This window comes from Algoriphagus sp. (assembly GCF_013373065.1).
Lineage (GTDB): Bacteria > Bacteroidota > Bacteroidia > Cytophagales > Cyclobacteriaceae > Algoriphagus.
In genome coordinates this window covers 1-57671 of record NZ_JABXIN010000014.1, presented here as the reverse complement: position 1 = coordinate 57671, position 57671 = coordinate 1, and the positions used below count along the sequence as shown (strand labels likewise).

The following is a 57671-nucleotide window of genomic DNA, read 5'->3' as shown; positions in this document are numbered from 1 at the left end:
ACAGGAGGAAACGGATAGCCCTATTGGAGATTTTCGTTCCATTACGGAAACAAAAATCAAAAAAGAGGAAAAGTAAAATTTAAGGCAAAAGCACTCTTAAACTAATTATTTCTAATTATTAAGATTTTATTATACGCAAAAAATACCCATTTTTGGGGATGTTTTGGTGCTTTTTTTATTCCGAAATTTACCATGTGTTAAGTTTTAATCAGGCTATGCCTACGAAAATGTCCGGGGTTTCCTCGGGCATTTTCTTATTATGGCTCTTTTACATTGACTTTTGATGAAATCCAATTTCTAAAGAGAAAGTAGGCTATTCCTGTACCTACTAGTAGTAAACTGGAAATTAATGGAGAAGGGTAATTTTTTGTGTTGATAAAAAAAATGAAATTGACCAAAGCCTGAAGTGCAGCGTATCCAATGGAAACAATCACATGACTCTTTTTGTATTCATTGGCAAGAATTTGATACAAATGAGTCCGGTGAGGTTCAGATAACTTTTCGCCTTTTCGGATTCTACGAGCCATGGTCATCACCACGTCTACTCCATAAATTAAAAGGAAAAGGATAATAGACCATTCACCTACTTCCAGGTACCACCGTGTAAGGAAGTAAATAATTAGATATGCCAAGCTGATACTACCAACATCACCGGCAAACATCAGTGCTCTTTTTCGCAGGTTAAAAAGAAGGAACACACATAGAGCAAGAATTTCATATTGAATCAGTTCATTTTGAAAAATAGGCAAGTAGGTATTAACAGCGAGAAGAGACCCAAAAAAGACCAAACCATATAAGCCCGATATCCCATTAATTCCATCCATAAAATTGATAGCATTGATAATGCCTAAAGCGATGAAGTAAAAAATCGGCAAGAAATACCAATCAACTTGACTAAATAGATCCAAGTCATAAAAGGCTAAGGACATGGCAATAAACTGCATTAAAAATCGGACTTTCCTAGAAAGCGACTGGATATCATCCCAGAAACTAACTACTGAAACAATCACCAAACCCAGAATCATTAGTGTATTCTGGAATTCCAAAGCCCCCCACCAAATCAGTGCTGCAATCGGAAAAATAATCCCTCCTCCCCTGACAGTTACTTTGGAATGGGAAGATCTAGAGTTAGGACGATCCACTATTTCAAATCTCAAGGCAAGACGGTAATAGAGCAATCCAATCAATAGAAAAAGGAAAAAGTAGGTGAGTATCATTATAAACTAGTTTTTAAATGCCTTAAATTTAGACAATCAAAATAACTTAAAACTGAATACTTACAGCAAATCAAATTTTTGGTGATATACGAGAATTTTAAACTAGTATTTCTAATTTTGGCCCGTTAAATGATGAATATCGAATGATTTTCAATTCCATAGAGTTTGCTTTTTTTCTAGTTGTAGTTTTTTTTATTTATTGGGTTCCTCTAAAAAAGGATTTAAATCTTCAAAATCTTTTTTTGCTTATTTCAAGCTATTTTTTTTATGGTTGGTGGAATTGGAAGTTTCTCACACTCATTGCTTTTAGTTCTGTAGCAGATTATCTGGTAGGACAGCATTTGGGCAAAAGCCAGAACCAATCTACTCGAAAAGGCCTGCTTCTAATTAGTATACTTATTAACTTAGGATTACTGGGTTTTTTCAAATATTATAATTTTTTCGCACAGAATTTTGTAGATGCCTTTTTGTTTTTTGGTTCCAAAGTTAGCCTATCCAGTCTCCAGATTGTACTACCTGTTGGCATTAGTTTTTACACTTTCCAGACGATGAGTTACACGATTGATGTGTACCGAAAAAAAATTACCCCATGTAAAGATTATATCGCTTTTTTTGCATTTGTTAGTTTTTTTCCTCAGTTGGTAGCAGGGCCTATAGAGCGAGCAGGACACCTTCTACCCCAATTCTTAAAAGCACGATTTTTTGACTATAAAATTGCTGTTTCAGGAATAAGGATAATCCTTTGGGGACTTTTCAAAAAAATGGTAATCGCTGACAATGCTGCTATAATTGTGGATGGTATATTCAGTGATTACAGTATGCAATCTCCTTTGAGCCTCAGTATAGGGATACTATTTTTTGCCTTCCAAATTTATGGGGATTTCAGTGGGTATTCGGACATTGCGATCGGTATTAGTAGGTTGTTTGGATTTGATTTAATGAACAACTTTAGGTTTCCCTATCTATCATCAAATATCAGTGAATTTTGGAAAAGATGGCATATTTCTCTTTCATCTTGGTTTAAAGACTACCTTTACATTCCTCTGGGTGGAAATCGAAAGGGAAAGTGGTTTTCATTGATTAACGTTTTGATAGTCTTTCTTGTAAGTGGGTTTTGGCACGGTGCCAACTGGACATTTATCATTTGGGGGCTAATAAATGGATTACTTTATGTACCCTTATATATTTCAAAGGGGGTAAAAGATGAGGAATACACACAGGTAAGACTTACTAATCTTCCCAAGATATTATTCACCTTTATATTAGTGGGTTTTGGCTGGGTATATTTTAGATCCCCATCTGTGTATGACGCAAATCAATACTTAATCCATCTTTTTGCAGGAAGTGGCTCTGCTATGTATTTTTCTTCATCCTCGAAGCATCTATTAATTTCCCTTATTTGCTTGATTGGAATAACTATCATCTTGACAGTGGAAATTCGGTATTCAAAACTTAAAAAAACCGAGGTGACCTTAAGTAATTTTCAACTAGTACTTTTAAGCCTATTTATTTTATTTATGGCAGCCTTTAAAAATCCAATTAGTTTTATCTATTTCCAGTTCTAGATGATGAAAAAGTTTTTAATTCAATTGAGCAAATACTTTTTGATTATTGCATTGATTGCCAATCTCCTTGCATTGATGTCTAACTTCCTACTCAAAAGATCATCCATATTTAAGGCTAGCTTTTTGGTTAACAACTTTGAACCGGAACAAGCTTTCGATTATTTTATAATTGGATCTAGTAGGGGCCTTACAAGCATAGGATCTGAAGAAATTGACCAAAAGTTAACTACCAAAGGAATCAACCTCTCGCAGGATGACACAGGCCTTCCTAGTCAGCTACTAATGGCAAAACACTTTTTTGAGTCAGGTTTTCAGTCTTCTTATTGTATTTTGGTCTTGGATGAGCCAGACTTCGAGCATTCTTCCATGCAGATTAATGACAACGATTACCGAATGGCCCCTTACCTTCAAAGAGAGTATATTTACGATTACTTTCGAAAGCGAGAAAGGGGAATTATCAGGCCTTACACACTTGGAAAATACGTCCCTGCCGTACTATATGCATACTATAATACAGAACTGTTTATTCCATCTTTGTTCACTTTGTTTCGACCTAACTATCGTCATCGATTTGATAAATATGGAAACTATACCTATCCGGACAACCAACTGAATACTCAAAATGAACTATTAAAACCCATTCAGATACAAAAAAACATTAGCAACCCCTTACTACATACATTCGAAGAATACCTCCGCGCCAAAGGATGTCAACTCATTCTTTATGTAGCCCCATATCAAGGTAGGGAGTTGATCATTCAAAATGAGTTCGACATCCCCTTGATTAACCATTCGAGCATATTGTTAGAAAATTCTGATTTCTATGATCCCATTCATTTAAATAACAAAGGGAAAATAGTGGCCTCATCTTTTCTGGCGGAAGAACTCCAACCTTTTTTTCTAAAGTGATTTATTTAGTCAAGGATTGAACGAGATCCTCTAAAAAATCAATGAATCGAGAAGCAGTATCGGGCATCTGTCCGCTTGTTGAAATTGGAACTTTTGGCACAAATTCATCCTCAAAGCCCTTGCAATTTATTAATGTATATCCCTTAGATTTCCCTACACCTGACCTAGATTGCCTGTAAAATCCATTGTGTTCCGTATTTCGCGCCCAAATCGAAATCTCTTCATGATTATAAGACAGTACACCAAAAGGATTGGAAGCAAGCATGTAATCTAAACCATGATCAATTTCTGTGTTCTACAATGTTATCTACAAGAAGTAATTCAAGTTTATCAACAGAATCCTCCGCTTTAATGTAATGAACATCAATTAAGGATTCCGGATATGCCTTTCTTAACTTACCCAAAAATGATCGGGAAATAATCCCTTGACTAGTACCAGAAACCCTTAAATCCTATTCAATAATTAAAAACTTCATTTTTTAAATTTTTGAAAAATATCTTTAAAGATGAATTCTATTATTTATTAATTAAAATTCTTTGGACTTTTTAACGTCAGGTATTTTACCTATTTATAATAGGAAAAATGAACTGTTAATCCATTGCCAAATAAAAAAACTATTGTCATTCTGACCGTTTTTATAATTCTTCCACTCTTGCTCTAAGACCTTTCTCTCAAACCAAGGATTGGATTTCAGAATATCGATTCTTTCTTCCACATAATTAGCCATTGCACCTCCTATCCATTCCCTCTGAGGAGTCTGCAATGGTCTTTTTGGAGCTAAGGCAATATTTTCTAGAGTTTTCTTTACTAGCTGCCTTGGCAACCACTTCCCTTGATTCGTTCTGATTTTCATTTCCTTTTTCTGGGCAAAAGCCATTTCCACCAATCGATAGTCCAAAAATGGTTCCCTTAATTCTGTACTATGCATCATGCTAACCCTATCATTAAAGCGGAGAGCCCGTGGGATTTTCGTGTAAAATAGATCCCTAAACTGTTTGTTTTGGAGATCATTATCAAATGGTTCTGGATAGCATATTTCCCTTGCCAAAGTGCGTAGTTCGGGTGATAATGCATTTGGCCGGGTCAGTTGATTTTTTATTCCTTGCACCACCGCCTTGGAGTCTGTTTTGTAATAATCATAACCAGCCCAAGCTTCATCCATTCCTTGCCCATCCAATAATACCAAAAATCCTTTCTGTCTTGCTCTTTCAAAAATTTTGGAATAAGCCAAAGTAGGAAAACCTCCATATGGCTCGTCCTGGAAAAATGTTACTTTATCTATAAGATCCGGCACATCTGCAAGAGATAATAAAACAGGATTTAATGGACTATTGGTTTTAGAAATTAAATCCTTTACCCATGGTAATTCATCATAACGATCATCTCCAGTGTAAAATGAAAAAGCCTCAATATTTTCTGTATCACCGGCCTTGATTTTTGAAATCATTGCCAACAAAATAGATGAATCCAATCCTCCACTTACATTGAAACCAACTGGTACATCCGATCGAAATCTTAGGCGAAGGGAATTAAGTAACAATTCTAGATATTCTTCTTGTAAGTTGGTTTCCTCTTCAAAAACCCTCTGACTTTTGACTTCGGATACAAAATCATAGTACCGTCTAATTTGAGGATTTGAATCCCCTAACCTAAATGTAAGACTATGTCCAGGAGACAGTTGATGAATATTTCGAAAAAATGTTTCTTCTGGAAAACCATAACTTCCATGGACAAAATAATCCGCCCACACCTCTTCATTTGGAGCATTTGATACACCTGCAGCTAATAAAGTTTTGATTTCACTGGCGAATAAAAACTGACCATTATCAATGGAGTAATAAAAAGGTTTAACACCAAATCGATCCCGAGCAGCAAAAAATTTTTTCTCCTGTATATCCCATATAGCAAAAGCAAACATCCCATTGAGATGATTAAGCATTTTGTCCTGGTATTTGATATACATAGCCAACAGAACCTCTGTATCAGATTTTGTTCTGAAGGAATAGTCCAAAGATTGCTTTAATTCTAGGTAGTTATAAATCTCACCGTTAAAAATTATGACAAACCTTCCACAATTACTGAGCATAGGCTGGTTTGCTGCCTCGGAAAGATCCAAAATTGAGAGTCTATTGTGACCTAAAAAAACATCTTTATCAGCCCAGGTTCCAAGAGCATCAGGGCCTCTGTGTTTCTGGATGTCTAGCATGCTTGCCAGAACAAGCCTATTTTCAGGATTTCTTCCGACAATACCGGCTATTCCGCACATTCAACTATTTCTTTATAGGTTCTTTCTGCTTTCTCCCAATCTTTAGGGGTATCCAAATTGGCATAATAGGATTTATTAGAAAGAATACCCACCGTTTTACCACCTACTAGCACTTTCTTATCCCGGATCAGGGACACTTTGGAGATATAAATAGACCCATCCCTATGGTAGGCCATTGGCAATTCTTGTCTTCTTGGGATCAAGGTGCTTTCACCTGTAGCAATAGATAAACTACCTTGCTTATCCATCTTAAAAGTCCAGTGTGGGTTGTATTCATGAGGTACATCTAACACGGATATAAGACAATCCGCCCCCGTTTCTATGAATTTTTGGATACACTCATCTATAAAACCTTTGGATCTAAATGGACTAGTAGGCTGTAATAGACATACCGCGTCAAAAGGCTCATTATTCTGTTCAAAAAAATCCAGCGCATGTAAAACTACATCAATGGTGGGAGTTTTATCTTGGGCCAATTCTTTAGGTCGAATAAATGGAACTTCGCCTCCATAATTTCTGGCTACCTCAGCAATTTTCTCACTATCCGTGCTCACTACAGTTTTGCTCAGAAGTTTTGCTACAATGCCATCTTTAATAGAGTAAGCAATTAAAGGTTGGTTCCCCAGCGTTTTGATATTTTTACCAGGAATTCCTTTTGATCCTTCTCTTGCAGGGATCAGTCCTAATATTTTCATTTAAAAGGTGATGGTTTTATGAAAAATCAAGGGGAGTTCAGATAAATACTGGGCAATCTTTTTACCTGCATCCCCATTTCCATAGATTGTAGAAACCTCTGGTCTTGGAGACTCTTCAATTTCTCTCATTGCATGTAAAATTTCTACTCGAGAATAATCAACATCTTTTACGTTATTGCCCCTTTCTCTACTATTCTGACGCGAACCTATATTTATTACTGGGACTCCCATAAAAGCGCATTCTCTTATTCCAACGGAACTATTCCCAATTAATCCTTTGCTGGAATAAAGAAGCTTCAAGAAATCCTGAGGTTCCATATTTTTAAAGAAATGGAAATTTTTTAAATCGTGCGTTTCCCTAAAAGATCTAATTCCAGTACTCGTACCATCCGCACCAGCATCTACATTTGGCCAAAACCAAAATACAGGTTGATTGATACTATACATGGCATGTAAGGTCTCCTCAATATGGAATCGGGAACTCCCAACTTCTGTTGTCACTGGATGCTGCATAACCACCCAATATCCCTTTGAGTAGTCCATCACTTTTCCTACTCCTCCATATTTTTGAATGGGATCAAAATCCAAAGCTGGTTGTTGCTTTATCTCATATGCCAAGTCAATACTTGGGCAACCTGTGTTAAAAACAAATTCCGAGTTTTCACCAAGTTTGATCACTCTTTTATAAGCATCATCAGAGGCTACAAAATGATAATCTGCTAATTTTGTGATCGCATGTCTTACTTTTTCATCAATATTTCCCGTTACCTCACCTCCTTGAATATGAGCCAAGGGAATATTCATGTAACTGGCTGAAATAGCCGTAGCCATAGTTTCAAATCTATCTGCTACAGTGACCACAATATCCGGGTTCAAATTATTGAAAACAGTTGAAAGCTCCAGAATACCTATTCCAGTTGTTTTAGCTGCAGCGGTAAGATTTTCGCCTTCCAAAACGTTAAATACCTTAGCTGTGATCGCGAATCCATCTTTTTCAATATTATTTACCGCATTTCCATAGCGGTCCAATAATGCAGATGCAGCTACAACCAACTGCAATTCCAAATCAGGATGCTCTTTGATGGCTGTCAAGGCTGTCTTTATCCTTGAATAGGAAGGTCGTGCGGTAATTACAACGCAAATTTTTCTTTTCATCAGTAGGAATTAATATCTTCGGAAGTAAGAAAATCCCATTTATCTAAATTTTTATTTAATTTTTTTCCTATTACCATTTGATAATCACTTGCCGGAATACCTCTATCCCCTGGTTTCTTGGATTCTAAATCATCTAATGTTAAAAAATGTCCTTTTTTCAAGAATTTATTAACGGCTAAGGACTTCCCAAACATCACTTTAAGCTCTGAATATCTCTGATTGTCAGATTTTACAATAGGGTTTTTCAATGCATTCTGAATCTGTTTGATACCACTACAAAGAACTTTTGTTTGATCAATTGTAATACTTGCATGGGAATCCGGTCCGAATTGTCTTTTATCAAAAACTACATGGAATTCAAAAATCTCAGATCCTAGAGAAGCCGCTGCTAGACAGGCATAAATATCTCCACTATGATCTGAATAGCCAACGGGAACATGATAACGTTCTTTTAATTCAGCAATCACATTCAATCCCCATTGGTCTGGTTGCGTAGGATAAGCAGTTGTACACTGTAGAATACTTAAGCTATTTCCAAAAGGCTTTAAAAAATCAAATGTCTTGTCAAGTTCCTCGAATGAACTCATTCCGGAACTCATAATTATAGGCTTCCCTGTTTTTGCAATTCTTTCAAGCATCAAGAAATTCCCCAATTCTCCTGAGCCTATTTTATATCTTTTTACTCCTATTTCTTCCAATAAGTCCACTGCAGCATTACTAAAAGGTGAGGATAAAAATTCAAGGTTTTTCTCTTCACAATGGTCTTTAATTCCTTTCCATTGATCTGGAGTAAACTCCATTCTTTTCCAATAGTCAAATCGTGTAGAATCCTGTTTTGAAAATTTCACTCGAAAAGGCTCAAAGCTTGAAGATTCAGCTTCAGCAATATGAGTTTGAAATTTTATAGCGTCAACACCTGTTCCTGCTAATGCATCAATAAAGGCATGTGCATTTCCTAAGCTCCCATCATGAGCTTGAGCTATTTCTGCAATAATCATAAGGATCTAGTGAAATGAATTTTTATAAAAAAAAGAATTCAGAGTTTAAACAAAACATATTTTCAGATACAATAAATGGCTCTAAAAACCATCTTTCCATCCTATCTTCTTACCCTCTTCATAGGTTCTACCGTAATACGAAATACCTACTTCGTAAATTCTAATTCCCTTTATTCTAGAAATTTTAGCAGTCACTTCTAGTTCAAAACCAAATCTCTTTTCCCTAAGAATGAGATTTCTCATTATATCAGATTTAAACAATTTATGACAAGTCTCCATATCCGTTAAATTAAGAAAAGAGGAGGGCGCCAAATAGCAGACTCCGTAAGAACAATGCAGTTATTATCTCCATTGAAACCGAAAGATCGAAGATTCTTTGCAATTTATAAATAGTGTAACGCATCCCCTGAAACATTTACCTCAAGAAAATTTTCTTCATAAAAATTTTTGTTTATAACAAAAAATTTATTGATATTATAAAAACTAAAATGATGTAAGAGCCATACTTCATAATTTTCAAGATTTAAATCGTAATTTAACTTTAATTTAGAAAAAACCTCTTTCTAAAACATATATCCTCTTTTAGGGATGCTAAAATTATTATTGAAATTTCTGATACTTTGGGAATTTCTTAAAAAACTCCTTGGAATTTTTACTGTTCGCTAAAACATCTACTGATAAAGTTCCCTTATTTATAATTACGCTTGCCGGAATACCCCCAATAGTCACATTGCCTTGGAAAGATTTGTTCACAACAGCATTTGCTCCAATTTGAACCCCAGAACCAATCCTGATATCGCCAAAAATTTTAGCCCCTGGTCCAATCCAAACATTATCTCCGATTATGGGTGTATAGTTTTTGTCTTCTTCTCTTTTCTCAGGGTTGCTTGCGCCAATATTGACCCCTTGATGAATATCACACCATCTCCCGATTTTACATTTGCCGTTAACTGTAATATTCCCAAAATGATTGATCCGTAATCCTGCTCCAAAAACACCTTCAGGAATATCAAAACCTAGTTTAACCCCTAGTCTTAGTCTTTTGTATTTAAAAAACAAATATAAAACCTTCAAAAATCCTCGTCTTTTACTATAAAATTCACATTTTCTTAATAAAATTTGGTATTTCCAGACCTCATCACCAAAAAACCATGGCTTCCCTTTTCTCCCCAAAGCAAACTTATCTGCTTCTAAATAAAATTTTAATTCTTCTTTTGAATTTATCATTTATCTGTGTAACACTGAACTAAGAATATGAAACAATAACCATCAATCCGGAGCTTTTGTAATATAGTTTTTCTGAAACTGTTTTCAGGGTACTTTATCGTCTGCTTGAAAGTGGATTTTATACCACCAAGCGGTAAAATAAACTTGGCGAATAATTGGATAAAACCTGACCGGATCCTTCTTAAAACTCTCCACAATCCCCTTAATATCGAGAAAGCAATAGGGTTTCATTGAAAAAAGACCTGACTTTGGCAATTCTTCCAGAATTTCCCGAAGGTAGGGTTGACTCAATATCAATGTTTCCCAGGGAACTGAGAGTCCCACTTTTCGGTGTTTTGTAATGTATTCGGGCAATTGCCTACCAATCGAATTCATCAAAAGATACTTCCCTTTTCCTTTGCTCCCAAAATGAGAGTCTGGTAGACTTCCAGTCCCGACCACTAGATTCGGGTCAAGAAATGGATCTCTGCATTCGATCGAAGCTCCCATGGTGGTACGGTCATTTCGATCATTGAGTGTATAAAGATGAGTATGTTGCTCCAAATAGAGCAATTGGCGATATCTATTTTTGGGATATACTATTTTTGCTTCTTCAAGAACCTTGATTCTATATTCTTCCAATAATTTGGCGGAATTGACACCCAGATTTTGCAAATCGGACGGGTATAATTCATTGGCATTCATTAGAATTTCTGCCTCTCGATTGTTCATTTGAAGGTATCGCTTCATTTTTCTTAGCCGCTCGTTCTTCAGCCATTTTTCAGGAATAAAGCGAATTAGAGATAAAAGCCGATAGCGCATTTCCCTATCATGAATTTTATACCGCACATATCCTCCCAAAATTTCATCAGCTCCTTCCCCACTTAGTAGGACAGATACTTTTTCTTTTGCTCTTTTTGAGATTCCCAGCAAATGCCCATCAGAAAAATGCATGATGGGTTCATCATGGTTTCTGATCGAATCCCGGGTCAGATTGACCAATTCATCTTCCTTGAATTCGAACGAGTTGAAATCTGCATCCAAAGAACCTGAAAGTTGTTGAGCGAGGCGAGACTCATCGTGTCTCGAGTCACTAAATGAAACGTTCCAGGTACTCAAATCTGTAAAACCTTGCTTGTATTGGCTAAAAAGGGTGCTGCTTGAATCCAATCCTCCACTCAAGAGCGTACCTACCTTGACATCGGCAATCATCCTGAGTTGGATGCTTTGATGGAAGGTCTCCTCAAACCATTCCAAAGGATTTTTGATTTTTGGCTGAGCCAAAATTTCTTCACCCAGATGAAACCATCTTCCTTCTTTTGTACTTTTCCCCGAATTTGTGATTTTCATCCAATGACCTGGAAGCAATTTTAGGACATTTTTGAAAACTGAAGCCTTTCCCGAATTAAAGCGGTATAAGAAAAGTTCATCCAAGTTTTCCTCTTTTATTTCTTTGGGAAGGTTGGCAGCAAACAAGGCTTTGGCTTCACTTGCAAAGTAAAATCCATGATCTGACTGAAAATAGAACAGCGGTTTTACCCCAAATCGATCCCTTGCCAAAACCAATTCCTGAGTCCGGTGATCAAAAAAAGCAAATGCAAAGAAACCATTCAACCGAGACAGCACCTTCAGCCCGTACTCCATCAATAAATAGAGTAGCACCTCCGTATCGGAAGAGCTCCGGAATACATAGCCTTTCTGCTTCAGTTCTAAATAGAAGGACTGATAATTGAAAATTTCCCCGTTGAATACCAGGGTGAAATTTTTGCAAGGGGAATGAAAAGGCTGGTTGGCTGATTCACTAAGATCTATGATAGACAATCTTCGGTGGCCTAGTGCCAAAGATCCTTCGATCCAATGCGCTCCTGCGTCCGGTCCGCGATGGTGAAGACTTTCCCGCATTTTATAGATTAAATCAGAAGAAGCCGGCTGATGATTGTAATTCCAAAATCCTACTATTCCACACATGCTCAGTCAGATTTTTTTGCTAAAAGGTCCAAATATCTCTGATAAATTGTTTTCATATTCTTATTAAAATCGACATGAGTTTCAATGTATTCTCTATTTTTTGAAACAGCACTTTCTACCAGCTGAGGGTTTTCAGCTGCAAATCGAATAGCTTCCGCGAGCTTGAATACATCTCCCGTAGGCACCAAAACGCCGTTATCATTTTGAGATAAAAATGCCTGATTGGCAGGCAGGTCAGATACAATGGGAAAACAGCCAACGGCCATGGCTTCAAATAAAGAACTGGATACTCCCTCGGTAGTCGGGAAAGCAACATACAATGCTGAATTGCCAAGAAGATCAGGAAGTTGATCGTTCGGGATTAAACCCTTAAAATTTACTTGATCTTCGATAGCTAAGTCCTTGCAAAGCCGGATCAGATTGGTCTTCTCCGGACCTTCGCCGACTAGAACAGCATTGACCTTCAGGCCACTTTCCTTTAGAATTGCGATGCTTTTCAAAATGGACGCATGAGAATACAGCTCATAAAGCGAGCGTGTCACAATCAAACTCAAAGGAAGAAAATCATTGCGGCTGGAATCGGAAAACCGATAAAGATTTAAGTTGATGCCTTTAGGCAAAACTAGTATCTTGTGAGGTGCTGCTCCTGAATAAAGCATCGCATATGTCATGACGTGACCCCAAGCATGGACCAAATCAACATTTTGATATACTATTCGCTGTATAATTCTTTTGTAAAACCCGGAAAATCCTTCCTCCGGAAATGCATCCGTAATCCCTTGTTGGGCAACGATCCTGACTTTTGCATTAATAAAAAGAGAAAACAGACCATAGCTAGTTGCTCGCTCTGCCAAGACCAAATCATAGCTTTTTCTAAATTTGGTACGGAGAACCTCAAGAAAAAAAAATAAGGCATTGAAAATACGGCTAATTCTGGTATCGGACCTCTTGATTTCCATCGTCTCAAGCCTGGTTCCTGATTCCTTTTCAATTCCTTTTATCCAACTTTTGGCGTCGGCACGATAGGTTTCACCCAAAAACAAAATCTTTACCATGATTTATTCTGATAACCAGTTTAAAACTGATTTAGGGTTCCAGTTGAGTTCTTTTTTTGATTTGCTGCTATCAAAGGTTAATTGTCCAATTAATTTTTCTAATCTGTATGAATTGATTGGAAACAACTTTACTTTGTCTCCAAGTTTAGCAATAGGCCTAATTAATGCTAAAGGCAAGACTTTAATGTTTTTATTTATCTTTCTAGCCATGGCAGAGTCAAGCTCTGATATCGTTGGGTCTACTCCATCTGTAAGATTGTAAATACCACCATTGTAATTTATTAAACTAGGAATCAGTCTTCCAATATCTTCGGCTAGAACCATTGATTTACGAGCTTCTCCTTTCCCAACTCTAAAGTAGTAGCCAGCTTGGATTGCTTTTTGCATCGCCCCCAAATTTCCTGGTGCTTTTTCTCCTACGACCAAAGGAAGACGAAGGATAAAAACAGTAACGCCGTATTTTTCCCCCCAATCCAAAATCAACCGCTCTGCCTTTATTTTACTTAGCGCATATGGTGTGTTTCCCAAAAGAGGGAAATCTTCATTAATCAATTCTCCTGTTTCCAATCCATAAACTGAAACTGAACTTATAAATACAAAGGTTTGAGGTTTTTTAGAATTCTGTGATAGTCTATCCAGGAGTTTTTTGGTTCCCAATACATTTACTAAATCGAAAAGGTCTTTTTCCTCCTGAGTCTTTGGGATAAAATGGGCTATACCCGCAGCATGCACAACCATATCCACCATAGGAAGCGAAGGGATAGCTTTTGTAAAATCCGCAATAATATCAGATGAAGAGGACCTGCCTAACTGAATCACTTCTCCAATGGATTTTAGAGATTTCACCAGATATCTTCCTAAAAAACCATTTCCTCCGGTTAAAAGAATTTTCATTTAAGCTAGGGATTCAATTGCAGAAATCATTTTATCTGCCAGTTTGTTTTTATCAAACTCAGCCACAGAAATTTCAAACGCCCTTTTTTTCATTTCCTCCAATAGCTTGGGATCGGAAGAAAGCTCAATGAGCAAATCTGCCAAGGCGGCCGGATCATCAGGTGGAAGTGTAAAACCTACCTGATGCTCTAACAAAAAGTCACTCATCCAACCTTGAGTATTTTGAACAACAGGTACACCTGCTGAAAGAGATTCGAAAAACTTATTAGGAGAAGAAGTATCCAAGACAGGAGTTCCTTTAAGCGGAACCAATGATATTAGTGCATTCTGTACAAGAGGAACTAGATCCTCTTTTGGCATAAGTGGCCAACGGATAATGTTTTGTAGTTGAAGTTCCAGAATTTGCTGATCGATCAATTCACGTTGTTGCCCTTCTCCTATCATCAGAATTTTTAAATTTGAGCCCCTTTTCTGTAAAATTTTGGAGGCTTCTAGGAGCCATAGTGAATTGTTAACTTCACCAATATTTCCGGTATAGATAGCATAAGATTTTGAGGCAAAACCCAAGTTGGAAGGAAATGGCTTCGGTGTAGAAAAAAGAGGAATGTTTGCGGCATTAGTCACCGTAATTACGTTTTGATGAGAAGATTTTTTCCTAATCTCTTTTTCCATCCCAACAGAAAGTGCAACTATCAAATCTGAGGATTTGTAGCAAAACTTCTCAAACCACCGAGAGACCTTGATCATCAAAGGGTTATTAATAATGCCTAGTTCTATGGCACCATCTGGCCATAAATCTCTACTTTCAAATATTAATTTCTTTTTCCGAATAAATTTTGCAATCAAACCAGGAACTCCTACCGTAATAGGACCACTCGAAACAATGACTAAATGAGTAGAGTAAGTCAAAGCATACCAGCAAGAAAAAATTGAATACACCAAAAAGGAAAAAATGCGTTTGAAAAATGACTGTTTATTATCTACTCTTACATTAATAATTATAACTTTTACTCCATCGAAATATTGTGTATCAATAAATCTTGATGCCGAAATATCAGATTTCGAGTAGACACTTGTGACAACAGTAACCTCATAACCTCTTTTCACCCATTCTCTTGTAAACTCATGGACTCTTGTCCCCCAACTTCCTTTGGAGGTTGCAAAATATTGATAGAAATAGAGAACCTTCACTATTTTCCGTTTTGTTTCAAATGGGAAATGAAATGTTTTAATTTCCCTGATTTCTCCCGATCAATAAAGTTTACCTTTTGGATTTCTATTTCCAGACCTTTTTCTAAATAGGTGTCAAAAGCTGTCTGTATGATCTTTTTGGCGGAGTCATTCAGTTCATGATCCATAACGACAAGAAAGAGGAATTTATCAAGAGCAAATTGCTGAACTTGGTATTCCTGGATATAGCCCAAGGTACTCATCAAATGTTTGGACACATAATAAAGGGAGAAGCCTGCAGCTACTTTTCCGGATGGCAAAAATACCTTGTCGTTCAATCTCCCCTGTAAACGAATTAGCTTGTCTTGAATGAATATTGGATCTTTTTCAATTGCACCAAAATCCCCAACCTCATACCTGATAAAAGGCATGGCCTTATTGAACAGGTTGGTAAAAATCAGTCTGCCAGTTTGCCCATCGGGAAGAGCTGTTCCCTCATCATCCAGTACTTCAGTTAAAACAGTTTCGTTGGAAAGTCTCCTTACCCCATTTTGATCTGTCATTGCGAGAAATGCCACCTCTGCTGCCCCGTATTCATTGTATACCGGGATCTTAAATACTTCTTCCAGAAATTTTTTATCCTCCTCAGTGCATTGTTCGCTAGTTACAATGCTGCAGGTCACAGTAGGGCAAATCTCCTTCAAAGTCAACCCTTTTGAATTTAAATGTCGAGCAAAGGTGAGTTGAGAATTAGTATACCCATATAGGTACTTAATTTTTTTTTCTCTGAATTTTTGGATGAATCCGTCTAACGCTTTATCAGAAATATCAAATATAACAAAGCGGTATCTATTCATTAAAAAATCTTTGATCCTCTCCTTAAAATAAGCGGTTTTAGCAAGTGGTATTCCAAAAAACCGAGCCTGAAAATCAGAAGATGAAATTCCAACTTTTTGATACCTATCTAAAATCAAGGCCCAGATAAGGCTGTGGCAAAACTTATCCCTTGCAAATTTAAGTGGAAGTCCTGAAGAGCCGGAGGTACTTCCAAAGTGCAGGTCTTTTTTATTTATTCCTTCGGACAGCCAAAGGTCACTATTTTGCTGGAGATCCTTCTTTTTTACTATTGGAAGTTCTTCCCAAGAATCTGGCAGGTATTTTCCCACCAGCTTCTTATATAATGGATTATGGTTATGATGAAATTTCACCAAATCCCATTTTTTCTTTTCCTGCCATTGGAAGTACTCTTCTTTTGAAAAGGATTGTATTCGATCCAACTCAACAAAAGCCTTATCTAATGGATAATTTTTCAGCCTTAATAAGCTTTCTATTGTGAGCATTAATATTTGATTCTCTGTTCTTGAATTTCTGGTTCTTCCTCCTTCTTTGGTGATTTGAAGGGAGTTTTCGACAGTTTGATATCCATCAAGCTCAGACCAATGAACAGTGGTGTGAGGTAGGTTCTCATTGCAGCATGAAAAGTGGTATAAATTGCAATCAGAAAAAAAGCAACTAGAATACCTTTTTCCATCGGCGGCCTTTTTGAAATTATAAGATCTACGAATAGATACATAAGAATTGAAAAATAAAATAGGCCTAGCAGCCCGTGTTCAGATAAAAGACGACTCAATTCAACGTGAGTCAGATAAAATTGACTATCCGATCTCAGGAAGGAGGAGGCTCCTATACCCACACCGAAAATTGGATTGTCCAACCAAAGATTGGTATCCTCCATAAAAATACTAAATCGCCCAGTGGTAATAGAATCTATAGATTTCTCTTTAGTTCCAGACAAAGTACCTTGGGTTTCGCCTAAATATCGGAGTCCCAACAGACCATCTGTCAAATTATCAGCTATTTGGAAAGTAATCGTAATCAAGATGCCGGCAAGCAATAAGGCTTTACTGATTTTAGGAAGATTATATCGCCTTTTGACTGATTCGTTACTCTGCAGTACAAAAAACAGGATAATGGATATCCCCATGATACCTCCAATAATTCCACCCCTAGAAAAAGTAAGAAGGCCTTGAAATCCAAAAAAGAAAAACAGAAGAAAATCACCAATTCGATAGCCGGTGATTTTCCATTTATTGATTAAAAACAGAAAGCAAATAAATATTCCGAGTCCAAGAAGCGTGGCAACTTGGTTGGAACCTCCTCCCCCACTTGTAGCAAAATTGGCTCCCAGACTAAACTCAATCTCGTCATAGGAAGGAATTTTGAATATGGTGGAAGATAACACTGCAATTAAAGGAAAAAGGCTTATCCGTAAAAGCCTTATAAGTTGATACTTTGATATCGATTTCCCATAGAAAAACCATACTGCAAGCCCTACATTTATGGGTCCTAGTAGATTAAAAATTAATGCCTTTTGATCTACCTTACCAGATAAGTCAAAAAACACTGCTGGTACGAGTAGCAAAACCAACAAAAGCCCAAGATAATTTTTAGAACCAAACTTGAAAACTCCCAAAATGAGCATTAAAAAAAGTAAGTATTTACCTAACTCATAAGGAATATAAGGTGAAGTTTGAGACATTCTTGCGAGAATTTCAAAAGAAGTAAGGTAGATAACAAAAACGACGAAAGGAAATATACTTTTTACTTTAAAAATCATCAAAATTGAAGATCCCGCAACAAGATAGAACCAGAAAATGAGAGCAAAGGGGGTTAATGAAGAAACAATACCCAATAGCACGTGAAAAAAAGTCCAGAAAAAATAATTCTGGGAGAGAATAATCCGTCTAATCATTTTTTTTGAATTACTAACGAATTAATTATATCAAAATAATGATTTAAAAAATTATTAGGACCAAAGTTTTTATTAATATGAACCTTCAATTTCTGTCCTTTTTTTTCTGCATTATCAGGGTCTAAAAAAATCTCCTTAATTGCTTGGGCCAGATTTGAAGGGGATTTTGGAGGCACTACCCACCCGTATTCACCAAAGCCCAAAACTTCTCCACATTGACCAACTTGAGTCACAACGGTCGGTAGACCAGCCATTCCATATTCAAGAAGGGCGACGGGCAATCCTTCGGATTCAGAACTCAAAATCCCAATATTTCCACTTTCAAGATAGGGGATTAAATTACTCACTGGTCCTACGATTTTTACCTCATTCTCTAGACCGTTGAGTATTATTCTTTCTCTAACGGATTCCACCCAATTCAAATCTACAAATTCTCCAATTAGAAAAGCCTTAAAGAGGAAACCTTCGCTTTTCAAAATTTTAAGAGCATCCAAAAGTGTCAATTGATCTTTTTGCTTTCTGAAATTTGCTATGTTAATAATTGACAAAACCTCAGATTGGGAATAAACCCTATTGATTTTAAGAAATTCAGGAAAATTCTTTAAATAAAAGATGGATTGCTTCTTCTCAGGAAATCTTTCCTGCCAATAGTTTTTAATGATTTCATTCACGACAATGACCGCATCAATGAACGGCATAATGAGTTTCATTTCCTTTCTAGGATATAGTTCTAACATCTCACTCTGACCGAAATGATCATGCCAAAGCAATTTGGTCTGAGGAAGGAATACCTTGAGAAAAATAGCCCAAAATATTGAAGTCTGATGCACATGAAGAATATCCGGATTTTCTTTTGTCAAATGTCTTAACAAATGAAAAAAAGAAATCAAATCTAATTTACTCCTTTTGTTAAATACTTTGATTGAAACATTACTTTGAACAAAGGAGCTCAAACCCCCAACTTTTCTTGTAACCAAAAGATGGCTTTCTATTCCCTCATTTGCTAACGAGTTGGCTATATTTACTGCCATTCGTTCAGTGCCTCCCAAATTCAAGGAATCTACCAATTGTGCAATTTTGATTGTCATTTAAGTATTTTGGAATTTGAACATTTTAATAAATAGGGTTAGTTGGTACGCTTATTTATAGCTAATTATCGCTCAGAGTCAATAAGAATTACAATAGTTTCTTGATCTCACGTTCAAACTTCTCAAGAGTATATTGATGTGCCCAAGCTATGGCCCTATTTCTCATTAAGAAAAGAGAATTTGGATCCATCAAAGAATCTTCAATAATATTCGAAATAGTTTTACTATCCTTTTGGGTTAAAAAGCCCCTTTCTCCATAACCAAGCATCTGTGGGACACAACTGACAGGTGTGGTGATTGGAATACATCCCCACCACATGGCTTCTGCAACGACTTTGGGCCACCCTTCAGAATCGGATACAAAGATTAAAAAATGAGCTTGTATAAATTCGTCTCTGACGCGCTCGGCAGATACATTTCCTAAAAATTTAACTTCATCTTTTAATTCGAGAGAATCTCTTAATGCCAGCAATTTTGAATATTCAGGACCATCTCCACAAAATACGAGTTCGATCCTTATATTTTTTGCTTTCAGAAAAGAACAGACTTTAAGAGCTATTTCTGGATTTTTATTGGAGAAAAGTCCCCCGACGAAAATTAGTCGAATTTTATCATCCATATCAGGCTTATTAAAGGCTCTTTTATCAGATTCCAAATAACTTGCAGTAAAAAAAGGAATGATATTTTTGGTATTATCAAGCCATTCCCCATAAACCAAAACACTCATGTTTTTTGTTAGGAGCTCTGATCTTAAAATTTTCCTTTGAACACGATAAGACCAAGGTTGTGCGCTCTTAGGATCCCAATTTCCAGCATACTTGGCAGTTTTATTTTTAAATGGAAAAAAAATCTGTACAAAGGAAGACAACAATCCTACATTACCTGGGCATCTCAAATGAATGTGATCACATAAAAACATGCCTCTAGCAATCTTAAATAAAATCACTGGTAATAAAAAAATAGATCGTAACAGATTCTTTGTACCTAAAATATTAAATTCAGGTATAGATATGAATTTGATATTATCCTGTAAATAGGGCAAATCAATGGGAGATGGTTCTTTTTTGCTTAATGGAGCTACAATTATAAGCTCATCCACATTTTTTTCCCATAATCTCATTTCCCTTACGTATGGTCCATAAGAAAAATACTTACCATTGAAAATCAAATGATTGGCATGAGTTACTATTAGAAATTTCATATATAAATAATACTATCCTCCTGAAAAAATTATTTTGGAGAGTTAAAAAATAAAGAAACCCAGCCTATCATTCTGCCAGCATAGTCATTAAATGCTATTCTTCTGTTGGGACCAGAAATAGAGTTAACTAATCGTAAGTGGGCAAGCAGTAATGTGATCAGGTGCCACTTTAATTTATTTATAAATGTATTCTTGGGAAATCTTAAATTTAAAATATAATATCCGTTTCGAACTACCATTTTACCATATTTAAAATAGTTAGGCCTACCACTTGGCTCATGATAGTGTTTCACCTGGGCTGATGTATTGACAAATAAATCTCCAATTTTTAATGCCCGAATACAAAAATCAAAATCCTCATATAATCCATATCCTTGAAAATAACTCGAGAAGGAAATATGATTAAAAAGACTCCGCTTGTACGTGGCTATACCGCCCATAAAATGTTCCACTCGGTATATATTTCCATTAGGAGGGAGTTCGGTTCGACCATGTCCGTAAGAAGGAACTATTCCGGGTTTGTTGGAAGACATCAACCCAAAAAGCTTTCTCAATTTATATCGAAGAGGTTCTTTAGAAACCCACCCATCGATTTCAAAATAATTAAAGGATGAATAATTCACACTGGGCTTCTTTTTGAAATAACTATTTTCAATCAAGTCAATACCGCCTACTCCTATAGCTGAACTGTTTTGCTCAAAGGTTAATTTTATCTGCTGAAAGTAATCTTCCAGAAGAATTAAATCATCATCCAAAAAGGAAATTAAATCACTATTGGGATCTACTTTCGAAATCCCATAATTTCTTTGGAGCGTTAATCCTCTATCTGCTTGACTTACGAGATAATATTTCAGATTAAATGTAAAAGAAGATAAATTAATCAGATCTTTTGTTTCATCATTTAAGGAACCATCAACAATTATAACTTCATCAGGTTTGACAATTTGGTTTTCAACAGAAGTGAGAAGACACTCTAAAGAATGAGGCCTCATGAAGGTGCAAATAATCAAACTTAACCTCATTGATTTACTAATTTGTGGGCGTAAACTTCACTCATATTCCATTGCTTTTTGAAATAGGAATAATAGACGAATGGATTCTTGATAGATTGATTAAAATAGTAATTGATGAATAAGGAGAGCTTAAACGAATAAATTTGCTTATTACTTTTATGTTTTAAATACAATAAAAACACTGTGGGTGAAGGTTTAGGTTGGATTTTTTCCTTATCCCATAACAATTGAGGCTTGGTTCTAAAGCCACCTATCGGAGCTTTTAAATGAATTATTTCAGGATTTGGAAGATAAATTACATCAAAACCTAATTTCCTAATCTGCATTCCAAAATCGGAATCTTCACCAAATCCAAATTCAAATCCAGTATCAAAACGGATTTTTTTCAAAATATCGTTTGTGACAAAGCTGCATCCCGATCCAAAAGAGTCCCATTGATGTATGATGGTTTTTGTCTTTATCTCATTTTTCTTAAGGCAGCTAAAGGTGTAAGCAAAATTAGGATCCAATATTTTTGAATTCTGCAATTCCTCAAAAAAATCTTCTGATATACGTATATCATCATCAGCTAAAAAAACCCATTTACTTTTTACCAAATCAATCCCTAGATTTCTTGCATTGCATGCCCCTGGCGTGTGAGTAAATTTATGAATGACATTGAAGGGATAATTATCCGATTCCAGAAAAAATAAATCCGATTTAGAATTGGGTTCGGGGTTTTGCTCAATTATAATGACATTCTTAGGAAGATTTATTTGTTTAGCCAAATCCTGTAAAAAATTCTGCAAATATTTCTTTCGACCTATAGTTGGAATAAGAACATCAAAATCCAGCTTATCAAGATATAAATCATTACTGAAATTAAAATTTATTGAATCTAACCTCAATTTTTTATAAAAGAAGGACTTTATAAAGGTTAGAAATAAGAATTTATTTTCCCTCAAAAATAAAGCGATAAATAAAAAAAACAACCATCGCTTTTTCCAATGTTGGCTAACAAATTTGAAATCAATCGAGGGTTTTCTCTCAAGAAACTTACTGTTAAATTTGATTTTTTTCACCAATCCAGGATCCGAATAACAAAATAGTCCTTTTGGTATCGCTAGTTTTGCCAAGGAACAAAGGAAATAATCAAATTCTTCCTTAAGGTTGACCTGGTCTTTAAGACTGATTAGTACAGAAGAGAAAATACCTCCAACTTCTGAACTCATGAAATAGGTTGGGGATTTTGTATCGCTTAGGGGATTACAGAAAAAAGAGTTATCGACATAATGAATGTAATCAGAAAGAACGTACCTACCCGAAACTGAATAAGTAGAAAAAATATTTTTTGAATGAAAAATGGATGAAATATTACCTATTTCTAAAATATCTTTAAATTTAATGTCGCACCAAAAAACCAAGTCATCAGGATATAAATATGCTAATTCAAAAACTAACTTAGTTAGGGAATTAGAGTTAAAGTTAACTTCTCTATTATCATTTGAATTTATTACTGAATGAATAGACTTATGTGAATGATAGATGAAAATCATACCAAAGAATTGTAATAACTAATATATCGCTGAAAAACGCTTTGTTTAGAAAATTTACTATTGACCTTATGAATAGCGTTTTTTGAAAGAGACTCCTGAAGATCTTGGTATTGCAAAATTTGGCAAATTCTTTCCGCAAATTCTTTATGATTCTTTGGATCAACCATAAAACCATCCTGACCCTGATCTATTATCTCTGGTGCCCACCCCACATCACTCGTAACGATGGCCTTGCCCATAGCCATAGCCTCCAACCAGGAAACGGGTAAGGCTTCAGCAAAACTTGGAAAAACACATAAATTGGCTCTTGCAATGTGATTCTTAATAGCTGAATAATCAACTGGTCCGAAGTACTTTACGTTCTTTAGAGCAGCTTCAGAAAATAATGGTTCCATCAATTGCCAAGTAGAGGTACTGCCAGTAATAATGTCAAAGGAATCTGAACCAACCAGATATAATCTGGTATCTGGAAAAACATTAACAACTTCATTAAAAATAAAAGGAAGTTCTAAAAGACCTTTCTTGCGGATGAGAGTTCCAAAGTACAAAATAACACCACTCTGAATAGAATTAGAAAAATTAGAGAATTTAGAAGTATCTACAGGATTGGGTATTATTTCAAAAGACCTCTGCAAATTGAATAGTTTATTTGTTAATTCGCCAGTGAATTTACTTACTGAAATAATATGATCAGCTCTCCTGAAGGCTCTTCTTTCTAAAAACTTATTGAAGATTTTGACTGGACGATTTTCAAGATGGCAAAAATAAGAATCACTACCATTTAATCTCATTACAATGGGTATATTCAACTTTAGAAAAGCAGAAAAGCCAGTCCAGTCAGGAACTTCCAAAAAGTCTATTTTATCATCCTTGTTAATCCTGATAATTAATTTTTGAACTTTTTTAACCGTCAAGAAATAAGAAAGTCCCTTTACCTTAATATTCCTGATAAGATAAAAATTAACCCCATCCTCTCTAAAAGATGAATCCTTTTCCTTTCCGTAAACCAATACAGTAACATTAATTCCCGATTCAGATAAAATATTTGCTAAACCCCAAATACTAGTACCTAGACCACCAGATTTTCCGATTTTAGGATGGGGGTACTCTGGAGTTAAAAAAGCTATATGCATAAGAATTTAAACTATTTCTTTTATACTATTCAAAATAGCAGAAGAGGTGGTATTTGGAGAAACCGATACAATTTTATTAAACCAAACACGGGTTTCATTTAAATCAATCTCTTGACTGGAATCCACTACCTTCAATAACATAGGTCTTAAATCATCTTTTCCCATTATCCACATTACTGCATTCTCTGAGGGCATGGATTTAAAATGAATAAACTTATAAATTTTTTGAACAGACCAATTTATGTCAGACTGAATAACGGGGTCGTAATTGAAATAAAAACAGGGTTTATCAAAAATAATAAAATCAAAAACCATGGAGGACCCTAAATTAAAAACTGCTTTTGAATAGAAAATCGTGCTATTCAGAATCTTAATATCTTCTGCAGTTGGCATAATCTCATTCCATGATTGACCAAATGATTTCCATAAGGGATTAATCGGTATAATGATATCCTCAAATTCAGCAATAATAGGATCGTATCGATCAGAAAAATCTACTGGACACCTTCTAAAAATTATTCCCAACTTTTTTTCATGATTTTGATTTAATTGAGAAATGGAAGAGGCCAGATCCCTAAGATAATATTCGTCGAAAGGACTTGTGGTAATATCATCACCAGAAAAGCAAATATAATCCCAATCTTCATTCAAATTGTATCTTCCAAAGAACTCATCCTTAGATATGATATAATCAGAATTATAATGAAATTCAAATTGAGGAGTGCCTACTATTTTTATCTGCTCCTCTTTAACATTGGAATAATAGCGAAGCAACTCATTTTTCATGTGAGAACTCCAAACATAAAAAAAATCAGTAGAGACAACCAAAGTGGCTTTCGGTAAATTATCCCATGAAAAAATGAACGTTGAGGTAGGAATACCTAAATCAGAAGCAGCTAATATAGGAGCAATAGCTGATATGTGCCTTTGATTGGTACAAAAAATAAAATCAGGTTTATGGACAGTTAATTGAGATTTGCAAGAACGATAATAAGAAGTCCTTCTTTCGAAAAAATGTATGTAACTTTGAATAGATTCTTTAGGGGCAATTTTAAAAAAAAATAGAAAAATTCTATATAAAACTTCTTTTAAACTTTCTGTCCAAGATCGAAAGAAGGAAGAAGATTTAAATTTGTACGATTGATAAGTATCATCATCAAATTTAGATGTAAAATAGTCCAAGAATATGGTATTTTTTACATTTTTAAGAATTGTTGAAAGAAAATGCGGTTTAGAATTTGGCAACTTCACTTCTGAAAAACCTATTTTCCCTAAATCAAAAGAAGTTTTGTTCCAATAAACGATATCAAATCCATTTTTTGATCCCAATTCAGGAAAACTACTATATGCAAAGTTTTTTAATCCAATTCCATCAGGTAATAGAACAAAAATTTTTTTATTGTTAATTTTTCCCATTCAATTAGCTAAACAAGTAATCCACTACAAAATAATTATTCATATATAGAATTTGATTCTGAATAATTTTTAAAAAATAGATTCTTAATATTATTTAATTCCGAATCAGATAGATCCCACCATTTCAATGATTCTATCTCCGATATTACATTTTCATTAAATCGTTTTCGTATAACGCGACCTGGAACCCCTACCACAATAGAATATGGAGGGACATCTTTTGTGACAACAGTTCCAGCTCCCAAGATTGCACCGTTGCCAATTTTAACATGACCGACAATTATCACTCCATGACCAATCCAAACGTCATGGCCAATTTGAACTTGAAAATTATTTTTCAGGTTTACGAGCTCACCTCCAAAAAGATTTTTATTCACATAGGTCGATAAATATGAAATTGGATGACTGGAGGAATGAATACCAACATTACTTCCAATCTGGCAATACTTTCCAATAGTAATATTCCCATGGAAAAAATTGGAACTACCCAAAGTAGTTCTGTATCCAATTTTTACATTACCAAAAAATTTACATTTGTCAGGGACCACATTCTCTCCTTCAAAGGAAACGTTTTTATATCCTACGACAGTACTGTCAATTAAAGTCCCTTCTCTCTTTCTTTTTTTCAAGTAAACTGCATTCAAGTATTTGATATAAAAATGATAGCCGATTTTCTTGATGTATTTTATCATAATTAACAGTTAATTAATTCGATACATGAATATTTTTAGAAGAAAAGATTGAGAAAAAATTCTTCGTATAAAATAATTTATCCAAATTGAATTAAACCATCTTTTTCTGGGAGGTATACCTGTTGTAACTTCATGAAAATCATCCTTTGAAATTACATATGAATTCATCCAGCTTTCAACAGAATTCCCCAAATGAAATACATAGCCCTTTTCGGTGGCAATTCTCATAAAGCCAGCTTTCACCACAGGTAAATCAATAAATCTTTCTTCGGCAGCTTTAAAATTCGGCCCAGAAAATTCTAAAGGGATAAAAGGAACTACCTCTTTGCAAATTGTCGCACAAAAATGACCGTTACCTAAAACCGCTCGAGCTTTTTTATTCTCAATAAAAAACGGCCTTTTTTCATATTCATTTAATTGTCTTTCCCTATTAATGCTTTCATGAAATTTGATGAGAGAGGAAACATCTTCATTGGTATCTCGGTAGACTCGAAATTTAAAAAGACCATAAAACCAAGTGAAAGAAGTGCAAAATGAGTGTAGGGAGGGGGCTGCTAAAGGACTAACCATACCGGCCTGGGGAAATGCGGCAAATAGATTCTCAACAGAACTTTGCCAATTCGGCGTGAATAGAACATCGGCATCGGTGAGGGTAATAAGATTCTCATGACAGCCTTTCAAAAAAGAGACCAAAGGATCGACTTTCCCTTGATTTTTACTGTAAGTAATAAGCTGATCAATTCGACCGGAAGAAAGCAATTCTTGAAGGAAATATTTCACTTCAATACTAGAATTATTGTCAATAACAGTAATGCAAGTTTTCTTATGAACCGTATTCACTAGACTATTCAAGGACAGTTTCAGAATGTCCAAAGATTCTGCGTAATAACCTTCTAAATTAGGAATATAAACAGGAATCACGATCCTGTGGTAACATTCCTTTTTTAAAATTTTGCTGTTAAGAATAGGATTACTACCTCTTCTCATCAAATTTTACTTAACAGACTATCCTTAAATAAATTATAAGCAAGAATTGATTTCTCTTTGTCGAAAAGATATGAGGAGATAAAGAAAACCATAATTAAGAATACAAATAGAAAAAGTCGATAAATCTCATTCTCAATATTTAAAAAGTACATGAGACATATCAATAAGAAAAATAAGATATCAAGTTGAAATTTAAAAAAAACACTGTTGTTTAGAACACCGATTAAATTAAAGGTCTTGATAATTTTAATAATGTCAAACACCAATGATACACCCACAAAAACGTAAGTATATGTGATAATATCGGAGTATAAAAAAGAAACGAGCAATAGAGAAATTACTAAAACAATTGCTCTTGATACTAAAATTCGAGAGTTTATATCGGGACGCCCCAAACCATTCAGGACACCACTGAAAGGGAATGTAATAGATTGAAAAGCGTAATAAACAAGCAAGATGGAAACAATAGGAACAGTTTCAATCCATTTATCAGAAAATAAAAAAACAACCGCTTCTTCAACAAAGAATAAAAGAAACAGAGTAACTGGAAAAAAAATAAAAAATATCATTTTTTGAATTATTGATAATTTATCAAACAAAACATAATCCCCAGCCTTAAAGCGAGTTATATACGACATGTTCAACTGAGCTTGAGGAACGATCAAATAATTAAATGGCATTGAGGCAAAATTCCAAGAAAACGTATATCTACCAACAATCTCCTTTGAAAAAAAACTAGCTAATACAAATTTATCAACTTGTTGAACCAAGAAATTACCTGCAGAAGCAAACAACATATATTTTCCATAATTAAAAATATTGACAGCTATCTTTCTATCAATAAAAATTTTACCTGGTTGATATTTAACAACATATCTGAAATAAAATAATCTAATGACACTTCCCACAACTGGACCAATCCCAAAAGAAAGTCCTCCCAATCCCCAAAACGCACTTGCTATTTTTGCCAAAGTCCCAAAAATTTCCCTATAAATATTTCCAATCGTAATTTTCTTAAAATTTATTTGATCCCTCAAAATTGTTTCCTGTGGAGAATTAAAACCCTCAATCATCAAAGAAAAGGACAACAATACTATAATACCTCCACTTATCTTCTCTGAAAAAAGAACAATCAAAACAATTCCTGCAATGAATTGAATTAAGAAAAGAATAAAATTCATAATTACCCTCAAAAAATATACTTGTTTAAGGAGTTTCTCTCTTTCACTTTTCTCACCCTTGAATTGAAGGTAATATAGCTCAAAGCCCATACTACCTATTTGACCAATCAATCCAGTTATTATAGTGGCTAGTAAAAGTGAACCATAATCTTCTGGAAACAAAAGTCTAGCAAGAATGATGGTACTTATAAATGAAATTCCTTTCGAAATGAAGCTACCTATGAGTACAGACTTTGCCGCACTGACTACTTTTGAACCCAATTACAAATAAAAATTTATATTCAAAATGAAATCAAGATTGAATTAAAGGCATTTCATTACCTTATTAAGGTAAATACTCCTGATTCATTAAGAACTTCCCCTGAATTACTTATGAATTTTCCCCGATAAATATAATTGCCATTTGGAGCTTCTACTCCTTTAAATTTACCATCCCATCCTTGAGAATCAAGAGAATTACTTTGATAAACAAGTTCTCCCCAAGTTGTAAAAACATAAAACTCCATACTTGCAATTCCACGAAAAACAGGTTTAAAGTAATTATTTTTTCCATCTATCCTAGAAGGAGTAAATGCATTTGGAAAGCGAACCCAATAATCATCAGAAACTTGAATAAGTTGCTCAAAAACTGAAATACAACCAAATTCATCGATTACCTGAAGTTGAATAGTATAGGAACCTTTTTCCTGGTAAAAATGAAGAGGGTTTGGTTCCGAACTAACCGAACCGTCTCCAAAATCCCATGACCAAAGAATTACTTTGCCAGAGGAAAGATCAGTAAATTGAATCTCTTCAAAAATCTGAATAGTATCATTTGAAATTAGATTTCCATCTCCCAAATCAAATTGATAATCAAATTTAGCTTCAAGTAGCTCATCAGCAATAATCACTAAAATTCGTTGAGGTTCATTCCAACATCCCGTACCCTTCAAACTACTACTAACTCTATAATCGCCAGATATATTCACAGCATCTAATTCAGAAATTTGCATAGCTATTCCAGAAGGAGAAAGAATGTTGTATTCATATACATTTGGATTAAAGCCTTCAATATAATTAGTTAGATCAACAGTCCCTGCTGGATCACAAACAACAGAAGGATTAGAAACTCTAAGGTTTGGAATACTATTTACAGTAACTTTTGCTGGTGTAGGTTTCACGCCGCAAATGCCAGTTCCTTGAACCATTACAAAATAGGTATATGGAGATCCATTTCCATTCAATCCGCCTATAGTTAATTCTCCTGAATCACTAACTTGATATGTTACACCATCAACCGAACTATTATTAATTATTGGTTGATTTCCATTCTCGTCATAGTACCAAGTGAAAACTTCATCAGTTATATTTTGAGAAACACTTGGTGTAAGAATAGCCAATTCCCCTTCACAGATTACCTTATCAGACAGAAAAATTTCTGTTGGTGCTTCTTGAATGTCAAGTTCATTGGAAATAAAAAGTTCACAACCTTGACTATCTTCTATTCTTAATTGATAAATCCCCTGTCCTATTCCAGAAATTTCAGTCAACCCTGGCTGATTTACGAAAAGAGATTGCTCTTGATCACCTATTCTTGAATAATACACATTATAGGGAGCGTATCCTCCTTCAATTTCAAAGCGAATAATACCATTATTCAATTCACAGGTTGGATTTACTAACTCCTGATTAAAAACTTCAAGAGCCGAATTTGGTCCATTTACTTCAATATTTGGGATAATTAAATTACATCCTACTGAGCTTTGGATTTCAATAGTATGAATACCGGTTGGAACATTAAAAGATGTTGAGGAAACAAAAGGACCTCCATTTAAGCTATAACTCAAGATACCAGATCCTCCTGTTGGATTTAATTCAATGGATCCGCCTGTACCAAAACAAACTTCATCATTAACCGAAATGGTGGCAGATGGAATCTCAAAAACCTGAATTTCCCCTTTACCCACAAAACCCGGGCAAATAGTAGGGCCACTTACGGTAACAAAGTAGTTATACTCTTGTTCGTTATCTGAAAACCCAGAAACAATTAATTCTCCAGAAGATGGGTTGATTTGATAGATTTTCCCATCTGGTGCAGGGTTTGAACTACTGCTAATTTCCTGTGTAAGATTGTCATCAAAATACCATTGGAAAGTGACTCCAGATGCTGGAGGGTCGAGTTCAGGTATTAGAATTGCTGTCCCGTCAGAGCAAATTTCAATCTTTTCAACGAGAATTTGAGTAGGACCATTAATCAATTCTACCAAATTGGTTGAGATGGTACATCCTTCCTTATCAGAAATAGTCAAGGAGTACTCTCCTAATTCAAGTCCTTCCAAAGAAATGATTCCATCTTGAGACGATAAGGTTTGAAAAATGCTACCATCTTTAATTACTTCAATTTGATATGGTTTCCATCCTCCTATTATTTCAGCGAAAAGCTTTCCATTTGAAGATCCACATCCAGGATTAATACCTTGAAGAAGAGAAGAATCTAATGGAGCTGAAGGACCCAAAATTTCAAAATCAATTTTTTGAGAGCATCCTGCTGGAGTAAATATTTCCAATTCATATGTACCAGCGGAAAAAGACATTGATTCTAAATCATCTTTTTCTAAAATCTCCGCACCATTTACACTATATGTATATCGAGGTAAATCTCCACCAATAATTTTTAAGCTACCATTTGAATCTCCAAAACAGGTAACAGGTGAGGTTTCAAGAATAATATCAGGAACATCAAACACTTCTACTTCAATCTCAATCTCTTGTCCTGTGCAAACAACATAAAAATAATAGCTGTATTTTCCAGCAGGAAGCCCTGTTATTTCAAGTTTAGGATTAAGCCAATCTGAATCATCAATTGAATAAATAATTGAAGGATTATCTAGATCAGGCCCATTTCCTATTAGCCCATTTTGATTTGCATTCTTGTACCATCTAACTTCAGTAGCCGCAGCTGGTGGCAAATTTGGATCTGGGGCAATATGAATTGGTCGGATGGATACAGTATTACCAACACAAACATCGATGGGAGGAACCACCTGATAAACTGGATCGGAAGATTCTTCAATCTCAAATTCAAAAATCTCTTCACAACCCTCTCCATCAGTTACAATCAAAAAATAAGTATCCGGGAATAAATCGAATAAGTCTGTTTGGGATCCTTGTAATACCGCTCCATTCAACGAGCCCTTCCTCCATTCTACAGAATAATTACTCCAACCTCCTGAAATCTCCAAATCTTGAATACTTCCATTAGGAAGACCACAGGATGCTCTAATAATAGTAGGCTCATTTATTGAAATTGGGGATGAGGGACTTTCAATAGTTACATTTTGAGATAAGACGCAACCTAAATTATTTCTAATGGCAATAGTATATTCCCCAGCAGGAAGACTTGAATACGAAGAGATTGTTCCAAAGCTTCCACCATCAAAGCTTATTTCGAATTGACCATTTCCTCCTGATGGCAAAACTTTTATTGAACCATTAGTATCTCCAATACAAGTAATTGGTGTAATTTCAACTTCAGCAGAAATGGGAAGGTAAACTATTGCCTCTGCAGTTTTTATTACAGGACATATACCTGGCCCTGTAATTTCAAGAAAAAATTCATGATTCCCTTCAGGCAAACCTTTAACAATTAATTCTCCGGTCACATCATTGATTGAAAAAGACAATCCATTAGGATCATTCAAATTTGTTATCGGATCAGTGAGGTTAAAATCCTTATACCATCTTAAGGTAGGTTTAACTGGTAAAGAATTGGTAAAAGTTGGAGAAAATACTACCTCCATATCAAGACAAACCTCTTGTACCATTGGATTTAAGACAACCTCATATCCATCATCATTTACTAAATTGACAAGATTTGAGATAGAAATACTACATGAATTTGCATCTGTAACATCAACCGAATAGTTTCCTGGAGGAAGATCAAAAACTTCAACACGATCACCGTCGATAGTATAAGAATAATCGGTAATTGCTTGGCTGTTAATTAAAATAGAATAGTCCTTAGTACCGCCTACTAGATCAAAGGAAAAAGATCCATTTTGATCTCCGCAAGTTGGATGAATCAGATCTTCATTAAGTATTTGAAGTTCATTAGGTTGAGTAATTTCAACAATCTCTTCTGAAAAGCATAGCCCTCCATCTTCCTGAACACGGATTGTGTATTGGCCTGCCGGGAGGCCAGAAAAGTCACCTGTGGTATTGCTTTGACCGGTTTCTTTAATTGTAAATATATAATTACTGGAAGGGTCAACAGATTCCAAAGTGATTTCACCATCAGAACTATTGAAACATGAGGTAGATATGGTATTGAATATTGTCTGTGGTAAAGGTAAAACTTCTACATTCGTTGAAATCGAAAGATCACAGGAATAGGGTCCAGATAATTCGAGGGAAAAAGTATAGTTGCCCGATCTAAAGCCCCTTACAATTAAGTGTGATGGGGTAAAGGAATCATTATCATGATCGATTAACTCATAGGAAACTCCATCTATTTCTGTGTTAGAGTTTATTCTATCGCCATCTGGAGTAACCCAGGTATATACAGGATTCTCCAGTTCTCCGGATTCAAGTAAAGACGCCTCTATATACAGATCATCCCCTTCACAAATTTCTTCCGGTGATTGCAAATCCAAGCTTGGCTTAGGGGAAACCTCAATAAGCTGGTTTTTGTCTTCGAACACTGTGCAACCTTGGTCATCACTAACAATCAATGTATAAGTTCCAGAAGTTAAACCGCTTGTTGTAAATACATTTTCATCTTGGAGAAGTGTAAACTCACTTTCATCCAAAATATTTCCATCTCTACTTAAAGAAACAAAAGAATATATTCCAGAACCTCCAGTTGCAATCCACTCAATTAAACCATCATTTTCTACACAGGTAACATCTTTTACCTCTGAAACGGTAAGTTCAACAGGTGAAGGATCTATTAATTCAATAGGAACATATTCTTCACATCTTGAACCACTTTCAACTCTAACCTCATAATTTCCAGCAGGTAATGATGAAAAGGTAAAGGATGTTTCACTAATATTATCCGCACTTTTAGAAATGACACTACCTCCTTGAATTAATTCATAAGTGTAAGTCCCGTTTCCATCTTGCGCGTTTACTGTGATAGAGCCATCTTGCCCTTGAAAACATAAAGGATTCTCAGGAATTGCATCTATAAGTAATGGGAACTCTATCGGCAAAATTTCAAACGGGATTTCATGCCTAAATAATGGAGACCCATCACTTCCTGGTTGACCACTTCTATACTGATCACCAATTTGAAAAATATAAGATCCTGCAGTTAAATTGGCTTCTTCAATCACGGATTGGCCAGGTGTCAAAAACGTCCAATCCACAATCACTGCATTCCCTGGTAATGATACTATCCGATATTTTTCATTCCCTTGATTTCCTTGATCATCAATACCTGAAATTTCATCTCCATCTAAAATCACTTGTATAGATCCCAATTGATCACAAGTCTCTCTTATCGCACCAGAGGTCGGAATTTGGGGGTTTAGGTCTTCAACTATCCTAATTTTAACCTCTTCATTGGAAACACCAAAACAACCTAGACCGGTGGTTACTTCTACTGTATAATCACCAATTGCACTTGGTCCAATAGCTAAATAAGAATCTGAAGTAGCCCCGGAAATTGGTGTTCCGTCTTTATACCATTGATAAATATATCCTGTCCCTTTTGGTTCTGCATCAAAAAGTACTCTAACATCATTAATTTCGCTTTGCTCCCATACCAAAGGATCAATTGTTGTAATGATAGGGTCTGGATTAGGGACTACCTCAACTGTGATAGGCTGTGGGTCTGACATTTGTCCAAAGTTATCAACCACAGTGTAGTAAACTGTGACCTGCCCAGTATTACTGAGGATACCATTAGATGCGAATCGAATTTTTTGGATAAATGTACCATCTGATACTTCTTCCATAAAAGTTTCAAAATAACCGAAATTGGTATCAATTTTTAAGTTTTCCTGCTTACATAGCTCATAGAAACAAGTTCCTGAAAGTCCACAGTCAAAACTTTGGTCAGAGGAAGCAGTTTCTGCGGCGGTTTTAGCTTCATTTGCAGATTCCAAATCTTCAAATAATTGGATGCATCTTACAAATGCTTCATTATCAACCTGGGGGTTAATTTCAAACTCTAGTTCACCTCCTTGACAAACTTCCTCCAAATACGGCGATCCGGTTGGATCATTGACTCCTGTTAGATCGGAAACTTCAACCGTAACATTTTTAATATTGTGAAAATTATTAGATCCGCCAGTCGAAGCAGAAAATCCAATTTTTAGAAAAGGAGGAGCAGTATAAGGATAAGGCTCATCAACAATAACATGAATTAGTTCCCGGGTACCTGTTTCATTGATAAGCATCCAAACATTTACCTTAAAACCTGAAACAGGGTCGGGTTGAAGATCTATAAAAACCTTTCTATAGCCTATATCATTGCAATCAAAAACAGGCTCATCACTGTTTATATCAACATTGAATAAGGTCTCACCAAAAGGAGACAAATACTCAGCATCGACACCCAAAAAAACATTTTCATTTAGAATTCTTCCAGTTATAAATTCATAGCTAGCGAAAGCTATAGCATCATTTCGATTGACGTCACTGTCCATTACTGGGCCTCGAAGGACAATTGAATGGGGAAAACGATCAAGAGCCGATCCGGGTGAATTTAAAGATGAAATAGGGACCGTATTTCTACCTAAAAATCCATATCTCTTATTTTCGTAATAATTGCCAAAGTTCCCAAATTCGTCCAGCCCTATTCCTAGATAGGCCCCTTTTAAGCCAGGTTCATTTTCCTCCTCTACCCCTCCATTTACCGCTCTTCGTGCTGTATATCCCAGCGCTCCACCTTTTCCCCCAATTTCGAAATTGCTTGGATCAATGGAACCATCAAACATGAAAAAACTTAAACCGTCAGCACCTTCAGAAGTAGTTTTTCCGAAACTTGAATATTCAAAAGAAACTTTTACACCTCTGTTTGAAGCAAAAGGATAATCAATATATACATATCCATTTTCTTCTGAATTATTGGAGGTTAGTTGCAATGATGAGCCTGTTAGTACTGGATCAAAAGGAACATCTATCTTTCCAACTCGTTTGGTGCCATTAATAACAGTATTGGCTCTTGGATTTAAAGTTTCAAAAGACTCGCAATATGGAAAGCCTTCTCTGACTGTAATGATTTCTTGAGAAAAACTCTCCGCTAAAGTCAGGAAGATTAAGAAAAACATAAAAATATACCGGATAGGCCTTTGCAAGGCAAAAGACTTCAAAAGAAACTTATGCGATAATATTTTTATTAATCCTGTAATAGTCAAAGTGATTTGGGTATTATAAACAAATTTTAGACCAAGAAAAAAGTAAAACTGAAAATGATTTTTGATCTGAATCCAGGAACTTACTTTAAATCCAAATAACTACTGAATTTAGCTCCTAATTTGAATCAAAACCTTTTTAGGGTTATTGATCGAGTTTTGCTACGACCACCAGGCTAAACCCAAAAATACGCGACATGAGCCAAGGGCTAATTTTAAAGAAGATAAACTTAATTGGAAAAAATATTTTTTGAAGGATTGAAGCAACATTCGATGGAGCTGTTAAGGTTTCCCTTGAATAATCATAGTCGATAATTTTATATCCAGCATTGGTAATTAAATTAAGAGCTGAATTTACATTCAAAAAAACCAGATGGCCTGGATTTTTAATTTTCGACCTTTGAAGATTCCTCATATTTACAGCTAAACAATCATCAAGAGGAACATGAAAAACGACAAGTCCAGCCAATGACCCTATTCTTCTAATGAAATCCATTGGGGCAGTAACATGCTCAAAGACATCAGTTAAGGTAACCAAATCAAACCTTTTACCATGCTCGACAAAATCTTTCTCATAGAAAGATATTTTATCAAATTTTAGGTTTCTTACATGTGGAGAAACATCAAATCCACATATTTCCGAAAGCTGAATTCCGGATTTTTTTAACAAATTGCTTAAACCCGAAACAACACCTCCTGAACCACACCCTACATCTGCATAACTATTTATTGAAATACCCTCTTTACTAACAATGGGTTTCAGTAATCTCCAAATAGCACGTACTTTATAATTAGAATCTTCAAAATGCCTTTTATTATCAATAAAATACGAACCTGATTTATATTGATCTATCATAAAAATTAGGACTCTGATCTTTTTTCATTTTCATAATAACCATACCCATAACCATAAGTATAACCATATCCATAATTAACCTTATCAGAATCTACACCATTAAAAATAGCATAGATATTCTTTAATCCTTTACCATGCTTCAGGCTATTCAAAGCTTCAATAAAGGATCGCTGACTGTAATTTTGTCTAAAAACAAATAATGTAATATCCGCGAAACTCAATAAATCTATCGTTTCACTTACCAAGCCTATAGGCGGGGTATCCAAAATAATAACATCATAACTTTTCTTCAATTCTTTTAAAAGAGTTTCAAATCTAGGGCTGATTAATAATTCAGACGGATTAGGAGGTACAGGTCCTGATACTATCAGGTCTAAGTTTTCATATTCAGTAGGAATAACAATATTTTTCCAGTCTGGATTCTGCCCGCTAAGAAATGTCGATAAACCTATATTATTAGAAATCTCAAAATCTTGAAAAATCTTAGGTCTTCGCAAATCACAGCCTAACAGGACTGTTTTTTTACCTGAAAGGGAGTAAGCAGAGGCTAAATTTAATGCACAAAAGGTTTTTCCCTCTCCTGAAATTGTTGAAGTTATTAATAATGTTAATTGTTCGCCTGACGGCACCATAAACCTAATGTTGGCACGAAGAGATCTAAAAGATTCTGAAATTCCTGATCTACCAAAATTAAATACTACCAAATTGGTATCGGTTTTATTTTTTGGAATAGTATTTATAACTGGTAATTTTAATTTTTTCTCCAGGAAACTAATATCCTCTATTTTTGATCGAAATAATTCGATTATAAATACAACTATAATTGGAAGAAATAATCCAATTAGTCCACCTGAAACATAATTATTGAAAGGCTTAGGAGTAACTTGACCTCCCATACCTCTCGCATATTCAATTATTTTATTATTAGGACTATTTGAAGCCTTAGAAATTGCAGCCTCAGCTCTTTTTTCAGATAAAAAGTTATAAATATTTTCAGTTAAAGTTGCTTGTCTCTGGTATTTTATCAAATTTTGTTCTGCCTGAGGAAGACTTCGAAAAGAAGATTCTATTGCCTCTTTTCTGTTCTCTAGATCATTAATGGTCATGAGATTATTCTTTTCCACATTTGACAAAATCTCCTGAATGGAAGTATTGAGATCTGCAAGACGCTGATTGGCGGCTCTAACTTGAGGCGATAATTCGGTTTGTGTGGCCATCAACCTAGACCGTTCAACTTGAACCTCTAATAAGTTTTCTATCAAGCCATTTAGATATGGATCATCAATTCCTAGACCTGAAGGAACAACAATCTCATTGTAGTTTTCTCTAACAAGATAATCTTTCAAACTTTGATAATATCTTCTTTTGAGACTTGCTTCAGCTATTTGTCTTTCAATATCAGTCAATTGTTCAAAAACAGTGGAAGACTCACTAGAAAGATCAAAAATTTGATTCGATGATCTAAAATTCTGAAGTTGATTCTCAAAAGAAGTTAATGAGTCTGCCACCCCGGCTACTTGACTATCAATAAAATCAATCGTTCTAGAAGCAATTTCATTTTTACCTTGAAGTTCAAGCTCTAGATATGTATCCATTAGAGTATTTAGATACATCTCTCCCTTCTCCTGATTTTTAACAAGGATACTCAATTCAAGTATTGATGATCCCTTTTCAAGTAATTCTACCAAAAGGCCTTGTGAATATACATCAACCAAATAATTTCGATCCCTAAGAATGAAGATAGAGCTACCCTCTTCAATTGCTGAAGTGTTACTGATGCGAACTTTAAATTGTGGGGTTTCAGCCCATTCTCCAAACTTGAAAGTTGGATTTTCTAATTTCCCTTCTCCTTCATACCTACTCCCATCGGGAAAAAGATGGGTGTAACTTTCTTGAATTAACTCAAGTGAATAATTCTCTGCATCTGACCATTTAACCTGGATTTGGCCATTTAAAAGCTGCGGAGATTTCCAATCCACTTCTACTAAAATTGGAGTCTTTTTATATATTTCTTTTAAAATAAATGTTCCTTTTTGATAATACTCAACCTGAAAATCAAGCTTTTCCAAGGTCGCCTGAGCAATGGGCCTAGATTTTAAAATAAGCATTTCGTTGGTTAAACCCATTCCCTGCTCCTCCAAAATGGAAGGCTTTTCGAATAGTGAAAGCCCCTTCTCGTTTTCTTTAATAAAAAATTTTGAAGATACTTTATAACTCGGAACTGTATTTTGAGTAATAAAGTATGCAATTGCTAAAGAAATCAGCAAACTCCCTAAAATCCAAGGCCAAATTCGTATGATTTTAGGAACTAAAGCTTTTAAATCAAGACTATTTTCTCCTTCTTGATAAAAATCATTTTCATCTAGATCTCCAGACATATTTTAATTGTTTTGAATCAATGTCAATATCAAGGCAATTGCTGTGATAGTTGAAGTAAATAAAGTTAAAGTTTCTACTAAGGTGTTTCCAGCTCCAATTTCACGAACCTTCATTGGTTCTGCGTATATTAAATCATTTGGTCTCAAAAAATAATATTCAGATCCAAGTAGATCCCTGTCTAACAAATTGATCTTATGAATTTGAGAGCCATTAGGGTATTGTCTTACAAGAAGAACTTCATCTCGTTTAGCTAACCGCCCTAAATCTCCGGCAAATGCAATGGCCTCAAAAATTGTAACTCTATTTTGAAGAATTGTATATTTCCCTGACCTATTAAATTCCCCAAGAGCACTAAACCTAATACCTCCTAAGCGAACGCGAACAAAGTATTCGTCTTCTTTCACATATTTGACAACTTTTGATTCAACTAGAGATTGAGCCTCCTTTGTTGTCAACCCTAAAAATTTAACTTCTCCTATGAGAGGTATTTCAACCATCCCGTTATCATTAATCGTATAACCATTCATAAAAAAAGCATCACCTGCACCCTGATTACCTCCCATTTGAGCGATATTATTACTTTCTGCCGTTACAACATTAAAAATTTTATTTAGCTCTGGATCCGTTGTTTTAATACTAACTTCTACAATATCATTTACTTGTAATAGATATTCTTCAGTTTGATATCCATATCGTTCACTTGATTCGACCAAAGGTCCTACGGACTCCTCCAATTCTTGCATATAAATGACTTTTTTATTTGGCACACAAGAATATAGACCTGTAAATAACACAAATCCAAAAATTATTATTTTACCAATTTTCTGCATAAAATGATTTTTAATTTTAATTATCAAAATGACTTATCTTTGTATAGAAAAAATCATTAGATATTTATGTCTAGGAGTATCAAAGTCTTGAATCTACCAAATTTTTATCTAAGATCCCTTTAACATCAAAAACCACTTGACTATCTGATTTTGCGATTGTTAATGATCTAAACTCTTTATGAGCTACCGCCAAAATAATAGCCGAATAAGCTTCGATATCAGGTAAATTTGATAATAAATCCAACCCATACTCATTCCTAACTTCTTCTGCACTTGCCCAAGGGTCATAAACATCGACTTCCATATCAAATGAACGAAGTTCTTTATATATATCAATCACCCGAGTATTTCTTACATCAGGACAATCTTCTTTGAAGGTGAATCCTAAGATCAACACTTTTGAATCGATTACCTTCAAATCTTTTCTCATCATGTGCTTGATAGTCTCCGTGGCCACATGCTTACCCATGCTATCATTTAGACGACGACCCGCCAAAATAATTTCCGGATGATAGCCCACTTCTTGAGCTTTCTGTGCAAGATAAAAGGGATCTACACCAATACAATGCCCACCGACTAAACCTGGCTTGAATTTCAAGAAATTCCACTTTGTACCTGCCGCTTCTAAGACCTCTTGTGTATCGATTCCTAACAAATTAAAAATTTTGGACAATTCATTGACAAAAGCAATGTTGATATCTCGTTGGGAATTTTCAATCACTTTGGCTGCTTCTGCTACCTTTATTGAAGAAGCCTTATGAGTCCCTGCAATAATGACTGTTTTATAAAGTTGATCAACATATTCAGCAACCTCAGGAGTACTTCCAGAGGTAACCTTCAGAATTTTGGATACTGTATGTTCCTTATCTCCTGGATTGATTCGTTCGGGTGAATAACCAACATAAAAATCCTGATTAAATTTTTTACCGGATACTTTCTCCAATACAGGGACACATTCCTCTTCTGTCACCCCTGGGTATACGGTGGATTCATAGATCACCACATCACCATCTTTTAAATAGCGCGCAATGTTTTGAGAGGCTTTGATCATCGGAGTTAAAACCGGTCGATTATACCTGTCTGTTGGAGTAGGTACAGTTACGATGTAAATATTACAATCACTAAGACCTTCTGAGTCTGCAGTATTAAACAAACCTTTGGAACCAGTTGCTGGATTCATGTTTGATAATACCGATTGAAGTAAATCATCCTCTACCTCCAAAGTGAAATCATGACCGGAATTCAGATCTCTAATTCTTTTTTGATCAATATCAAATCCTATTACAGGAAATTTTTTAGCAAACTCTACTGCCAAGGGAAGTCCTACATATCCCAATCCTATGATTCCAATTTTGGACTCGTCAAATGGTTTCAACATGAAATTATAAAATTCTAATTTCCAATAATTTACATACAGCTTCGCCAGCTCAGTCCCAAGAAAAAAGACCTACTGATAGGTTTAAAAAGCCATTTTCTAACACTTGAAAATAATAAATGAGTACCAAAGTTACTCACCTCTTAGTAAGGGCAAAACTAATAGAAAACCTTTGAAAAAAAATCTTAAAATCACCCAATTACTAGTCAAGTTTTCAATTCAAAAAATACAATAAGCTTACCTGTCCATAAAAGGCTCCCAAATTTGTACCCTGGTAAAAATCAGGTCGGCTACTTTCTTGACTTTGCCACTGATAATTATATCCTTGAATGTACTGCGCCTTGGCAGAAAGAATTAAGTCTTTCCATCGATGATCCCAGAGCAATGCAATGCTATAGTCTATCCAAGGTTGTTTTGTTGAATTTCTAGCAAATGCTCTGTAAAAGAAATCCTGATGGTTTGCTAATCGTTCTAAAAGAATCCCTTTTTTATTTAATCCGTCTATTTGGCTGATTTCAAGGCTTTGTACGTTTGAACCCACACCGGGTCCTGCACCCAAGGCTTCTCCATAATTGGAAAAACCTCGAGCTTGTCCATGAGTATGCCAAGTATACCCCCCACCAATACCTGCGTATCGAATCGTTCGATTAATTGATTGTTGTTGATGCAACATCTCTCCTCTTACTTGAAAAAACTTCCCCTCTTCGGATGTTGGCCATAACTTCTTAAAACCTGCCAAATAGGCCCGAGCATGTTCAGGATTTAAAATTGCTTCTCTCCAATTATAGGCATGGTCTCGTCTGCCATATTCGAAGTAAATTTCCATTTTTCCCTTAGGGATAACCCATCGGCCATAAAATGTGACTTGCTGATCTCTCCCTTCTCCATCCTTATCGAACCCATATACAGTTTTTTGAAAAGGTTCGAATATGGGGAAATAATCTCCAAAGCTATTTCCCTGCTGGCGAGAATATTGCTGATGAGTCCTTGAAACCCCAAAGAAAAATCCAGGAACCCATTTGGGTTGATAGGTTATTGTAATAGCATTTAAATATTTATAATCTCCAGTGAATCGATTAAATAACCGCGTATTCAATTCTGGCAATTGAGAAGGAAAATAACCGGAATCTTCCAACATCCCTACAAGAATTTCCCCTTCAAATTCTCCTAGAAAAGTCTTGGCCGGCCTTCTACTTCTAAATGTCAAATGAGGAAAACTCCTAGCATTGTTACTAAAAGTGAGTGAAGAAAATTGCCCGGGTCCCCAAAAGATATTTTCAGTTGATACCCCAGCTTCCAAGAAGCCGGCCTGAATCGTAATTTTTGATTGCCCCCACCATAAAGTTGAAATTGGGTCATTTCCGAACCGTTCTGGATAATCACCAAAACTCCAATAAAAAAAACGGGCTCGATTCACTGATTCCGGAAATTCTCCAGAATAGCCTTGAAATGGTCGATTTTGTGAATAAACAAACTCTGGGGCAAGCTGGATTCTGAATACAGAAAACTTCAAAGAAAATCCCAAACTGGTGTAGGTTTGAAAGCCTACATTAGGAAGCATGGGACCATTTCCCCATCCATAGGGCCTTTTTGAGTTGAATGTGACCATTTGTCGTAAGGGAAGAATAGAGAAATCTTTAGCTTCCGAGGAATCATTTATTAAAGAATCAGGATCAACTTTTTTATTCAGAATAGAGTCAAACTGAGATTTTGAAAGGTCCAAAGGACGAAGTGTCATCGAATAATTAGAATAGGGGCCTCCCAATACCTGACTTCTTCTAACATATTCTTCCAAAACTGGATAATTGGCTGGTATCGTTTGCGCAAATAAAAAAATAGAATGGCTCCACAGTAAAAGAGTCATAATAATCAGCTTGAAAACACCTGATTTAATACGTAAATCATTAAATTGAAGACTAACCTTTATTTTAGTATCCAATGAAAAAGATTTTTTTACACCTACTTTTCTTAGGTCTGACAAGTGTACTTTCTCCATCTTTTTCCCAAGAATTAAACTTATCCACTTTCGACATTGATCCGACTGGGGAAAAAGATAACAGCAAAGTTATCAACCATTTAATCGACAGTCTCTCTGAATCAGGAGGTGGTATAATTTTGGTTCCCTCTGGAAAGTTTTTATTAAACGATGCCCTAATCCTAAAATCAAACATTATCCTCAGAGGGGTATCCCAAAATGAAACACTATTTTTTAGGAATCCTGATTCCGGAAATTGGGAGAATTCAAAAGCCCAAGGAATCATCACTACTAGTCCTTCCTCAGTGAATGAACGAATAGTTGTTGAATCCTTAAGAGTCAATGGAAATTTCAATAAAAAATCAACTGGCGCCAAAGGGGGAATTTGTTTACGCAATTGTCAAAATTCCACAATCCGTTCCGTAACTACTGAAAATACGTGGCATGGAATTGCTTTTTATGGATTTCAAGGCGATGAATCTGGAAATCTTATCGACCATGTAACTTCAATTAACGCCCATGCATTTACTACCAACAACAATTCCGGAAGACCAAGAGGTATTATGGTAACGGATGCCGGTTCCAAAATCCAAAATTCCACCAGCTCTCATGCCGGGACAGGCTTTTATGCAAATGGAAAAGATATCAATTTGGAAAAGAACCATGCCGAATATTGGTTTAAGGATAATGGCTACTATTTGATCGTAGATAATCTCCGGGTCTCTAATTGTACAGCAAAAGGAGGAGATACACCTGAAAAAGGGTTCGGTTCCGGCTTTGCTATTGCTTATAAAAAAGGAGCCCTTATTGAAAATTCCAAGGCAGAAAACTGTAGTAATTATGGTTTTCGTATTCATGTTCCCCAATCAGACACTCGCCTAATTAATAATGAAGCTATTGGCTGCGGGAATGGATTTGGGATTGAAGTTGCATCCCACCCTTATCCCGAAGTCTCCTCGAATCTATTTTTTAGTAACAATATCTCTGAAAAGAGCGGTTTCCATGGCTTTTTGTTCAGGCAAATAGCTGATTCAAAAATTATCGGAAACAAAGCAATCAACGGAAATCAGCGTGGAGTTACTTTATCGACCCGTGGAGCAATCGCTATTAAAGATTATGTGTCCAACAGCGAATTTGTAGATAATCAATGCATTGATAATCAATCCAAAAAAACACAACTATATGGACTTTATGATTTCTCTATCAATCAAATAACATCAGAGGCAAAAAAGGGGAAAAACAACAAATTCAAACATAAATCCGCAAATGGAACGGACGTCTTTCAATAGTTTTTAAAAATCATATTTTTTACAAAACCAATCAACTTTAATTGTCTTCCAATACGTTTTGGTTCTGTAACTAATCGATAAAACCATTCCAGCTTCATATCAATCATCCATTCAGGTGCCCGCTTTGTTCTTCCTGAGTAGATATCAAAACTTCCTCCCAATCCTATATAAATAGCGGGATGTTTTTCCGAAAGCTTGGTCATTAAGCGTTCTTGAGCTGGTGACCCCATAGCTACAAAGACGAAATCAGGTTTTTTCTCAGAAACCATCTCTATTACCCCCTCTTCTTGATCTGGTGTGATATAACCATTTCGGAAACCTACCAAGTTAAGCCCCGGGAATTTAGAATAAAGCCTGTCTATGGTTGCTTGAATGATTTCTTCTCTTGCTCCAATAAAAAAGAATCTCTTCTCCTGATGGTATTTTCGGACAAATTCAAGCCATAGCTCAACTCCTGGAATTTTTGCAACATTTGATAGCCCCTTTTGTCGTAAAGCCCAAACTGCACCAACACCATCTGGGTAACCAACATTTTGATTGATGACCTCCTTTAACTCAGGGTCGGCATTTCTTATTTTTTCAGCATTCACCGCCACCAAGATCTTATTTTGACCTTGAACAAAACCCATCAACGAAGATTTGTCAGGAAATCCAAAAATTCGGATTCCGTTAACCCATCTATATTCAGGAGTGAAAGAATGATTGGATTCGCTTTCGGAGCTTTGAATTGACTCTGTCTGCTTGATATCTGTTTGCTGCAGCAATTGCTCTAGTTGATAAATTGAGTCTAAATTCCTGATTTTGAACGTAAAAATCTAAAATTTTCTTACTTAAATCAATAACGTCACCAGGTTCAAAAACGATACCATTCTCACCGTCCAATAAATAGGTAGACATCCCTCCTTTTCCACTTCCTATCACAGGAAGTCCACATGCCATGGCTTCCAATCCTACAAGCCCCAAACTCTCATCCAGTTCGGAAGGAAAGATAAAAACATCCCAGCGAGCAAAAATTTCACGGATTTTTTCTTGAGGAATATTTCCTAAGAATTGAATTCTATCATAAACCTCAAGCGATTGGCTAAGAGATTTAAGCTCTTCAATCATAGCTCCAGGACCTGCAAGTTCTAGCTGGAGATTTTCTATGGGAACTTGGGTGAATGCACGAATAAGAGTTTCTACCCCCTTCCCCTTATCAATCCGACCTAGGTAGCCAATCCGATTTTTTAATTGGTTTCGAGAGTTTAGATCAGGAAAAAATAACTGAGGATTGATTCCGCCAGAAGGAGAGATTTCAATTCTATTGGTTGGCACCCCAAACTGCTCAAGTTTGGGAACAAAATATTCAGAAGGAACAACTACCAAGTCCGCCTTTCTGAATATTGAGAGATTCCACTTTCGGAGAAGTCTGTATAAAATCCCCTGACCTAATATATCTGTTCCATGGGCATTAAGTACTATTTTTTTTCCAGATTTATTTTTCCAAAAGTGTAATGGAATTAAGGAATGTTGCAAAAAATGAACATAAACTAGGTCAAAATTCTCTTGTCTCAGTTTTTGAACCGAATCAAAAAAAAACCTCAGGTAATTGATTAGGCGTTTGAAACCGTTACTTTTTCCTGAGATTACGGTTTTATCAGTTATTCTTATCGATTTATCAGGAAAATCTCTTTCGAAATTTCTGACAAACACTCCATAATTCGGATGCAAATCCGAAGGATACATGTTTGAAATCAAATAAATTTTTACGTACTCCAAACTTTAGGACCTAGCCCATTCAAAACTCCCAAACTTATCCCAAGCATCGCTGAATTAAAAATATGCCCTGCAAGGAACGAAATAAGTAGTAAAATAATATTGATTGCCCAAATCGGGGATGCTAATAAGGATTGGGATAAACTCTGAAAGCTTGCCCATAGAAAAATGCCTAAAACCAGCCCCATTCCTAAAAGTCCATTCATGAACAATAAGTCAAAGAAATCAATTTCAATCGTATGAGGAGTACCATGATATATCCCCATCAACTTTAAAAATTCTTGATTTCCTACTCCAAATAAGTAATCCCAAAAACTATAAACTGAAGGAAAAAAAGTCATAGCCCCCACAACCATTTGGTTTCTTCCCGAAAGAATAAAAGTTAATAGATCAAGCCGTTGATAAAAGAAAAGAATCCGGTCAATAAGACCTGTAGCTTGTACCCCCCAATAAATCAGCCCAACCATGCCTACAGCAAGAATTGGAAATACCAAAAGACCGAAAAATCTTCCTAATGAAAGTTTTTTGGACAAAAACTTAGGTAATTCCAACAGACCAACAATCAGCATAATACCTAGAATAGCTGTTTTAGAAGTATTTAAAACTCCCAGAAGAAGAAGGAATACGAAAAATAAAAGTCGAACAAATCCTCTCCAGTTTTTAGTTTGGAACCAAGCAGCACTAGAAAAAAGAAGAAAAATTCCTGCCACTTCATTTCCAGCAAAGAAAAAGCCCCTACCGCCTATCCCCTGCCCTTCTGGACTATCGTATTGGCTATAACCAATTCCAAGTACACCTAGGAAAATATTAATTGCAATTAGCCAAAAGTTAAACCAAATAAAGGCTCCCCAATACTTTTTTAATTTAGTAGAATTCAGGTTCAGGCTTGAGAAAAATAAAAATGAGATTGGAAACAGGATTAATTTGAGATTATACCCAAAATTCCCCACAACAGAACGTGTTTCTCCTGTTAGAAGCGCCTTAATTAATAGCGGAAGAAGAAAAAAGAGAATTAAACCAAATGCTCCTAAAAAAGCCGAGGGCCTTTTGCCCAGGAGAAAAAGGAGCATTCCAGTTAGCATTCCCATTTTAAAAAGCTGAGAAATACTTATTCCTACCCCTATTCGCATCAAAACCCCATTAAAGCAATCTACCAGCAAATAAGTAAAAGCCATAAACAAAAGAATGGCTTGGAGTAATTCGAAAATCGAATTGGTTACCTGCTGCTTAGCTAGACTTGTCAAATTGAGTTTTAAAATAGGAAACTAAAACCCTTGCAAACCCTAGAATTAACCCCAAAAAAACTGATAAGGCCAAGATCAAAGGAATATTAGGTTTGGATACCTGATAAGATACGACGGGGGGATTAATGATCGTGAGTTGAGGAATATCTTCCTGAACTTTAATTTTTGCCTGATCCAATTGAACAGCAAGGTTATTATAAAGATTGCTCGCCAAATTGTATTCGGCCTGAAGGCGCTCTTCTTGGGCTCTTGCAGATGAAAAATTTAAATTTTGATTCCGGTCCCGAAAAGTGGATAGGTTGTTCTGGGCTTGATAAAATCTATCCTTAGCCTCCTCAAATCGCTCCTGAATAAACTCCAGGTTTTGATTGGCCTTTTCTGTCTTATATTCAATCACATACTCGGACAACAATTTAAAAACATACACTGCCATTTGAGCTGAAACTTCGGGAGACAGGGTTTCTACTTCTATCGCAATAGAGCCTGTCTGTGCATCATTGGTTAAGGAAATCAATTTTCTATACTCATTGAACATGGGAACCAACTCCCTCCTCAGAAACACCAAGGAATCTTGTAATTCTGTCTCCAAGTCTAAGGGCGCTGGCTTTTCTCCAAACAAAACTTTGGGAAGGCCAATCGTATACTTTTTCACCAAAGAAGAAACAGATGGCCTCCTATTCTCTTCAATGAAAAACCCCAGTTTTTGCTGTTGACCTTCCAGCTCAATGGTTTTTTGACTTAATCTCCACAAGAAAGGATAACTGTAAATAATTTCTTGATAAAGCTGAGGAGATAGATTACCCATTTCTTGGCCATTCAGACCTCCCAAGTTTAAACCTGAAAAACCTCCCAACTGCCTCATCAAATTGCTAGAAGAAGAATTGCTTTGGGAGACAAACTTCAAAGTTGAGCTATAATGGTTTCTCGTCAAAAAAATCACGAGCAGACCTAGGGCCATCATAGCTAAAACAGCAGTAAAAAATCGTTTTTTCTGTTTGATAAAAAACCGGATCAAATCTCCGATATCGATGGTATCATTAGCCATAAAATGGGTTCTTTTTTTCTAGATACTGCTGATAAAGATTTCGAATGATTCGAAATTTAAACAATTTCAGAATAGCATACTTTTTCTTATCAACCTCTGCAAAGAAATACCTAAGTAAATCAGGATTATAGTTTTTCGCCTTGATGGACTTTGCTATCTGAGCTAATAAATATTTATTGGAATAGCGTTTTAAAAGGCGCACATTTTCTGGCTGAGAAGTTTTTAGCAAATCATGAATCGTATTGACTACACAAGGTATCTCAAACGATCTGATTGTCCGAGTGACCATATTGACACTATCAATGTGATAAGTACCCGATATTTTATTCCAAAAACCAACCTCATTTGCCTCTTTGGCCAATCGAAACCATGTATCAATGTCACCACCGGATTTGCAAATACCTTCAGGAAATCCTTCTAATTTTTCAAACAACTCTCTTTTCACAGAGGCTGTGCTTGTCCAAACAATAGGAGAATTTGAAATCGATTTCTCCAAAAATCCTGAAAATTTCAAAATATGAAATTCATTTGAGGCAAATTGAGAGGAGGCAGAACAAACCTGAATCTGGTTGCCATTTGATACTTCCCAAGCTGAACCAATAAATTCAATGGTTCGATAATTTTCAATATGGTTTTTTAGATTCTCTAGATAATCAAGTTTCCATTCATCATCGGCATCCAAAAAACATATCCAAGGAGACCGAGCTTTTTTTACACCAAAATTACGGGCTGCATAGCCCCCGGGGCCGGGAATTTCTCTATGAAAAATCTGAATTCTAGTATCATTAAACTTTCTAGCTTCTGCTATTGAAGAATCTGTCGAAGCATCATCTACAAAAATCAGTTCCCAATCTTGAAAAGTTTGATTGATAACAGAATTGATTGATCGAGAAATATGAGGCGCTTTATTATGACAAGGTATAATGATCGAAAACATCAAACTCTTTCGGCACTTTTCCCAGTAAAACTCAATTTAAATAATTCTTGAACCCCAATCCACTCCAATTGCCAGCGAAGAAAAAAAAGACGAACACGTTGAATTATTGAATATTTCCTTATAAAGAAGATCGTCACTGGAGGTCTCAACAAGAAAAGAGCATAGGAAACCTTTTTCAAAAAAGAAAAGTCCCTAAAAAATTTGATATACATTCCGCCCGAAGTCCTTTTTTTCTTTTTTTTAAGTGAAGCAGTTGATTTTCTAGCGGGATGGGAGATTATCACATCTTCACCGTAAACTAGTTTAAATCCCGACTTGGACGCTTTTTTTGTCCATTCAAAATCTCCACCTGATAACAAACCTTCAGGAAAAGAACCAACTTTATCAAAAACCTCTTTTTTTACGAAAAGATTGGCTGTAATACTTTGATTATTTACCTCAATATTCCGTTTTTGGTTGAAAGAGAATTGCCTTTCATAAAGAAAAGCTAACTCTTCTCCATCTGCTTCTTTAAAAAATGTAACTCTCCCCCCAACTAAATCTGCTCCTTTTTCAAAATATTTTACTCCGTTGGCTAACCAATTGCTATCAGGAATACAATCCGAATCAGTAAATGCCAATATCTTACCCTTCGCTCGGTCAATCCCTAAATTTCTAGATGCATAAGACCCCGGCTTTGGCTGATCAAAGAGAGTCATATTATTGGGTAATTTTAAAGAATTCGGAACGACAGAAGTAGGATCATTATTAATAATTAGAACTTCTAGCTTCTCTTGAGGAAATGCTTGATTTTGGAGTGCTTGGAGACATTTTGGAAGTATATCCCATTCTCTAAATGTCGGAATAATTACAGAAACATCCGGTGTTTCAATCATGTATTACAATTTCCATCTTCGAAAGCTGATAAAGCTCATAAACTCTTGCCGCTGCGGTTTCAGGATCAATTGGGTTTTTTAATCCCCATTGTGATTTTTCCTCTGAATAGGATCGTTTAAAATCTTCTTTAAGAAATAATTCTGCCTTCGACCTGTCGCCAAATTTTTGTAATGCAAAGGCTAATTCAAATCCAGGCGGGTTATAGTCGTAGCTATAAGGGGAATAGGAGATTTTTGACTTGAATTCCTCGGAATCTATTACCGCGATCATTGACTTAAAAAGAGAAGTTTCAAAAAAAGATAATTCTGGGAACTCATTGTGAATCAAACCCAAGGCATAAAGATTAAACCCATGATAACCTATCGATTTTAGATAGGTATATTCCTTTTGTTTTCTCGGAATTCTAAAATGACGGTAGTGAGCCCATAATTTTTCCTTTTTGCCTACCGATTGATAGCCTGTTGGATGATGTTTGATTACACCATTTGAATAGGTTTTCATACTATCCGACAAGCCATTTATAAAATCTAAAACTTGGGTTCTGATTTCTTGATCTCCATGTTTTGAAAGTACTCCTCCAACTGCTGCAAACCATAACTGATGATTGAAAGTCGGGTCAAACCCCTTAATACTTCCGTCCACATTAACGGTTTCCCATGCTTTATGAGCTGATTTATAAGGATGTAACCTAAAGACATCTACGGCTAATCGAAGAATTGCATCGTCTCCGAAAAACCGGAAAGCATATTCTAAGGCTTCTATTGTCCAAGCTTGTCCCATAAGACCATTGGAAAAATCTTTTTTAGGATTTTTCCGATGCCAAAATGTGGCTTTCATAGGCCTAGCTTTTTCGGACATCAAATAGCTAAGAGACTTTTCAGCCGCTTCCTTGAATTTATTTTCTCCAGTCAATTCATATGATTTCAAATATGAAATCAACCAATGAGAAGTATTACGAACCGGAGTTTCTGGATCCCGATATGGCCCATTATGCCCTGCCGGCATCGAACCATCAAGAAACTGTCTTGATAATGCTGCGGAAGCTGATTTAAAAAGTACTTCTTCTGTATTCATTTGAAAACTTTACGGACAGGAGCAATTAGATTTCCAAACAGCACCTTTGAAGAATCCTTTGGATTGATGGGGAACATGTATTTCATCTGAATGAAACTCTTTCCAAACTCTAGTTCTTTAGCATAAAGCCTAGAAAGCTTTCTTCGGATTTTATAAATCCTATTTGAAATCGCCTTTTGCTGAAAGTCTTTAGAGAAATAACCAATCATTTTCTGGAAAGTATCCAATTGCATTTCGTATTGATTGATTTCGGTTTTCCCTGACCAAACCCCTTGATTATGAACTCGATAACAACCTGAGTTAAAATTCAAAAAACCAGCAGGACCTGACTCAGTAGCAATGGCACAAAGAAAATTATCAGTATTAAATGTTTGATAGAAAAGTTGTGGGATTTTACCATCAATCGCCTCCTTTCTAAATATGGAAGTGAGAATTTTGGGTTTATATTTTTCCAAAACCATCGTATGCGAAATCATAGGGGAAAGTTTGATTCCTTTCCAAACATTTTTAGAAAGTTCTTTCCCAAAACTATCTATCTCTGAATAATTGGTACAACAAATCGAATAGTTTGGGTTACTTTCTAAAAAATCTATCTGCTTTTGAAGTTTGTATGGATCTGTCCAAAAGTCATCCCCTTCGCAAAAAGCGATGTATTTTCCTTTACAACGTTGAAGATTGAACTTCATATTCATCCCCCTTATTCCTTTGGAATATTGATTCTCTTGGTTCAGAAAAACATTAAATATGGAAGGGTATTTTTTAACATATTCTTGAATGATAGCTTGTGTATCATCTGTAGAAGCATCATCATAAACTACAATCTCTAGCGGAAATTTAACTTTTTGGGCTAAAAATCCATCTAAACATTGCCTTAGATAAGAACCATGATTATACGTTATACAGGAAATACTAACTAAGGGCTGAGAGGCCATCATTTTCCGATATTAGATTTGATCTCAGTCCAAGCAGCATCAGTATCTAATCGTAATTGTTGATTAATAGTGCTGTATTTTGCTTTTAAGCTAAAATAATTAGATTCCAAAGAATGAATCCTTTCCATCAATTCACCTCTAAAATCATCCTGAGCCAGAGAAACGTTATAATCGATTAAACCAAGATTTTCCATTAATCCTCTGTGTTTAGGATGATTTTCCAAAGAAATTACAGGGGTATTAAATGCAATGGGTACAATTTGCCCATGTCCTCTCATGGCTAATACAAATTCAGCATGTTTATAGTACCCAACAGCTTCATCTGAGTGGTCAAAAGCAAAGTATCCAAAATCCCAAACTTCTGCATTAGAAATTCCATTGGCAACTTCATGACTTAAGCTAATATCTTCTGGGACATGAGGGGAAAAAATCACTTTGTATCGCTTAGAAAGAAATTCAGTAACTTCCCTCATTTGACGAACAAAATCACCACGTTTTTCCAACGACCCAAATCTTCGTTCAGGCTTGTCATTAGCCAATTGAATCAATATGTAGGGTTCATCTACTTTTCTTGAATATTCAAGTCCCCAATCCACATGAAAACCTGGATCAGGAATCGCAGGCACTGACCTTCCGAATTGTTCTGCCAATCGGTTTTGACTACCATCATTTCTAACTGAAAAATAGGCGGCTCTCTTCATGGTTTCTTCCAAATGAACTATCCCTCTCTCCGGGATTCCACCCTCTTCCTTCCAGTAGTTATAACCTACCCCATAAACAATAAATGGAATTTTTATCTCTTTTATTAACTCCTTTTCAATCAGCCAAAACCATCCATTGGGCCAATGAGCTCCATGGATAATTCCTCCTCCACCTATTACCAATAAATCATAGCGCTTATTGACAACTTCTCGGATATAATAAGGTGTAAATTCTCTTCCTTGAAGGTTGGTGTTTCCTATCAGAGTTACATCTAAATTCCTTCTCAAAAGATTTTTGACTCCAATACCGAGTGCGTAGTCTCCAATATTGTAGTTTAGACAATAGGTATGTAAAATTCTCATGCTTAGTTATTCAGTGATCAAAGCCGCTACAGCATCCGGTGCAAAAACAGGTATTCCAAGTGATTCTGCAACATTTTTTCGTTCGGCAAAAGAATCGTCAATAAAAATAGCTTTCTTTTCTTTTATAAAATCCGCCTTGGAATCGCCCTTTTTTATATGAATATACTCATCAAAAATCCCCGATAAACGGAATCTGTTCAAAGTTTCTGTAAGATTTTTTTCATGCTTTGTAAGTAAAACTAATTTCTTATCTTCATTGAGACTTTGAAATAAGAAACCAATCAGGGATGGGTTTACATACTCATTTAGGACCAAACAATCATCCAAATCGACATAAACTACATCATAGGAAATATCCAGTTTGAATCTTTGATCCAGAGCCCGATCCAATTCTATCAAATGGTTATTTTCCAAAACAGATACTGGATAATTAAAGGCATCAAATACACTCATTAATGCAAAGTTGATTCCTTTTGCTCGATACAATGCACTACTCCCACCCAACCTTGTTGCAATTTCCAATAAAGCCAGTTCACCATTTTCATCCTTTTTGACTTGAAAAAACCAAGCACCTCTTAGTTTAACCTCATCATTGATTATACTAGCTATTTTTCTAACCTCAGAATCAATTTCAATGGCTGGGGTAGTATTGACGCTGATTCCTTTTTGAATTCTACCTCTTTTTCTTGGAGCTGAAAAAAGCAAGTTTCCGTGACGATCAGTAAAACAATCAACGGTATATTCCTTACCCGGTAGATATTCTAATACGAGCAAATCCGGATTTTTACTCCACTTTAGTTCTACTTCCTCCCTACTTCTCAGAATTTTGGTTCCTCTTGATCCGTAGCCAACATCAGGTTTAGAAAAAACTGGAAAGGTTTCAATTTCATCTAAGGTGTAAAAAAGTTTGGGAACCCGAATTTTATCCCTAAAAAATTGGTATGTTTTTTTCTTTGATAGCGCGAGTTGATTTGTTTGCTCTGGAGAACCTATGATTTTACAACCGATTCGACTTGAAATTTCATTTAACTTAGTAATGACCGCATCCATAGTTGGATAAATAGCACTGATCTTTTGATTTTGAACAAGCTCTACAAGAGCGCTTTCAAAATTAGGATCATCAATAAATGGGATGTGTCCAAAATAGTTTTTGAAAACAAATCGACCATGATCCTCCACACTACTCGCTCCGACGAGGTCTATATGTCTGGAATATTTCAGAGAACGGAATATCTCGAGCCCAATCTCAGAACCACAGGGAAATACTAAAACCCTGATTTTTTTATCATCCATGATCCCAAACAGATTTAATCAATCTACAGATTAAGTCTACCTCCTCAAAGGATAATTCAAAATAGAGTGGCAAACAAAGAATTCGTCTAGAAATGGAATCAGTGTTGGGAAAATCCCCTTTCTCTACATAGGGTAGCTGATCCAAACTAGGATAAAAATACCTCCTTGGATAAATTTCAGACCTGTTTAACTTTTTCACACACTTGAGAAGTTGCTCCTCTGTAGGGAAAATGATAGGATAATACCCATAGTTATAATCGACTTGATTGCTAATTTTTGGTTTTTTAAAACCCAAATCTTCCAAGCGCTCATCGTAGTATATTGATAGTTCTTTACGCTTAGATATTATTTCTTCAATTTTCTTAAGCGTGACTAATCCCATGGCGGCATGGAATTCAGAATTTTTGCCATTAACTCCTAACCCCTGAAATGCTTCTGGTCCATCATGTCCGAAATTCCTTTGATAGGCCATTTTTTGATTTAATTCTGAATTTTCAGTGAACACCCCTCCTCCTTCTATGGTATGAAACAATTTGGTAGCATGAAAACTGACTGTGGAAATATCTCCATAGCAAAAAATTGACTTTTTCTTAAAAGTCACTCCAAATCCATGTGCACCGTCATAAATGACATTCAATTTGTGTTTTGAAGCAATTTTTTGAATGGCCTCTACATCACAGGGATTCCCGTAAACATGAGTTGCTAGTATTGCAGTTGTTTTTTCTGAAATAGCCTCCTCAATTTTTTTTGGATCGATATTCAATGTATAAGGATCGATATCAACAAATACAGGCTTGCAACCTTCCCATACAATACTTGAAGTAGTTGCTACATAAGAAAATGGAGTTGTAATAATTTCTCCTTTTAAACCCAATGCTTTGATGGCGATTTGTAAAGCAATGGTCCCATTTGACATAAAAAGAAAATTAGGGACATTCAGAAATTCAGATACCTTTAACTCCAACTCATTCACCAATGGACCATTATTTGTAAGCCATTGCCTTTTCCAAATTCCTTCAAGGTATTCTTGGTATTCCGAAATTGGAGGTAAATAGGGTTTGGTAACCGGTATCATCGCTTTAAAATAATTCTTTGAAAATCAACAAATGGCTCTGATTTGGCTCCCCAAGAAATTAGAAAATAAATCCCCCCCCCCATAATGCCTCCACTAATCAATTTTATCCAATCCAAAAAAGGAACGTTTTGAATCAAATCTTCTATAAACCAACATACTAGGCCAGAGAAGGCTCCCACAATGAAAATCGGAAAAATATCTCGGATTTGATGCCAGACATTATACCCAATAAATTTCCCGCTATAAAACGAGTTAATACCAAATGCCACCAAATTCAAAATTACTTGAGTCCAAAGTAATGCGAATATACCAAATGGAAGAGCAATAATAATCCCTACGACTGTAAGGGATTTTTTTATGATTTCTAACTTCAAAAATAAATCGCTTCTACCTTTCACTTTGAGTATGTTCAGGTTATAAGAATGAATCGGAAACATCAAGCCTATAAAACAAAGTATTTGAAAATAAGGAACAGCAGGAATCCATTTCTCAGTCAATACAATTCGAAATAAAGGTTCGGCCAAAACCGCAGAAAGAACCATCACAGGTGTTAACCAAAACAGCACCTGTTGCATAATTCGCTTATAAGCCACTTTCAACTTTTCATCATCATCCTGAATTTCGGAAAACATAGGAAATGTTACCCTAGAAAGGGTGTTTGAAATATTTTTAACCGGTATCTGTTTCAAAGAATCGGCTTTGGTGTAATATCCCAATTGGGCCACTGGAAAAAATTTTCCAATCACCAAATGATAAATATTGGAAAACACAGAATTTATAACTCCTGCTAGCGTAAGGTTGGCACCGTAACGAAAATGATACCGAAACCTTTCTCCATCAAAAGTCCAAGAAGGGCGCCATTTGCTATGAATCCAAAATTGAATACTCAATAAGAAATTTTGGCAAAGATTCATCCCCACTAGAGCCCAAACCCCAAATCCTTGCATTGCCAAAATTAACCCGACCACTCCTCCTACAATCATAGATGGAATGGTCACTTTCAGCTCAGTTTTGAAATCCATCTTTTTTACTAGTCTCGTGCGCTGTACTGCAGAGAAAGGATAAATAATGAAAGTGAGGCAATAGATTTTTATGATTTGTTCTAATGCAGGTTGATTAAAAAAATCACTGATTAAAGCTGCACTTATAAACATCAGAACATAAATCAGGACCCCTACCATCAAATTCATGTAAAAGACAGTTGAAAAATCCCGGTCATCTGCATCTTGGGTCCTAATTAGACTAGACGTCATACCCGCTTCAATCAGACTATTTCCAAGAGCCATAAATACAGCTAGCATCCCAATAAGTCCAAAATCTGCAGGTTCCAAAATCCTGGCTAAAAAAATAGTAACCAAAATCATGGTTATCTGAACTCCAAACTGTTGAGTCAAACTCCAGAAAAAACCATGAAGGGCCTTGGTTTTTAAATTCATCTTGCTGGAACTCCCATGATTAATTTACCTGATGGTACGTTTTTAGTAACCACTGCACCGGCACCTACTACTACCTCATCTCCCAATTCAACCCCTGGAAGAATAATGGCCCCAGCTCCGATTCTGCAGCGTTTCCCCACTTTTACACCCCCCAATAAAATAGCTCCAGGGGAAATTTCAGAATATTCACCCACAAAACATTGGTGATGAACATGCGCCCGAGTATTTATTAAAACCCCTTTTTCTATTTGAACTGCAGGGCCTAAAAATGAAAATGGGAAAAAATCGAAATCCTGCTCATTCTCAAAAGAAGTGATGGAATAGTCTCCTTTTAAACCTACAAATTCGCCTCCAACACTTACCAGTAGCGAGAAAAGCTTTTTTCGAAATTGCGGACTTCCTACCCCAAGACAAAACTTTGGTTCTTTTGCTAAAATGTCCTTGAGATAATCTAAATCGGTAATAACTGGGACTCCTGTAAATCTTTGCCCCTCTTTACTTTTATCCTGATCAAAAAAAAGAATATGCTCTGGGTCAAAACCTTGACTTATTAGAAGTTGAAGCACTTCTAAACCATGACCACCTGCCCCAGCGATTATCATCGAATTATATTGAAAAATCCCCTGACTGAATCAGGGGATTTAGTTGCTTATTTTGCACCAATTCCATAATGGACAAAGCCCATGGAATCAAGATACTTCTTGTCGTAGATGTTTCGACCATCAAAAACAACCTTGTTTTTAAGCAGCTTGCCGACTGCATCCCAACTCGGAATCCTGAATTCGGACCATTCTGTTAC

43 protein-coding genes and 2 pseudogenes are annotated in these 57671 nt (G+C 35.7%); 3 read left to right on the top strand and 42 right to left on the bottom strand.

Annotated elements, in window-relative coordinates; genetic code table 11:
* Positions 1–257: 257 nt before the first annotated feature.
* Complete coding sequence (locus HWE15_RS10825; RefSeq protein ID WP_290507551.1) at positions 258–1217, bottom strand: glycosyltransferase family 4 protein; 960 nt, start codon at positions 1215–1217, stop codon at positions 258–260.
* 548 nt (positions 1218–1765) lie between these two features.
* On the opposite strand from HWE15_RS10825, the gene HWE15_RS10820 reads away from it, so the two are divergent.
* Together HWE15_RS10820 and HWE15_RS10815 are read left to right on the top strand one after the other, a co-directional pair.
* Positions 1766–2782, top strand: coding sequence for an MBOAT family protein (locus HWE15_RS10820; RefSeq protein WP_290507550.1), 1017 nt, complete (start codon positions 1766–1768; stop codon positions 2780–2782).
* 3 nt (positions 2783–2785) lie between these two features.
* A complete protein-coding gene (locus HWE15_RS10815; protein WP_290507549.1) occupies positions 2786–3691 on the top strand; it encodes a hypothetical protein in 906 nt (301 codons plus the stop codon).
* A 569-nt stretch (positions 3692–4260) separates the two neighbouring features.
* Here HWE15_RS10815 and asnB (HWE15_RS10810) read toward each other — a convergent pair.
* The 27 genes and pseudogenes from asnB (HWE15_RS10810) to HWE15_RS10680 form a co-directional block, all read right to left on the bottom strand.
* Complete coding sequence (gene asnB, locus HWE15_RS10810) at positions 4261–5958, bottom strand: asparagine synthase (glutamine-hydrolyzing) (RefSeq protein ID WP_290507548.1); 1698 nt, start codon at positions 5956–5958, stop codon at positions 4261–4263.
* Complete coding sequence (locus tag HWE15_RS10805) at positions 5946–6653, bottom strand: acylneuraminate cytidylyltransferase family protein (RefSeq protein WP_290507547.1); 708 nt, start codon at positions 6651–6653, stop codon at positions 5946–5948. The genes asnB (HWE15_RS10810) and HWE15_RS10805 overlap by 13 nt, the downstream gene beginning before the upstream one ends.
* Positions 6654–7808, bottom strand: coding sequence for a UDP-N-acetylglucosamine 2-epimerase (neuC, locus tag HWE15_RS10800; RefSeq protein ID WP_290507546.1), 1155 nt, complete (start codon positions 7806–7808; stop codon positions 6654–6656).
* Positions 7808–8806 carry an N-acetylneuraminate synthase family protein gene (locus tag HWE15_RS10795; RefSeq protein ID WP_290507545.1) on the bottom strand — a complete coding sequence of 333 codons (999 nt, stop codon included), beginning with the start codon at positions 8804–8806 and terminating at the stop codon, positions 7808–7810. Before HWE15_RS10795 ends, neuC begins: the two co-directional genes overlap by 1 nt.
* Before the next feature lie 62 nt (positions 8807–8868).
* Positions 8869–9100, bottom strand: a pseudogene (locus HWE15_RS10790) (glycosyltransferase family 2 protein); the annotation flags it as partial.
* Positions 9101–9406: 306 nt separating this feature from the next.
* On the bottom strand, positions 9407–10033 hold the full coding sequence (locus tag HWE15_RS10785) for a serine O-acetyltransferase (RefSeq protein WP_290507544.1): 627 nt from the start codon (positions 10031–10033) through the stop codon (positions 9407–9409).
* 84 nt (positions 10034–10117) lie between these two features.
* Entirely contained in the window at positions 10118–11980 is a 1863-nt protein-coding gene (asnB, locus tag HWE15_RS10780; RefSeq protein WP_290507543.1) for an asparagine synthase (glutamine-hydrolyzing), read from the bottom strand.
* A gap of 2 nt (positions 11981–11982) precedes the next feature.
* Positions 11983–13035, bottom strand: coding sequence for a glycosyltransferase family 4 protein (locus HWE15_RS10775; protein WP_290507542.1), 1053 nt, complete (start codon positions 13033–13035; stop codon positions 11983–11985).
* Positions 13036–13038: 3 nt separating this feature from the next.
* The gene (locus HWE15_RS10770) at positions 13039–13929 is read right to left on the bottom strand and encodes an NAD-dependent epimerase/dehydratase family protein (protein WP_290507541.1); all 891 of its coding nucleotides are present in this window, start codon (positions 13927–13929) and stop codon (positions 13039–13041) included.
* Positions 13930–15120, bottom strand: coding sequence for a glycosyltransferase family 4 protein (locus HWE15_RS10765; protein WP_290507540.1), 1191 nt, complete (start codon positions 15118–15120; stop codon positions 13930–13932).
* Entirely contained in the window at positions 15120–16439 is a 1320-nt protein-coding gene (locus tag HWE15_RS10760; protein WP_290507539.1) for a phenylacetate--CoA ligase family protein, read from the bottom strand. The genes HWE15_RS10765 and HWE15_RS10760 overlap by 1 nt, the downstream gene beginning before the upstream one ends.
* Positions 16439–17638 (bottom strand): O-antigen ligase family protein, encoded by a 1200-nt coding sequence (locus HWE15_RS10755; protein ID WP_290507538.1) that lies wholly within the window; start codon positions 17636–17638, stop codon positions 16439–16441. Before HWE15_RS10755 ends, HWE15_RS10760 begins: the two co-directional genes overlap by 1 nt.
* A gap of 209 nt (positions 17639–17847) precedes the next feature.
* On the bottom strand, positions 17848–18939 hold the full coding sequence (locus HWE15_RS10750) for a glycosyltransferase family 4 protein (RefSeq protein WP_290507537.1): 1092 nt from the start codon (positions 18937–18939) through the stop codon (positions 17848–17850).
* Between the two features lie 88 nt (positions 18940–19027).
* Positions 19028–20059: a glycosyltransferase gene (locus HWE15_RS10745; protein WP_290507536.1), complete on the bottom strand. Its 1032-nt coding sequence runs from the start codon at positions 20057–20059 to the stop codon at positions 19028–19030.
* Between the two features lie 110 nt (positions 20060–20169).
* Positions 20170–21162 carry a glycosyltransferase gene (locus HWE15_RS10740; protein ID WP_290507535.1) on the bottom strand — a complete coding sequence of 331 codons (993 nt, stop codon included), beginning with the start codon at positions 21160–21162 and terminating at the stop codon, positions 20170–20172.
* Positions 21159–22688: a glycosyltransferase family 2 protein gene (locus tag HWE15_RS10735; protein ID WP_290507534.1), complete on the bottom strand. Its 1530-nt coding sequence runs from the start codon at positions 22686–22688 to the stop codon at positions 21159–21161. The genes HWE15_RS10740 and HWE15_RS10735 overlap by 4 nt, the downstream gene beginning before the upstream one ends.
* Positions 22685–23821: a glycosyltransferase family 4 protein gene (locus tag HWE15_RS10730; RefSeq protein ID WP_290507533.1), complete on the bottom strand. Its 1137-nt coding sequence runs from the start codon at positions 23819–23821 to the stop codon at positions 22685–22687. The genes HWE15_RS10735 and HWE15_RS10730 overlap by 4 nt, the downstream gene beginning before the upstream one ends.
* Positions 23822–23827: 6 nt before the next feature.
* Entirely contained in the window at positions 23828–25237 is a 1410-nt protein-coding gene (locus HWE15_RS10725) for a hypothetical protein (RefSeq protein WP_290507532.1), read from the bottom strand.
* A gap of 35 nt (positions 25238–25272) precedes the next feature.
* Entirely contained in the window at positions 25273–25929 is a 657-nt protein-coding gene (locus tag HWE15_RS10720) for a CatB-related O-acetyltransferase (RefSeq protein ID WP_290507531.1), read from the bottom strand.
* Positions 25930–25938: 9 nt separating this feature from the next.
* Positions 25939–26916, bottom strand: a complete 978-nt coding sequence (locus HWE15_RS10715; RefSeq protein ID WP_290507530.1) for a glycosyltransferase family A protein — start codon at positions 26914–26916, stop codon at positions 25939–25941.
* Positions 26916–28358 (bottom strand): oligosaccharide flippase family protein, encoded by a 1443-nt coding sequence (locus HWE15_RS10710; RefSeq protein WP_290507529.1) that lies wholly within the window; start codon positions 28356–28358, stop codon positions 26916–26918. The genes HWE15_RS10715 and HWE15_RS10710 overlap by 1 nt, the downstream gene beginning before the upstream one ends.
* Positions 28359–28414: 56 nt before the next feature.
* A complete protein-coding gene (locus tag HWE15_RS10705) occupies positions 28415–35440 on the bottom strand; it encodes a PKD domain-containing protein (RefSeq protein ID WP_290507528.1) in 7026 nt (2341 codons plus the stop codon).
* A gap of 142 nt (positions 35441–35582) precedes the next feature.
* Positions 35583–36293 (bottom strand): methyltransferase domain-containing protein, encoded by a 711-nt coding sequence (locus HWE15_RS10700; RefSeq protein ID WP_290507527.1) that lies wholly within the window; start codon positions 36291–36293, stop codon positions 35583–35585.
* Between the two features lie 5 nt (positions 36294–36298).
* Complete coding sequence (locus HWE15_RS10695) at positions 36299–38671, bottom strand: tyrosine-protein kinase family protein (RefSeq protein ID WP_290507526.1); 2373 nt, start codon at positions 38669–38671, stop codon at positions 36299–36301.
* 3 nt (positions 38672–38674) lie between these two features.
* A complete protein-coding gene (locus HWE15_RS10690) occupies positions 38675–39502 on the bottom strand; it encodes a polysaccharide biosynthesis/export family protein (RefSeq protein ID WP_290507525.1) in 828 nt (275 codons plus the stop codon).
* 79 nt (positions 39503–39581) lie between these two features.
* Complete coding sequence (locus HWE15_RS10685) at positions 39582–40880, bottom strand: nucleotide sugar dehydrogenase (RefSeq protein WP_290507524.1); 1299 nt, start codon at positions 40878–40880, stop codon at positions 39582–39584.
* A gap of 211 nt (positions 40881–41091) precedes the next feature.
* Positions 41092–42741, bottom strand: a complete 1650-nt coding sequence (locus tag HWE15_RS10680; RefSeq protein WP_290507523.1) for a capsule assembly Wzi family protein — start codon at positions 42739–42741, stop codon at positions 41092–41094.
* Between the two features lie 74 nt (positions 42742–42815).
* Here HWE15_RS10680 and HWE15_RS10675 point away from each other — a divergent pair, with 74 nt between their 5' ends.
* Entirely contained in the window at positions 42816–44141 is a 1326-nt protein-coding gene (locus tag HWE15_RS10675) for a right-handed parallel beta-helix repeat-containing protein (protein ID WP_290507522.1), read from the top strand.
* On the opposite strand, the gene HWE15_RS10670 is transcribed toward HWE15_RS10675, so the two are convergent.
* The 14 genes and pseudogenes from HWE15_RS10670 to HWE15_RS10605 form a co-directional block, all read right to left on the bottom strand.
* Positions 44135–44770: a WecB/TagA/CpsF family glycosyltransferase gene (locus tag HWE15_RS10670; protein WP_290507521.1), complete on the bottom strand. Its 636-nt coding sequence runs from the start codon at positions 44768–44770 to the stop codon at positions 44135–44137. The two genes, HWE15_RS10675 and HWE15_RS10670, sit on opposite strands and share 7 nt — an antisense overlap.
* 55 nt (positions 44771–44825) lie before the next feature.
* The gene (locus HWE15_RS10665) at positions 44826–45866 is read right to left on the bottom strand and encodes a glycosyltransferase family 4 protein (protein WP_290507520.1); all 1041 of its coding nucleotides are present in this window, start codon (positions 45864–45866) and stop codon (positions 44826–44828) included.
* Positions 45867–45886: 20 nt separating this feature from the next.
* Positions 45887–47140: a hypothetical protein gene (locus tag HWE15_RS10660; RefSeq protein ID WP_290507519.1), complete on the bottom strand. Its 1254-nt coding sequence runs from the start codon at positions 47138–47140 to the stop codon at positions 45887–45889.
* The gene (locus tag HWE15_RS10655; RefSeq protein ID WP_290507518.1) at positions 47124–48185 is read right to left on the bottom strand and encodes a GNVR domain-containing protein; all 1062 of its coding nucleotides are present in this window, start codon (positions 48183–48185) and stop codon (positions 47124–47126) included. The genes HWE15_RS10660 and HWE15_RS10655 overlap by 17 nt, the downstream gene beginning before the upstream one ends.
* Positions 48178–49122, bottom strand: coding sequence for a glycosyltransferase family A protein (locus HWE15_RS10650; RefSeq protein WP_290507517.1), 945 nt, complete (start codon positions 49120–49122; stop codon positions 48178–48180). Before HWE15_RS10650 ends, HWE15_RS10655 begins: the two co-directional genes overlap by 8 nt.
* The gene (locus HWE15_RS10645; protein WP_290507516.1) at positions 49122–49997 is read right to left on the bottom strand and encodes a glycosyltransferase; all 876 of its coding nucleotides are present in this window, start codon (positions 49995–49997) and stop codon (positions 49122–49124) included. Before HWE15_RS10645 ends, HWE15_RS10650 begins: the two co-directional genes overlap by 1 nt.
* A complete protein-coding gene (locus HWE15_RS10640) occupies positions 49990–51072 on the bottom strand; it encodes a hypothetical protein (RefSeq protein WP_290507515.1) in 1083 nt (360 codons plus the stop codon). Before HWE15_RS10640 ends, HWE15_RS10645 begins: the two co-directional genes overlap by 8 nt.
* The gene (locus HWE15_RS10635; protein ID WP_290507514.1) at positions 51069–52007 is read right to left on the bottom strand and encodes a glycosyltransferase; all 939 of its coding nucleotides are present in this window, start codon (positions 52005–52007) and stop codon (positions 51069–51071) included. The genes HWE15_RS10640 and HWE15_RS10635 overlap by 4 nt, the downstream gene beginning before the upstream one ends.
* Positions 52004–53068 carry a polysaccharide pyruvyl transferase family protein gene (locus HWE15_RS10630; protein ID WP_290507513.1) on the bottom strand — a complete coding sequence of 355 codons (1065 nt, stop codon included), beginning with the start codon at positions 53066–53068 and terminating at the stop codon, positions 52004–52006. The genes HWE15_RS10635 and HWE15_RS10630 overlap by 4 nt, the downstream gene beginning before the upstream one ends.
* Positions 53069–53074: 6 nt before the next feature.
* Positions 53075–54361: an ATP-grasp domain-containing protein gene (locus HWE15_RS10625; RefSeq protein WP_290507512.1), complete on the bottom strand. Its 1287-nt coding sequence runs from the start codon at positions 54359–54361 to the stop codon at positions 53075–53077.
* A complete protein-coding gene (locus HWE15_RS10620) occupies positions 54354–55436 on the bottom strand; it encodes a DegT/DnrJ/EryC1/StrS aminotransferase family protein (RefSeq protein ID WP_290507511.1) in 1083 nt (360 codons plus the stop codon). The genes HWE15_RS10625 and HWE15_RS10620 overlap by 8 nt, the downstream gene beginning before the upstream one ends.
* On the bottom strand, positions 55433–56872 hold the full coding sequence (locus HWE15_RS10615) for a lipopolysaccharide biosynthesis protein (protein ID WP_290507510.1): 1440 nt from the start codon (positions 56870–56872) through the stop codon (positions 55433–55435). The genes HWE15_RS10620 and HWE15_RS10615 overlap by 4 nt, the downstream gene beginning before the upstream one ends.
* Positions 56869–57474: a NeuD/PglB/VioB family sugar acetyltransferase gene (locus HWE15_RS10610; protein ID WP_290507509.1), complete on the bottom strand. Its 606-nt coding sequence runs from the start codon at positions 57472–57474 to the stop codon at positions 56869–56871. The genes HWE15_RS10615 and HWE15_RS10610 overlap by 4 nt, the downstream gene beginning before the upstream one ends.
* Positions 57475–57521: 47 nt before the next feature.
* Positions 57522–57671: pseudogene (locus tag HWE15_RS10605) on the bottom strand (UDP-glucose 6-dehydrogenase); the annotation flags it as partial.

Coding starts and splice junctions, on each gene's coding strand:
- HWE15_RS10695 (WP_290507526.1), bottom strand. CDS start 38,671: ATGTCTGGAGATCTAGATGAAAATGATTTTTATCAAGAAGGAGAAAAT.
- HWE15_RS10625 (WP_290507512.1), bottom strand. CDS start 54,361: ATGGATGATAAAAAAATCAGGGTTTTAGTATTTCCCTGTGGTTCTGAG.
- neuC (WP_290507546.1), bottom strand. CDS start 7,808: ATGAAAAGAAAAATTTGCGTTGTAATTACCGCACGACCTTCCTATTCA.
- HWE15_RS10700 (WP_290507527.1), bottom strand. CDS start 36,293: ATGATAGATCAATATAAATCAGGTTCGTATTTTATTGATAATAAAAGG.
- HWE15_RS10655 (WP_290507518.1), bottom strand. CDS start 48,185: ATGGCTAATGATACCATCGATATCGGAGATTTGATCCGGTTTTTTATC.
- HWE15_RS10760 (WP_290507539.1), bottom strand. CDS start 16,439: ATGCTCACAATAGAAAGCTTATTAAGGCTGAAAAATTATCCATTAGAT.
- HWE15_RS10685 (WP_290507524.1), bottom strand. CDS start 40,880: ATGTTGAAACCATTTGACGAGTCCAAAATTGGAATCATAGGATTGGGA.
- HWE15_RS10665 (WP_290507520.1), bottom strand. CDS start 45,866: ATGTATCCTTCGGATTTGCATCCGAATTATGGAGTGTTTGTCAGAAAT.
- HWE15_RS10680 (WP_290507523.1), bottom strand. CDS start 42,741: ATGACTCTTTTACTGTGGAGCCATTCTATTTTTTTATTTGCGCAAACG.
- HWE15_RS10690 (WP_290507525.1), bottom strand. CDS start 39,502: ATGCAGAAAATTGGTAAAATAATAATTTTTGGATTTGTGTTATTTACA.
- HWE15_RS10750 (WP_290507537.1), bottom strand. CDS start 18,939: ATGACAATCAAAATTGCACAATTGGTAGATTCCTTGAATTTGGGAGGC.
- asnB (WP_290507548.1), bottom strand. CDS start 5,958: ATGTGCGGAATAGCCGGTATTGTCGGAAGAAATCCTGAAAATAGGCTT.
- HWE15_RS10745 (WP_290507536.1), bottom strand. CDS start 20,059: ATGAGATTATGGGAAAAAAATGTGGATGAGCTTATAATTGTAGCTCCA.
- HWE15_RS10630 (WP_290507513.1), bottom strand. CDS start 53,068: ATGAGAATTTTACATACCTATTGTCTAAACTACAATATTGGAGACTAC.
- HWE15_RS10805 (WP_290507547.1), bottom strand. CDS start 6,653: ATGAAAATATTAGGACTGATCCCTGCAAGAGAAGGATCAAAAGGAATT.
- HWE15_RS10675 (WP_290507522.1), top strand. CDS start 42,816: ATGAAAAAGATTTTTTTACACCTACTTTTCTTAGGTCTGACAAGTGTA.
- HWE15_RS10645 (WP_290507516.1), bottom strand. CDS start 49,997: ATGATTGAAACACCGGATGTTTCTGTAATTATTCCGACATTTAGAGAA.
- HWE15_RS10620 (WP_290507511.1), bottom strand. CDS start 55,436: ATGATACCGGTTACCAAACCCTATTTACCTCCAATTTCGGAATACCAA.
- HWE15_RS10730 (WP_290507533.1), bottom strand. CDS start 23,821: ATGCATATAGCTTTTTTAACTCCAGAGTACCCCCATCCTAAAATCGGA.
- HWE15_RS10635 (WP_290507514.1), bottom strand. CDS start 52,007: ATGATGGCCTCTCAGCCCTTAGTTAGTATTTCCTGTATAACGTATAAT.
- HWE15_RS10775 (WP_290507542.1), bottom strand. CDS start 13,035: ATGGTAAAGATTTTGTTTTTGGGTGAAACCTATCGTGCCGACGCCAAA.
- HWE15_RS10755 (WP_290507538.1), bottom strand. CDS start 17,638: ATGTCTCAAACTTCACCTTATATTCCTTATGAGTTAGGTAAATACTTA.
- HWE15_RS10725 (WP_290507532.1), bottom strand. CDS start 25,237: ATGGGAAAAATTAACAATAAAAAAATTTTTGTTCTATTACCTGATGGA.
- HWE15_RS10820 (WP_290507550.1), top strand. CDS start 1,766: ATGAGTTACACGATTGATGTGTACCGAAAAAAAATTACCCCATGTAAA.
- HWE15_RS10650 (WP_290507517.1), bottom strand. CDS start 49,122: ATGTTTTCGATCATTATACCTTGTCATAATAAAGCGCCTCATATTTCT.
- HWE15_RS10615 (WP_290507510.1), bottom strand. CDS start 56,872: ATGAATTTAAAAACCAAGGCCCTTCATGGTTTTTTCTGGAGTTTGACT.
- HWE15_RS10715 (WP_290507530.1), bottom strand. CDS start 26,916: ATGAGAAGAGGTAGTAATCCTATTCTTAACAGCAAAATTTTAAAAAAG.
- HWE15_RS10815 (WP_290507549.1), top strand. CDS start 2,786: ATGAAAAAGTTTTTAATTCAATTGAGCAAATACTTTTTGATTATTGCA.
- HWE15_RS10670 (WP_290507521.1), bottom strand. CDS start 44,770: ATGGGTTTTGTTCAAGGTCAAAATAAGATCTTGGTGGCGGTGAATGCT.
- HWE15_RS10825 (WP_290507551.1), bottom strand. CDS start 1,217: ATGATACTCACCTACTTTTTCCTTTTTCTATTGATTGGATTGCTCTAT.
- HWE15_RS10795 (WP_290507545.1), bottom strand. CDS start 8,806: ATGATTATTGCAGAAATAGCTCAAGCTCATGATGGGAGCTTAGGAAAT.
- asnB (WP_290507543.1), bottom strand. CDS start 11,980: ATGTGTGGAATAGTAGGATTTTGGAATTACAATCATCAGCCGGCTTCT.
- HWE15_RS10735 (WP_290507534.1), bottom strand. CDS start 22,688: ATGATTTTCATCTATCATTCACATAAGTCTATTCATTCAGTAATAAAT.
- HWE15_RS10640 (WP_290507515.1), bottom strand. CDS start 51,072: ATGAATACAGAAGAAGTACTTTTTAAATCAGCTTCCGCAGCATTATCA.
- HWE15_RS10740 (WP_290507535.1), bottom strand. CDS start 21,162: ATGAGGTTAAGTTTGATTATTTGCACCTTCATGAGGCCTCATTCTTTA.
- HWE15_RS10720 (WP_290507531.1), bottom strand. CDS start 25,929: ATGATAAAATACATCAAGAAAATCGGCTATCATTTTTATATCAAATAC.
- HWE15_RS10610 (WP_290507509.1), bottom strand. CDS start 57,474: ATGATAATCGCTGGGGCAGGTGGTCATGGTTTAGAAGTGCTTCAACTT.
- HWE15_RS10785 (WP_290507544.1), bottom strand. CDS start 10,033: ATGATAAATTCAAAAGAAGAATTAAAATTTTATTTAGAAGCAGATAAG.
- HWE15_RS10770 (WP_290507541.1), bottom strand. CDS start 13,929: ATGAAAATTCTTTTAACCGGAGGAAATGGTTTTTTAGGAAGATATCTG.